The following is a 56,167-nucleotide window of genomic DNA, read 5'->3' as shown; positions in this document are numbered from 1 at the left end:
CAGTGCGGCACGCTGGCCTTGCCCTCGAGGAAGTGGCGCCAGACCCGCTCGATCACCTGCACCGCGCCGTGCAGCGCGCCCCATGCCACGAAGGTCCAGGCCGCCCCGTGCCAAAGCCCGCCCAGCAGCATGGTGATCATGACATTGCGCGACGAGGACCAGAGGCCGCCCCGGCCGCCGCCCAGCGGGACATAGAGGTAGTCCCGCAGCCAGCTGGACAGGCTGATGTGCCAGCGCCGCCAGAAGCTCTGCAGGGAGTTGGCGCGGTAGGGCTGGTCGAAATTGCGCGGGAAGGAATAGCCCAGCAGGGCCGCGGTCCCGATCGCCATGTCCGAATAGGCGGAGAAGTCGCAGTAGATCTGCACCGCATAGGCATAGGTCGCCGCTGCGATGTCCCAGGCCGAATGGGCCGACGGGTCGAAGAACACCGGATCGACGAGGTTCACCGCCAGCTCCGAGGCGATCACCGTCTTCTTGAACAGGCCCCAGGCGATCAGCAGCAGGCCATGGGTGGCCATGGCCCGGGTCAGGCGCGGCACGCGGTCGAACTGGGGCAGCAGGTCCGAGGCGCGCACGATGGGCCCGGCCACCAGATGCGGGAAGAAGGACATCAGCAGCATGACGTCCAGCAGCGACCGCGCCGGCGGGGTCTTGCCGCGCCAGACATCGACCACATAGCTGATGCCCTGGAAGGTGAAGAAGCTGATGCCGACCGGCAGGACGATCTCCAGCAGCGGCAGGTCGCGCTCCCAGCCCAGTCGCGCCAGCAGGGCCCCGGCCTCCTCGACGAAGAAGCCGTAGTATTTGAACACCCCGAGCAGCAGCAGGTTGGCGGCGACGCCCAGCCCGACCAGCAGCTTCTTGCGCGGCATATGCTCGCGCGACAGCAGGGCCGCGACGCCCCAGTTCAGCACGGCGCTGAAAATCAGCAGGGCGACGAAGCGCCAGTCCCACTGGGCGTAGAAGACCCAGCTGGCCAGCAGCAGGAACAGCTTGCGCCGGCCGTTCTCGCGCTCGAGGCTCCAGGCCACGACGAAGACGGCGAGGAAGAACAGGCCGAATTCAAGGGTCGGGAACAGCATCTCAGCGGCCCCGCATGGCGGTCAGAAGGTCGGCGGCAAGCAGGCCGCCCAGCCAGTCCGCGCCGGCCTCGTTGAAATGCACATGGTCGCCGCGCATCAACGGCTCGGGGCCGAGCGTCAGCCGGTGCGCGGCGCAATGTCCCCCCATCCGTCCCCGCCAGTCCCAGAACGCGACGCCGCTCGCCGCCGCGACCCGGTGCTGCACATCGCGCACCAGCGGCAGCAGAGCCGGCTCGCGCCACCGGCCCTCGGGATCGTCGGGGCAGGTCCCGCCGCCCTCCCCGCGCATCGCCTCGGGCGCGCCGAGGATCAGCACAACCGCCCCGGGCGCGGCGGCCTGCAGGCGCGCCACCTCCGCCCGAAGCCGCGCCTCATAGGCCATGAGGTCGAGGCCGTCGTCGAACCCCTCGTTGGTGCCATAGGCCAGCACGATCAGGTCCGGCGCCGGCGCGCCGGCCGGCAGCTGCGGCGGGAGGCTGGCGAGGGTGGCCCCCACCCGGGCTGCGACCGTCAGCTCGACGGGACGGCCGAGACCAGCCTCAAGCCGGCGACGCCAGGCTTCCGGCAGCCAGCCCGCGGCGCTGTGACTGTCGCCGAACTGGAGGATGCGCAGCGGGCCGTCACCCTGCGCCAGAGGCCGCAGCGCCTCCGGCTGGCAGACGCCGCCCGGGCAGGTGGCGCTGACGGGCGACGGGAGAGGCGTCCACGGCCGCTCCTGCCCCGGCGCGGCCAGCACGGTCGCCGCCATCAGCCCCGCCGCAAGCACGCTCACGCGCCCGTGTCGATCTGATCCAGCCCGGCGTCGGCGCGCAGGCGATCCGCCACGGGCGCCGCGATCCTCAGATAGCCGGCCATGGTCATGTGGATGCCGTCATGCGCCCGCATCAGCCGCGGCCGACCGCCCGGGCTCTCCGGGAGATAGGCCTCATAGCCGCCGTCCGGCCCGGCCGTGACACTGGTAGTCTCGATGTAAGGCACATTCAGCGCCCGCATGCGCCCGCCGACCACCTCGTTGATCAGGCGCATCTTCTCGTCGAAGGACTCCCGCTTCATCGTGGGCAGGCCGACCCAGTAGACGGCGACGCCCCGGCTGCGCAGCAGGTTGACCAGATCGTCGACCCGGCGAGCGTAGGCAGTGCGCCAGCCAGGAGTGCCGAAGGCGTGCACCGTCCCGTCCAGCTCGATGCCCTGGGCGTCGTTGGTGCCGAACAGGATCACGGCGACGTCGATGGGCTGGGCCGCGATCTGGCCGGCGGTCTTGGCCTGGATGTCCACATAGTCGTAGCGCGACAGGCCGGTGGAGACCTCGCTGAACTTGATGACCTCGACCCCAGCCTCGCCGTCGAGGTCGCGGTAGAGGGCGGTCCACAGGCCGTCGGCCATGGAGTCGCCGAACACGCCGATGCGCAGGGTTCCGTCCGCGGCGGCAGCGCGAAGGCTTGCCGGCGCGCCCCTCGGTCCGGCGGCAACCGGCGCGGCGACGGCAGGGGCGACGGTCTCGACCTCGGGCCCGGCCTCCGGCGTGGGCGAGGCCGAGGCGTTGGCCCCGCCGCCCAGCAGCAGAGTCGGATGGCGCAGCCAGGCGCGCCCGTCGGGCGTCAGCATCAGGCCGATCACCACGCCGACCAGCAGCGCCGCCGTCAGTCCGTTGATCCAGGCCCGCACGTTTGCCCCGTTCCCGCCCCGTGGATAACGCCTCTTAACCTCGCGCCCTCGCCCCCGCCAGCGACGGCGCGCCGGAGGCGAAGATTAGGGTTACCCGCGACGCCCCCGCCCTTGCCCCCGGACGCGGCCCGGCCTAATCAGCGGAAGGCCCCGGTTATTCATCAGACGATGAAAAGAGATCGCATGCGCAAGCTGTATCCCGACGCCCGCTCCGCCCTGGAAGGCCTGACCTTCGACGGCATGACCGTCATGTCCGGCGGCTTCGGCCTGTGCGGCATCCCCGAGAACCTGATCGCCGCCCTGCGCGACAGCGGGGTCAAGGGCCTGACGGTGATCTCCAACAACGCCGGCGTCGACGGTTTCGGCCTCGGCCAACTGCTGGAGACGAAGCAGATCGCGAAAATGATCTCGTCCTATGTCGGCGAGAACAAGGAGTTCGAGCGCCAGTACCTGGCCGGCGAGCTTGAGCTGGAGTTCAACCCGCAGGGCACCCTGGCCGAGCGCATCCGCGCCGGGGGCGCCGGCATCCCGGCCTTCTTCACCGCCACCGGCGTCGGCACCCTGGTGGCCGAGGGCAAGGAGGTCCGCTCCTTCGGCGAGCGCGAATATGTGATGGAGACCGGGCTGGTCGCCGACCTGTCCATCGTCAAGGCCTGGAAGGCCGACGAGGCGGGCAACCTGATCTATCGAAAGACGGCGCGGAACTTCAATCCGATGATGGCCACGGCCGGCAAGGTCTGCGTCGTCGAGGTCGAGGAGATCGTGCCCGTCGGCGCACTGGATTCGGACCACATCCACACCCCGGGCATCTACGTGGACCGGCTGATCCAGGGCAGCTTCGAAAAGCGCATCGAGCAACGCACGGTCCGGGCGCGCGAAGGCGTCTGAACCGGATCGGGGAGGCCAGCAATGTCCGCAGACGACAAGGACCTGTCAGGCGCCGAGGTGAAGGCGCACCTGAAAAGCATCAGCGACAAGCTCACCTGGGGCGTGATCTTCCTGTTCATCATCATGCTGAACACCTGCTCGCTCAGCGATGACATCGAGGACGCCATCCGCGATCGCGGCGCGCCGGCCGCCCCGGCTGTGGCTCCCGAACCGGCGCCGGCCACCCCATGAGCGATGATCGCCGCGCCCGCGGCTCGGCCCGGCTGGCCGAGCTTGACCCTCGGCTGGAGGGGGCCATCGAGGCCGGACTGGCCCCGATCGCACCGGACTTCGCCCGCTTCATGGTCGAGTTCGGCTTTGGCGATGTCTACGCCCGTCCTGGCCTGGAGCTGAAGCAGCGCCAGCTGGTGACCATGGCCGCGCTGACCACCCTGGGCACCGCCGCCAAGCAGCTGCGCGGCCATATCCGCGGCGCCCTGAACGCCGGTCTGACGCCGGTCGAGATCACCGAAGCCCTGATGCAGGTCGCCCTGTACGCCGGCTTTCCCAACGCCCTCAACGCCCTGATGATCGCCAAGGAGGTGTTCGCCGAAGCCGGCGTCAGCCCCCTCGCCGACCCGACCCCCGCCAAGGAGCCCTGACCATGCCCCGCACCCGCGACGAGCTCGCCGCCCGCGCCGCCCTGGAGCTGCAGGACGGCTTCTATGTGAACCTCGGCATCGGCATCCCGACCCTGGTGGCCAACCACATTCCCGAGGGCATGAACGTCACCCTCCAGTCGGAGAACGGCATGCTGGGGATGGGCCCGTTCCCGCACGATGACGAGGTCGACGCCGATCTGATCAACGCCGGCAAGCAGACCATCACGGCGCTGCCGGAGACGAGCTTCTTCTCGTCGGCGGACAGCTTCGCCATGATCCGCGGCGGCCACATCGACCTGTCGATCCTCGGGGCCATGGAGGTGTCCGAAAGCGGCGACATCGCCAACTGGATGATCCCCGGAAAGCTGGTGAAGGGGATGGGCGGGGCGATGGACCTGGTCGCCGGGGTCAAGCGCGTGGTTGTCGTGATGGAGCACGCCAACAAGCATGGCCAGTCCAAGGTGCTGAAGGCCTGCACCCTGCCCCTGACCGGCCGCGGCGTGGTCGACCGGATCATCACCGACCTGGCGGTGTTCGATGTGAAGCCGGATGGCTCGGGGCTTGAGCTGATCGAACTGGCCGACGGGGTCACCGTCGACGAAGTGACGTCGAAGACCGAGGCCAGCTTCGCGATTTCGCCAAATCTGAAGACGCTGGCATAGTGCTGCCCAACCGGCCGTAAAGCGCCGGACGGAGGGTGGAGCATGGAACCGACATCGCAAGGGTCGATCGACCCTGAAGCGGCGAACCTCGTCGCAACGGCCGATCTGACGGCGGCTGAAGAGACCGCGACCGGTCCTGATCGGCTGGAGCGGGCCCATGTCAGCCTGCGGAACGCGGTCGAGCGCCTGCTGGCCGAGGCCCGCCACGGCGATTTTGTCGAGGCGACCGATCTGGTTCGCCACGCGACCCACCTCCTGCAGACCCTCGATCCCGCGGCGCTGGAGCCGCGCCGCGGCCTCGCCGGCCTGTTCGACGGGCGCGGGGCGCGCCTGAAGCGCTTCCGCGCCCTGTACCTGCCCGCCGCCGCCAGCGCCGGAGACACCGCCGCCGCCCTGGCCGAGCGCGGCCGCTCGGCGGTGCGCCGCAGCACCACGCTGGACGCCCTGCACGCCGAGGCCGTGCGCGCCATCGCCGAGGTGGATGCCGCGCTGGCCGAGGGCGAGGCGCAGCTTCGCGCAACCCCCGCGCCGGGGATCGTCCCGGCCGCGGCGGTCGACGACGCCCCGGCCACGAACCCGGTCGTGGACGCCGACGAAGCGCCGCTGCCGGGCCCGGAAGCCAGCCGGAGCGAGCCGCTGGACGCCGAGGAGGGCGCCGCCCCCGCCCAAGCGACGACCGCGACGGACTCCGGCGAGGAAGGTCCGGTGACGGCCACGGTCGAGATCGAGGCTGACGTTGAGGCCGGGGACACGCCTTCGGCGGAGCCCGAGGCTGGACGCAGCGAAATGCTGGAGCCCGGGGACGCGCTGGCGCTCGCCGAGACTGTCGGCGCTGACGACAACGCCACCGGCGAGCGGGCGCGGCTGGAGAGTCGGCTCGAGGCCCTGCGGGCGGCCCGCGCGGCAGGGATCGCCCAGCTTCCGCTCGCCCGCGCCGTGCAGAACGCCGAGCATGCAGCCCCCGACCAGCTGGCAGCCGCCGCGGCGGCGTTGTCCACCTGGGTCGAGGACTGGCGTCAGGGCCTCGGACTGGCGGGCCGCAAGCCGAAGAAGATCCGGCCGGATTCCGTCGCGCTGGCCCGGACGCGGGACGCCGCCCTCGACGCTCTGGTCGGGACCGAACGGCGCCTCGCCTCGATCCGCGCCCGCGCCAGCGAGACGGAGGGCCGCATGACGCGCGTTGTGGAACTGGTCCGGCGGGCCGCCTGACAGCAGCCCGCCTCGGCGGCGCGGGCCTCAGTTCAGCTGGTCTTCGGTCCAGCGGACGATGTCGCGATTGACCTGCAGCACCGCCGCGTCGAAGGCCGAAACGATGGCTGACACGCGATTGCCGGCGGCGGGCTGCTCCACCGTGAAGACCTCGTCCGCCACCACCTCCCGATCATCGCGGTCCAGCAGGCGCGCGCGCACCGCGATCCGGACCGTCGGCGTCGCCCCGGGCGCCGGATAGCGCGCCTCGAAGGTGCGCACGTCGAGGTCCAGCACCTGGGGCGAGCGCGACAGCTCGCGCCGTCCGCCGAGCCGCACGCGCGTGGCCTCCGCCGCAAAGGCGTTCTCGACCGACTCCTGGTAGAGGTCCTGGGCGCGCTCGACCCAGCGCGCGCCGCCGATATAGGCCGCTTCGGGGCCGGTCACGGCGAGGATCCGGTCATCGGCCGACGCCTCGCTGAACTGGACGGGCCGCAGCTCAAGAGCGATCGCACCGTCGGGCGCGACGCCGGTCACCGGATCGCTGGCCCCGAACCGGTACATCTGCACCGGCTCCGGCGTGGACAGCAGGGCGCAGCCCGAGACGGCCGCCGCGAGGCCAAGGGCGAACAGGGGACGAAGCAGGCGGATCATGGCTGGACCTCCAGTTCACGGGCGGGCGGCCGACCGATGAAGTCGCGGGGGCTCGAGCGCACCTCGTCGACGAGGGCCTCCAGCGCCGTGGTCGCCGCCTGCAGGCTGCGGATGGCCGCGGTCAGTTCCGGCAGCCCGGTCTCGGCGAAATCGCCGACCGGCTGCTCGAGCCCGGTCACGGTGCGGTTCAGCGACTCCATCGCCGCCTGGGCCTGGGCGGAAGCGGCGTTGATATTGGCGATGGCCTGACGGGCGTCCGTATCAACCACCTCGTTGGTGGTGATGGCGACCTGCTCATAGGCCGCAATCGCCCGGTTGGCGCTGGCCAGGGTGGTCTCGAGTTCGGCCAGCAGACCCCGCCGCGCCTCCAGCTCTGCCGACACCGCCTCGACATTGGCGAGGGTGGTCGAGAAGCTGCGGATGTTATCGTCCGACAGGACCCGGTTGACCCGGTTGAGAACATCGACGGCCTGGGCCAGCAGGGTGCCCGAGCCGCTCAGCAGCTCCGCCAGCGGGCTGGGCTGGCTCTGGATGACCGGGATGACGTTGTCCGGGTACTGGGCCTTCAGCAGCGCACTCTCCGGATTGCCGGCGGTGATCTGGATGTAGTTCAGGCCGGTGATTCCCTGGGGCTCCAGCTGGGCCCGGCTGGTGACGCGCACCGGCGTCTCGCCGTCGAGGCGCACCCGGGCGATGACCTGGTCGCCCTGCTCGGGATCGAGGTTGAGGGCCGTCACCTCGCCGACACGGATGCCGTTGAAGTGCACCTCGCCGCCTTCGGACAGGCCGCGGACAGGGCCGTAGAAGACGATGTCATAGACATCGTAGTCGCTGTCGAACTGCAGCCGGGCCAGCCAGATGGTGAACACCGCCAGGGCGGCGATGAGCGCCACGGTGGCGATCCCGACGGCGGCGTAGTGGGCGTCTCGTTCCATCCTCGCGCTCCTCAGCTGACCTTGTGCGCCGCGCGTCCGCGGGGGCCGAGAAAATACTCCCGGATCCACGGATGATCGGATCGCTCAAGCTCGTCGACCGTCGCCTTGGCCACCACCCGCCGGTCAGCCAGGACGGCCACCTTGTCGCAAATGGCGTAAAGACTATCGAGGTCGTGGGTGATCATGAAAACCGTCAGGCCCAGATCATCGGACAGTGACCGGATCAGGGCGTCGAACGCCGCCGCCCCGATCGGGTCCAGCCCCGCGGTCGGCTCGTCCAGAAACAGCAACTCCGGGTCCAGCGCGAGGGCGCGCGCGAGGCCGACCCGCTTGCGCATCCCGCCGGACAGCTCCGCGGGCTTGAGATCGTGCGATTCCGGCTTCAGCCCGACCATCGCGATCTTCATCTCGGCGATCTCGTGGATCATGCGCCGCGGCAGGCGCGTATGCTCCACCAGCGGCGAGGCGACGTTCTCCAGCACGCTGAGGGAGGAAAACAGCGCGCCCTGCTGAAACAGGACGCCGGTGCGGCGCTCGATCTCGGCCGCTGCGGCGTCGCTGAGGTCGGCCACATCATGACCGAACACGCGCACGCTGCCGCCATCTGGCTCGCGCAGGCCGATAATCGAGTTCAGCAGCACGGTCTTGCCCGTGCCCGAGCCCCCGACGACGCCAAGCACCTCCCCCCGGACGACATCGAGATCGAGGCCCTCGTGCACCGTGTGCTCGCCGAAGCGCGTGAGCAGGTCACGCACCTCGATGAGGGCCGTCGGCGCAGCGTCAGGAGCGGGCGACGACGTCAATAGTTCAGCTCCAGGAACATCAGGGCGAACACCGCGTCGAGCAGGATGATGGCGAAGATGGCCTGCACCACCGCCGCAGTGACCCGGCGGCCGAGGCTCTCGACATCCCCGGCGACCGCCATGCCCTGCCGGCAGCCGATGGCGGCGACGACGAGGGCGAAGACCGGAGCCTTGGACAGGCCGACGACGAGATGGTTGGTGACATCCGGCATCTGCGCGATCCGGTCGAGGAAGAAGGCCGGGCCGAGGTTCAGCTGGGTCCAGCCAACCACCATGCCCCCGAACAGCCCGGCCACCATGCCCGCGAACGTGAGCAGCGGCAGCATGACGAGCAGCGCCGCCAGTCGCGGGATCACCAGCGCCTGGAAGGGATCCACGCCCATCACCCGCATGGCGTCGACCTCCTGGTTCATCCGCATCGAGCCGACCTCGGCGGCGAAGGCCGACGCCGAGCGTCCCGCGAGGAGCACCGCCGTGATCACCACAGCGAACTCGCGCAGGACCGACACCGCGATCAGCTCGACCGTGAATACAGCGGCCCCGAACTCGGTCAGCAGGTCTGCGCCAATGAAGGCCACGACGGCGCCGATGAAGAAGTTGGTGACCACCACGATCGGCAGGGCGTCGAGGCCGGCGCGCTCGGTCTGGCTAACCCAGGCGGGCCAGCGGATACGGCCGGGCCGACGCAACATGACGCCGACGGCGACGATCAGCCGACCAAGGAAGGCCAGCGACAGCATCGCTTCCTGGCCCGCGTCGATCAGGCCATGGCCGATCCGGGCGAAGGAGCGGGTGATCGGATCGCTGCGGCGCGTCGGCGGCACGCCCTCGCAGCCAAGACGCTGGACCATGGCATAGATGCGCCCGGCCTCCGGGCGGGTCGCCCAGGCCTCGGCCGGAAGGCTGCACCGCGACGCCCGCACGAGCGCCAGGGCGCCCGCCGTATCGAGACGGCCGAGGCCGGAGATGTCGAGCTCGATTGACGAGGCGCCGGCAAGGGCGCTCTCCAGCCGGCCGGCCGTCCGGCCCAGGCCGCCGGTCGTCCAGTCGCCGGTGAGGCGCAGACGCACCGCGTCCCCCTTCCCGGCGATGTCGAAGTCGGCTGGCGTCATGGACCCACTCTAACGGCGCCGCAGCAAATGCCTATCGCTCGCCGGCGACGCCGGAGAAAAAAGCGCAACCCTGACTCTCGTTCACGCCGCGAGGCGGGCGGCGAGGCGCAGATCATCAGCCAGCGCGGCGCGGGCGGCGGCCTGCGCCGCAGCATCAGGCGTCCTGAGGATGTAGCTGGGGTGCCAGGTCACCACGACCGTGGCCCCGTCCGGGCCGGCGAGGGGCTGGCCGCGCGTCGCCGCCACCGGCACCCGGCGACCGAGGATCGCCAGCGCCGCGGTCGCGCCCAGCGCCACGATAATGCGCGGACGGATCAGCCGCCGCTCGTGCGCCAGCCAGTGACCGCACGCCCCAACCTCACCGGGATCCGGCGACCGGTGCAGCCGGCGCTTGCCGCGCGGCTCGTGCTTGAAGTGCTTGACGGCGTTGGTGACGTAGAGATCGCCGCGCGCCAGGCCGGCCTCGGCGAGCGCGGCGTTCAGCACCTGTCCCGCCGGCCCGACGAACGGCTTCCCCGAGAGATCCTCCTCGTCCCCGGGCTGTTCGCCCACCAGCATCAGGCGGGCGCGGGCGCCGCCTTCCCCGGGCACGGCGCGGGTGGCGTCGCGCCACAGCGGACAGCGCCGGCAGCGCTCCAGTCCGTCGGCGATGTCGGCCAGATCCCCGGGGACAGCGCCCTCGTCGACCGGCGCCGGCGCCGGCGCTTTCACGGCCCGGGCCAGCCGGGCATTGGGGACGGCAGGTGCAGCCGTCACCATGGCCTCGGTGCGGGCCCCGGCGCGGGAGATCAGTTCCGGGATCAGGGCCGCCTCCGGCAGGTCGCGCCAGTAGCGTTTGGGCATCTCCGTCTGCATGGCCTTCACGCGCAGCCGGGCCGGATTGAAAGTGGCGGCGTAGTAGGTCCGCCAGAAGTCCTCCAACTCGTCGCCGTCCGGGGCCATGTCGCGCGCCGCCGGCGGACCGAAGCTCAGCTGCGCGCCGTCCCAGCGGGCACGGCCGTCGGGCGTGAGGATCAGCCAGTCCATGGTGGTGAAACGCCGGACGAAGAAGGGCGCCGTGAGCTCGAGCACCCGATGGGCCGGCTCGAACCAGGCCACCCAGGCCGCCTCGCCGTTTGTGCGCGCGGCGGCGTCCACCTCCCGGAAGCGCACGAAGGCCTTCATCTTGTGGGCCGCGCGCCGCACATTCTTCGCCCGTTCCATGGCGTCGGCGACATCGGGATCGGACGCCACCTGCAGCAGCCGCGGCTCGGCCTGCAGCCGCCAGAGAAGTCGATAGAGCAGATCGAAGCGGTCCTCGGACCGGTGCAGCGCCACCAGCTGGCCCAGCTCGACGAGGGCGCGGGGCGCGACGAAAGCCGCAGCGTCCGCCGGCGGCGGAGACGGCGGCGCGGCAGGCTCATCGAACAGGCCGGCCTGGGACGTCCCGCCCGTCTCGAAGCGGACCCGCGCCGGCTCGACGTCCTCCAGCCGGAGGCGACGCGCCGCCGCCCGCCAGCCGTCGAAGTCGGTCGCATGCGCCAGACTTACCCGACGCATCAGAAAAGGCTGAGCTGCTCGGGCGCCCGGGCGGGGGCGAGACGGGCCTTGAGATCGGCGGCGTCGGTCAGGCCCCCGGGCGTCCAGTCGAGCGCGACGATGAACGGCCGGACCTTGTCGAGCGAGCGGGTCAGGCGCGCCAAGTCTTCCAGCCGCAGGGTCCGGTGACGACGGACCGACAGGATGCGCCCGACCGAGCGCACGCCCAGCCCCGGCACCCGCAACAGGGTCTCGCGATCCGCCCGGTTCACGTCCACAGGAAAGAGGGCGCGGTTCGCCAGCGCCCAGGCCAGCTTGGGATCGACCGCGAGGTCCAGCATGCCGTCCGGCGCGACGCCGGCGATCTCCGGCGCGGTGAAGCCGTAAAAACGCATCAGCCAGTCGGCCTGGTAGAGGCGGTGCTCGCGCATCAGCGGCGGACGCGAGGGCGGCAGGGCGGCGCTGGCGTCAGGGATGGGGCTGAAAGCCGAATAGTAGACCCGCCGCAGGCCGAAGCCGCCGTAGAGCGCAGCGCTGCGATCGAGAATCTCGGCGTCCGGGGCGCCATCGGCGCCGACGATCAGCTGGGTGCTCTGCCCGGCCGGGGCGAAGCGCGGCGGCCGCGTCCGGGCCTTGCGATCGGGCCGCGCCTCCAGCGTCTTCAGGCGTACCCGCCCCATCGTCGCCCGGATGGCGCGCGCGTCCTTCTGCGGGGCCAGCTGCGTCAGCGCCTCCTCACGCGGCAGCTCGACGTTGGCCGAGAGCCGGTCGGCATAGAGCCCCGCCTCCTCGACCAGCCGCGGATCCGCCTCGGGGATCAGCTTGAGGTGGATGTAGCCGCGGAAGTCATGATCCTGGCGCAGGCTTCGGGCCACGCGCACCAGTTCCTCCATGGTGTGGTCGCCGGAGCGGATCACGCCTGAGGACAGGAACAGGCCCTCGATGTAGTTGCGGCGGTAGAAGGCCAGGGTCAGGTCGACCACCTCCTCGACCGTGAACCGGGCCCGCGGCACGTTCGAGCTCGCCCGGTTGATGCAGTAGGCGCAGTCATAGATGCAGAAGTTGGTCAGCAGCACCTTGAGCAGGCTGATGCAGCGGCCGTCCGGCGTGTAGGCGTGGCAGATGCCCATACCCTCGGTGGAGCCGATGCCCTTGCCGCCTAGCGAGGTGCGCCCGCCGGCCCCGGACGAGGCGCAGGAGGCGTCGTACTTGGCCGCGTCGGCGAGGATCGAAAGCTTCTGTCGCAGGTCAAGGCGCGCCATGTTCGCCTTATGTTCCAGTGCGTTCGACGTGTCCAGCGTTGCTGCGGATCTGCGGCAACGGCGCGCGGCCGCAAAGGCGACCGCTAGCGCAGGAAGTTCAGCAGCGAGGTGTCGCGCAGGCCGGTGATGACCTGGGCCGAAGCGCGCAGGGCGATCTGGGCCGCCTCCAGATCGGTCACAGCGGCGGCCATGTCGGCGTCGGTGCGCTTGCCGACGATCTCGGCGAGGGAGTCCCGCTGGGCCCGCTGCGACGTCAGGATCGCATCGACCCGGTTCTGCATGCCGCCATTGCGGGCGTTGTTGTTGGTGATGTTCTCATAGGCCTCATCGAGGCGGGTCATGGCGGTCTTGAGGAAGGCCTCCGCCGCGGCGTCCAGCTGGCCCGTCAGGGGCGTGGCGTCGTGGAACACCTGGATGTCGCGGAAGATCTCGAAGCTTTCCAGGCCGAGATCGTTCGCGAGGAAGCCGGTGCGGATGGCGGTTCCCTCGTCGAGGCGGGTGTCGGTCAGCAGATTGTCGTTGTCGAAGGCGTCCGCCGCAGACGCCAGCGCCGACAGGTCGGCCATGGCGTTGGTGTTGACCGGCGGCGTGTTCACCAGCCCGCCGGAGAACAGGTAGCGCCCCTGGTGCCGACTATTCAGGCCGTCCTGCACCATCTGGAAGAAGGTCTGAACCTCCTGAACCAGACCGTCGAGACGCCCCGAGGCGAGGGCGTTGGCGATGGCCTCGCGCGCGCCCTGCACCCCCTCCCCCATCCGCCCCATGGCGAGGTTCTGGGTGGTGAGCCGGGCCGCCACGGCCTCGCCGGTGTCGATGAAGCCCTGCACGCGCGACTCGGCGGATTTCATGGCGGTGAGCGTCTCGGCGCCGCGGCCGAACCCGCGCAGGTCGGTGGCGACCTTCTGGCTCGAGACGCGCTGGTTGGCGTCAAGCTGCCGCTCCTGCGCCCGCATCAGGTCCAAAAGGGCCGACTGATAGTTTCCGTAGGTCGAGATGCGGGTCATCACACCATCCCCAGAAGCGCGTCGTACATCTCACGCGCCGCCTGGATCATCCGGGCAGAAGCGTTGAAGGCTTGTTGATAGGTGGTCAGAAGAACCAGCTCCTCGTCGAGGTTGACGCCTTCCTGGGCGACCTGGCGGGCCTTGGCCTCGGCAGAGACGGACGCCGCCGCGTCCTTCTGGCGCTTCATCGTCGCGGCCAGACCACCGATCTCGCCGGAGAGCTCAGAGGCGTAGCGCGACACCGACAGCACGCCGCCGATGCCGCCGCCGGCGGCCTCGAAACGCACATTGTTCTGTCCGGCAAGCGAGAGGCGCTGGGCGCCCCGCCCATCGCCGGGCGTGATCGCCAGTCCGCCGACCGCGGCAGCGTGATCGACCTGGCCTAGGGCCAGCAGGGCGGGATTGCGCTGCACATCCGTGCGCAGCGAGAAGCTGTCGGCGCGCGAGGCTCGCGTTCCGCCGCCAATGCCGAAGAGGGTGCTCAGGGACACGCCGGACGGGGTCTGTTCCGTCTGGTCCGAGGCGACCGCCATACGCCAGTCGCCCCCGGTAACATTGGCGAAGGTCATGGCCCCGTTGGCGTCGAGGGTGAAGCTGCCGAAGCGGCCAACGCCGTTCACCGGGCTATTGAGCTGCGCCAGCAGGCTGGCCATGTCGCCCCCCGGCGGCACGGTGACCTGGATGTCCCGCATGACGCCGCCGTGGCTGGCGTAGAAGCGGAAGCTGAGCGTCTGACCGGCGGCGAAGCCATGCTGGGACGCCGCCGTCATGCCCGTTTCGTAGAGCGCCGGAGCGCTGCTTGTGACCAGGTCATTCAGGCCGAAGAAGTGCGAGAAGCCCCGGCCCGTCTTGCTGGACGGGGCGGCCGGGTCGTCGATCACAGCCACCCCGTTGGCCGCCGCGGTGGCCTGCAGGCTGAGCACGCCGTTGGCGAAGCTGGCGGTGGCCGTCCCGCCCAGCTGGGCGTTGAGGGTCGCCAGGAAGGTCGCCGGAGTGGCCCCGGCCCCGTTGACCGTCATGGTCCCGCCGGAGAAGACGATGTCGGCCCGGGCCTGAACGATGCCGGCGGCGTTGGTGACCACCACGCTGCTGTTGCCGGTGAAGCCCGCGATCGCCGTGTCGAACGTCTGGCCGACATTGCGGCCGGTCAGGCTGTTGGGCGGCGGCGCCGCCGAGTTCGCGTTGTGGGCGCGGTTGAGCTCGTCGGCGACCCGGGTCATCAACTCGGCCAGACGTTCGGCCGCGGCCGGAGCCTCGGTGTCGCGCACCTCCACCAGTCCCCGCAGCTCGCCGGAGGTCAGATCGTCCATCAGCGAGCGCTTCGCGCCGCGGGGCTCGGTGATGAAGATGTCGCCGAAGATGGTCTCGGCCTGGACCTCGCCGGAGTATCCGTACTCCAGCACGGCATGTCCCCGTCCGGCCAGCAGGGTGCCGGACCCCGATCGCACGGTGACGCCGCCGAGGTCCCGCACCGAGGTGCGGATGTCCATCAGCTTGCCCAGCTCGCCGAGCAGCGCCGCCTGGGCGCTCTCGGCGCCGGACGCGTCGCTGGCCGTGGCCTTTGAGCGGGCGATCTCGTCGTTGAGCGCCTCGATCTGGCTCAGCAGGTCGTTGACCTGCTCGACACCGCTGCGAATGCGGCTGTCCGCATCCGCTCTCACCGACTGGATCTGGGTCGAGATCCGCGAGGCCTCATCGAAGACCGCCTGCGCCTTGTAGAGCGCGTCCTGACGCCGCGGCGTGGACGTGGGCTCCTCGGCGAGGCTCGTGAAGGCCGAAAACACGTCGTCGACCTGGGCGAAGAAGCCGGAGGTCCCGCCGGGATCGCCGAACAGGGACTGCACGCGGTCGTAGAGCTCGTAGCGAACGCCCTGCCGGGCTTCCTCCGAGCTGGCGCTCATCGCCGCCGCCTGAAGAAAGCGATCGGTGGCGAGGCGCACCCGCACCACATCGACGCCGGAGCCGATGCCCTGGCTGGTCATCGCCACCTGGTCGGCGATCTTGCGGACGTAGCCGGGCGTGTTGACGTTGGCGACGTTGTCCGAGACCACGCGCAGCTGCGTCTGGGCGGTCATCAGCCCGGACGTCGAGGTGTTCATGATCAGGTTCAGAGACACGGCGACGCCTCCCGCAGCGGCAAGGATTGCGCGGCGCCCGGAGTCTTTTGCCCGGCAAGCCGGACAGGCGCCCCACTCAACTCTTTGATTCTACGGCGCATCGCAGCGAACCTCGAAACTTCTGCCGGCAGCTACGCAAGCGACGGGCCAACCGGTGGATGGGCAGAAAGCGCGCCGGCGCGCCCGGCAGAAATCGCCGCCGCCACGCCCTGCCTCGTCGGCGACGAGCAGAATTAGTCCCTTATTTTCAATATTTTGGCGCCCACTTCGGATCTGGCCCGAGGCTTGCGAGGGCGATTCCGAATGGCCAGGCGCAGCACGCGCCGATCCCTCCAGCGCCGGCATCGCCCGGCCCGCGAGTTCCGTCCGCGTCATGTCCGCCGCCCTTCTGCTCAATCCCCTGCTCGGCGCCGCCCCGGTCGATCCGGCGCGGGCGTCGTCGTCTGACGACGCCGGCTTTGCGGGCGTTCTGGCGAGCGCGACCGCCGCCGGAACGGGCATCGAGGCGGCCAATGCTCCAGCGGCGCCCGTGGGGCCGGCGACTGCACCGGCGATGACCGGGGCCGCTGCAGTGACGAACCTGCTGGTGGCCGCGACCGGGAAGGGCCTCGCGCAACCGGCCGGGCCGGACGCCGCCGGGGCGCTCGCCGTCCCTGAGGCCGGCGTCACGCCGGGCGCCGCCGCACACCCGCAGGTCGCCGCAATGACTTCGTCGGACGTGTTGAGCGGCGCGGTCCTGCCCGTCACGAGCCCCGGCGAAGAGGCAGGGCAGCTCCTCGATGGCCCCGGCGCTCCGGACCTGGCCGTACCGCCGTCACCTGCGCTGCCGCCGCAGACGCCCGCAAGCGGGATTCGGGTCGAGGCATCGGCCCCCGGGCAAACCGGGGCGTCGGCGTCGCAGATCGCCAATGCGGCCGCATCGCCGATACCCCCGGCTGCCGGGCCTGACGCCGCCGCGTCGGTTGCGCAGGCGAAAGGGAGCGTTCCCCCCGGCCCGACGCTTGCGGCTGCCGCCGCGTCGGCGTCCGAGGAGCCGACCGGGAAGCCAGCTTCCGCCCCCGCCTCAACGCAAACGCCGGTCGATGGCGAGGTCGTCAAGGGCCAGGCCGTCGCCCCGGCGAACCCGGCCAGCGCCCCGCATCCTCTCGGGCTGACGCCGTCCGCGCCGGGCGCGGCGGCCGTCGTCGCACGGCCCGACGGCTCGCCCGTCGCCGCCGCAATCGCCGCGAGCGGGAACCCGGCGAGCGCGGACGTCGAGGTCGCCACCCCGGCGCCGCCGACGCTCGCCGCAGCCGGCCCCGCCGCCCCGGCGACGGTCGATGCATCCTCCGCCGTCGTTACGCCCGCCGTGGCCGCCGGCAGCCCGCCGGCCGCCAACGGGGCCGTGCAGGCGCAGCTGGCCGCCGCGGGCGCGGCCCTCGTCCAGAAGCCGGCGGCGCGCCGCGCCGACGCCCCGGCGGCCGCAGAGGTCGCGCAGCCGGCGACAGCGACGGTCGCGAGCGACGCCACCGCCAGCCTTGAGCTGCCGCCGGAGACCGACGCGGGCCTGCTCCCGACCGCCGTCAACGGAAGTCTGGCCCTGAACGGCCGGACCGGCGCAGCCAACGCCCCGTCGCAAGGGGCGGCTGCCGCGACGACGGCCCCGGCCACGGGCCTGCCGGGCGGCGTCGCGTCGGCCACCGCTGAAGCCACGCCGGCGGCGCTCACCGCCGATCTCGAAGCGGACCTGGCCGCGCTGGACGCGCCGATGGATCTGCCCACGGGCGAGGCCGCGCGGCTGCCCGAGACGCCGTTGCCGGGCGCCTCGTCGATCGTCCTTCAGCCCATGGCCAATGACGGGCGCTTCAACGCCGTGGCCCAGATTTCGGCGCAGATCCTGCGCCGCCTCGAAGGCCAGACGACCCGCTTTGAACTGGCGCTGACGCCGGAAGACCTCGGGCGGGTCGATGTGATGCTGGAGATCGATGGGGATGGCTCTGTCACCGCCCGTCTCGCCTTCGACAACCCGGCCGCGGCCGCCGAGCTTCGGGCCCAGGCGGACCAGCTGCGCCGCGAGCTTGAGGCGGCGGGCCTGAACGTCTCCCGCGACGGGCTGCAGTTCGCCGAGCGCGACGCCCGCCGCGACGACGGCGGGAACGACCGCCGTGGCGCAAAGGCCTTCGCCGGCGCCGCCCGACTGGAAGCCGACGCCGACGTTGGGCTCGCCGCCTACCGCATGACCACGGCCGACGGCCGCCTTGATGTGAGGATCTGACGCATGGTCGACGCCGTTACCTCAGCGGACGCCGCGGGCCGCCTCACCTCGAGCCGGTCCAGCCTCGTCTCGAACTTCGAGACCTTCCTTCAGCTGCTCACCGCGCAGCTGAAGAACCAGGACCCGCTGTCGCCGCTCGACTCCAACGAGTTCACGGCTCAGCTGACGCAGATGGCCGGGGTGGAGCAGCAGCTGCTCACCAACGACCTGCTGACCAGCCTGCTTTCCCAGAACGAGGGCGGCCTTGGCCCCGCGGCCAGCTATCTCGGCCAGGATGTCACGGCCGCCTGGGCGGCGACCCGGTTCGAGGACGGGACGGCGAACTGGAACTACGAATTGGGCGCCAACGCCGCCGAGGTCACGCTGAGCGTCGTCAACAGCGCCGGCAACACCCTCTGGTCGGGCCCGGCGCCCGAGACCGAGGCCGGCCTGCACAGCTTCAGCTGGGACGGCAAGACCAGTGCGGGCGGACAGGTCGCCGAGGGCGGCGTCTACACCCTGAAGGTCACGGCCAAGACCGCCAGCGGCCAGGACATCGACGCCCAGGCCCTGATCACCGGCCGGGTCACCGGCGTCGAGCTCTACGAGGGCGAGCCCTACCTCGTCGTCGGCAGTTCGGTGCTGCCCCTGACCGCCGTGTTCGCCCTCAGCCAGGCCGAAACGGCGTCGAACAACGGCGGCAACGCCAACACCAATACCCCCACGCAAACCCAGTCCAACGCTTCCTGACGCAGGAGATCATCCAATGAGCATCAACAGCGCCATGCTGGCGGGAGTCTCCGGTCTCACCGCCAACTCTTCCGCCCTCGCCGCCATCTCGCAGAACATCGCCAATGTGAACACGGTCGGCTACAAGCGCAGCCAGGCCGAGTTCCAGACCGTGATCAACGCCCAGGTGCGGGGCGCCGGCTATTCGGCCGGGGGCGTCATGGCCACGGCGCGGCACTACACCAGCCAGCTCGGCCAGCTCCAGCGCACCACCTCGGGCACCGATCTGGCCATCGACGGCCAGGGCTTCTTCGTCGTTACGGACCGCCCGGAGGGCACGGGCCGCACCGACAGCCGCATGTTCACCCGCGCCGGCGCGTTCCAGATCGACAGCCTCGGCTATCTGAAGAACTCCGCCGGGCTCTACCTGCAGGGCTGGCCGGCCGACAGCGACGGCAACGTCGACTATGACCCGTCGGACATGAGCCGGCTGGCCTCGATCAACGTCGGCTCGGTCGGCGGCGCCGCCGAACCGACCACCCGCGCCCAGGTCAACGCCAACCTGCAGTCCAGCCAGGCGGCCAACCCGGCCAACCCGGCGATCGCCACCTATGCGGCGGGCGCCATGGCCGCCGGCACCTTCATTCCGGACTTCGAGATCTCGGTCCCGGTGTCGGACTCCAAGGGCGGCCAGCGCAACCTGACCATGTCGTTCCTGAAGAGCGACCTGCCGAACGAGTGGTTCGTGGAAATCCGCGCGGCGGAGTCCGGCGACATCGTTCCGGCCGCCGCCAACGGCCTGATCCAGTCGGGCGTACTGGCCTTCACCCCGAGCGGCCGTCTGGATGTCACGACCATGGCCGCCAGCGCCGCCAACGGGGCCGGTGATCCGTGGCTGTTCGACTACCAGAACAACGACACCACCATCCAGATCGGCGGCTCGGCCGCGGCCGCGCCGGTTCCGCCGGCGGTGAACTGGGCCGTCGGCCTCGGCATCGCCGAACAGACCATCTCGTTCGACCTCGCCGCCGCCGCCGGGGGCCTGACCCAGTACGACAGCTCGTCTGTCGTGCAGGCGACCCTCACCAACGGCACGGCCTTCGGCAATCTGAGCGAGATCCAGATCAACGACCAGGGCTTCGTCACCGCCATCTTCGACAACGGCGTGACCCGCCGCATCGCCCAGGTGGCGCTGGCGACCTTCCCCAGCGTCGACAGCCTGCTGCAGGTGGGCGGCAACGCCTACCAGGTGAGCCAGAGCTCGGGCACCTTCAATCTGAAGACGCCGGGCGGCGGCGGCGCCGGCAAGATCGCGGCCTCGCAGCTGGAGGCCTCCACGGTTGACCTGTCGTCGGAATTCACCGGGCTGATCACGACCCAGCGGGCCTATTCGGCCTCGTCCAAGATCATCACCACCGCCGATGAAATGCTCGAGGAGCTGATCCGGATCAAACGCTGATCCGTCAGTAACGCTTCGTTCATCGCAATGAATCGTCGCTCAATACTGATGAAGGCAAAGCGTCGTGAAGGGCGCCGGCTTAGGCGTTCCTTCACCACGACGCTTAAACGGCCTTTAGGCGGCGGGCGCTACGTTCACGACCAAGTTGGTGGTGGTGAATGAGGCAAAAGCCCATGCTGCAAGAGCGGCGCCTGAACAGCAAAGGCGAACAGTACGTGGTCGGACCTACGGGCACGCCCCTCACCCTGGCGGACCTGCCGCCACCCAACACCGATCGTTGGGTGATCCGGCGCAAGGCCGAGGTCGTCGCCGCCGTGCGCGGCGGGCTGATCTCGCTTGAGGACGCCCTGACCCGTTACCGGCTGACCGCCGAGGAATTCCTCGCGTGGCAGAAGGCGATCGACAAGTGGGGCATGCAAGGCCTGCGCACCACCCGGATCCAGCATTACCGGTCCTGACCTCCCTCCCCAGGACCGGCCCTGACGGCCGCGCCCCGACCCCGGGCGCGGCCGTTTTCATTTGCGGCGCGCTGTCAGGAAGACCGCCGCCGAGGCGAGGCCGAGGACCAGCGCATCCTCGACAAGACCGCTGCGGGTCTGGCCAATCCGCGCCATGGCCCGCTTGCGGCCGCCCAGGGTCACGAACGACGTCAGGATCGCGGTCCCCGCCCCCAGCCAGACGCCGGCCGCGCCTCGCCCGCGCGGCGCCAGCGCCCCGCCCGCGAGACCGCCGGTGACAGCGCGCGCCACGAGACCGGGCAACACAGTCCTGTCCGGCGCGGAGGCAATCTTGTCGCCCAGCAGCTCACCGATGGCGAGCGCGCCGACCCCGAGGCGGGCAGCCGGATGCGTCAGCATGGCGGGACGGTTGACGGCGGGGCCGGCGGCGACGCCGCTGACCAGCGCGAGGGGCAGGAGCGACCGGGCGCTGCTGGCGAGACCGATCAGAGCGGACGGCAGAAGTTGGATGGCTGTCATCAGGCATCAACCGCCCACCGGCGTCCCGGTTCAACCGGGATAGGCGATCGCTCCGCGGAAGGCGCCGCTTCCAAGTGTGGCGCGCGGATATCGCCCTGGGTCAGGCCCGCGCGCCGCGCGCCCAGCGGGTCATCGTGCCGAGCAGCTCGATCATGTCGACCGGCTTGCCGACCCAGTCCTCCATCCCCGCCTCGAGGTAGGATTGCACCTGCTCCGGCAGGGTGTTGGCGGTGACGGCGATGATCGGGGTCGCGGCGACGGGGCCATCGAGAGCCCGGATACAGCGACAGGCGGCGATCCCGTCCATCTCCGGCATCTGGATGTCCATCAGGATGACGTCCCAGCCCCCGGCCGCGGCGGCCGCAACCCCCGCTCGCCCGTCCCCGACCGTCTCGCAGCCGATCCCCGCGGCTTGCAGCATGGCGCGCACAAGGCAGCGGTTGTTCTCGTTGTCATCGACGTAGAGGACGCGAAGGCCGCCGGAGCCGCTCGTCCCTTCTTGCGTGGACGGGCCTTCGTCGCCGGGGGGTGCGACGGCGTCGGCGTCGTCCCGATTCGACGCCGGCGCAGGCGTTGCGCCCGACGGACTGTCGATCATCTGGTTGACGACGTCGCGCAGCCGGAGCCCGGCCGCATGGATCCGGCCAACCTGATCCGCCGCCCCCGCGTCGAGCCCCGCTTCGACCAGCAAGGCCGAGAAGCCGATCACGGCGTTGAGCGGCGTGCGCAGCTCGTGGGACATCTCGGTCAAGAAGCGCTGCCGGGCTTCAGACATGGCGGCCTTCTGCTCCGCGGCCGCGCGGGCCATCTCGGCCTCGACGCGCGCGGTCACGTCCTGTTCGTTCAGCAGGAGGCACGATCGCCCGCTGACAGGGTCAAGCACGGCGCGGGCGTCCATCAGATGCCATCGCGGCCCCGCCGCCGTGACCACGGCATACACGCCGGACACCTCGCTTCCGGCCGCCGCAGCCAGCATCTTCGCCGCGGCGCCGGCGTCCGCAAAGCGCGCCGAGAAATCCATGCGGCCGAGCCCGTAGGCGCGATAGGCGGCGGGATTGGCGAAGAGGTGGACGCCGCCCGGCTCGAACAGGCTGATCATCGCGGCGGCGTGGCGCAACGCCTCGACCGAACGGCGCTCCTCGGCCTGCAACTCCTCGGGCGCCACCTCGAACAGCAGGAGATCCTCACCGTTCTCGGTCCGGAAGACCGAGACCAGCGCCTGGGCCGTCACCGGCGCCTCATCGGGATAGAATGTCCAGCGCTCGCTGACGGCCGCGCCGCCGGATGCCTGGTCCACCAGCCGGGCGAGCCGGGATTTCATCGCCGGCGACCTGGGCGAAAAATCCATCCGGCGAAAGGCGTCCAGGGTCTCGACCGACCATAGCGCCAGGGCGGCGGGATTGGCGTAAGGTTTCCGGCCGGTGCGCGGATCGTACAGCCAGATCGGGCGTCGAAGGCGATCCCAAGCGCGTCCGAGCCCTGCGGTCACATCGGTGGTCGCCTCAACCATGGCCGCCACCTTCGCCACAACTGCTGAAGGTCGTCTTAAAGGCCAAGCGCTTGACCCCTCCGCCGCCCCGTGGCCTTTGCCCCGGCCCATGAAGACCGCTGACTTCGACTTCCATCTTCCCGAAGACCGCATCGCCCTTCGGCCCGCGGAACCTCGCGACGCCGCGCGGTTGCTGGTCGTGCGCGACGGGCGGCTGGCGGACCATGTCGTGCGCGACCTGCCGACGCTGCTGCAGCCCGGCGACGCGCTGGTGTTCAACGACACCCGCGTCATCCCGGCGCGGCTGGACGGGGTGCGGGTGCGCGACGGGCTGGAGGTGGCGGTCGAGGCGACCCTGCACCAGAGGCGCGGACCGGCTGGCTGGTCGGCCTTCATGAAGCCCGGCAAACGACTGCGCGTCGGGGACGAGGTGCGCTTCACCGGACTGACGGCTGTCGTGGCGGCGAAGCACGAGGACGGGCTGGTCGACCTCGATTTCGATCGCCAGGGCCCGGCGCTCGACCACGCCATCCATGCCGCCGGCCACATGCCGCTGCCGCCCTATATCGCCGCGCGACGGGCTGAGGATGAACGGGACCGGTCGGACTACCAGACCGTTTTCGCGGCGCACGACGGGTCGGTGGCCGCGCCCACGGCCGGGCTGCACTTCACGCCGGAGCTGCTGGCGGCGCTGGCCGCGCGCAGCGTCTCCACCCACGGCGTGACCCTGCACGTGGGGGCTGGCACCTTCCTGCCGGTCAAGGCCGACGAGGTCGCCGACCACCGCATGCATGCCGAGTGGGGCGAGGTCTCCGCCGTGACCGCCGACGCCCTCAACGCCGCGCGCGCCGCCGGCGGCCGCATCGTCTGCGTCGGCACCACCTCGCTGCGGCTGCTGGAAAGCGCGACCGGCGAGGACGGCGTGGTGCGGCCGTTCCACGGCGACACGGCCATCTTCATCACCCCTGGCTACCGCTTCCGGGCGGCGGATGTGCTGATGACCAACTTCCACCTGCCGAAGTCGACCCTGTTCATGCTGGTCAGCGCCTTCTGCGGGCTGGAGACGATGAAGGCCGCCTATGCCCATGCGGTGGCGGACGGCTACCGCTTCTATTCCTACGGGGACGGCAGCCTGCTGTTCCGGAGCGCCTGATGGCCCTCACCTTCGACATCGCCGCAACCGACGGCCGGGCTCGCACCGGCGTGCTGAAGACGGCGCGCGGCGACATCCGCACCCCGGCCTTCATGCCGGTCGGCACGGCGGCCACGGTCAAGGCCCTGACCGTCGACCAGGTGGCCCAGACCGGCGCCGACATCCTGCTGGGCAATACCTACCACCTGATGCTGCGCCCCGGGCCGGAGCGCATGCAGCGGCTGGGCGGCCTGCACCGCTTCATGCGCTGGGACCGGCCGATCCTGACCGACTCCGGCGGCTTCCAGGTGATGAGCCTGTCGGGCATCTCCAAGGTGACCGAGGAGGCGGTGACTTTCGCCAGCCACATCGACGGCTCGAAGCATGTCCTGACGCCCGAGCGTTCGATCGAGATCCAGGCCGACCGGCTCGGCTCCGACATCGTCATGCAGCTGGACGAGTGCGTCTCCTGGCCGGCCGAGCGCGCCCGGGCCGAGGCGGCCATGCAGCTCAGCGCGCGCTGGGCGGCGCGCTCGAAGGCGGCCTTCGGCGCGCGCGACAGCCAGGCCCTGTTCGGCATCCAGCAGGGCTCGACCTTCGAGGACCTGCGCCGCCAGTCCGCTGACCGGCTGCAGGACATCGGCTTCGACGGCTACGCCATCGGCGGCCTCGCCGTCGGCGAGGGGCACGACGCCATGTGCGAGGTGCTCGACTATGCCCCCGTCATGCTGCCCGCCGACCGGCCGCGGTATCTGATGGGCGTCGGCAAGCCGATCGATCTGGTCGAGGCGGTCTGGCGCGGCGTCGACATGTTCGACTGCGTCCTGCCCACCCGCGCCGGCCGTCACGGCCAGGCCTGGACCTGGGACGGCCCGATCAATCTGAAGAACGCCCGTTTCGCCGAGGATCAGGCGCCGCTCGATCCGGATGTCCCCTGCCCGGCCAGCCAGGACTATTCCCGGGCCTATCTGCACCACCTGATCCGGGCCGACGAGATTCTCGGCAAGATCCTGCTGACCTGGCACAACATCGCCTTCTACCAGGCCCTGACCGCCGCCATGCGCGCGGCCGTCGCCGAGGGGCGCTTCGAGGCGTTCCGGCGCGACTTCCGCGCCCGTCATATGGCGAAATGACCATGAGGATCGAGAAGTCGGGCTTCCACGCCTACAACACGTACCTTGAGGACCCGCCCCGGCCGGGCGGCAACCAGACCGCCCTGCATCGCCACGTGATCATCATCGGCGGCGACAAATACGCCTTCTTCGCCCATGACTCCGGAAAGTTCGCGCACAAGGGCGAGCGCATTTCCTTCGACTGGGCCTGGGACCGCACCGGCGAGTTCCGCAACATCGACAAGCGTTCGTTCCAGGCCTTCACGAAGGACGGCGCTGTCCACATCCGCGGGAATCGCAACGACCCGCCACGTCCGCGGCCCGCAGGCCGACCTTCACGACAAGCCTGACGCGCACCGGATCAGGTCCCTTACCGGGCATGATCACCCGGACCAGCGCGGCCCCTTCCAGACCCGCCCCGCAGGCGCTGCAATCACCGGCTCGGGCGGAACCAGCTGGGCGCGGCGGGCGGGGCGCAGTTGCGCTGCATCCCCACCCCCTTGAGATAGGCGCGCCGCAGGCGGCCGGCCTGGATCGCCGCCTGCACTTCGCGACTGTGCTGCTCCGCCCCCGAAAGGCGTCGCACCCAGCTGCGCAGGGGAATGAAGTCCGTCGCCGTGTCGCGGATGGCGTCGAGCGTGGCGTCAGCGGCCGCGTCCGAGGCCCGCTCGCTCATCAGCCGGCCATCCGGGGCCGGGGGCTCGTCGGCGTCCGGGCCAAGGGCGTCGTCCAGCCGGCGAACCTCGGCGGCGATGGCCCGGCAACGGGTCAGGTTGCGGGTGTCATAGGGCGCGGCCTGCGCCTGCAGCAGAACCGTCGGAATCTCGTCGCGTCGGAGGTTCAGGTCCTCCAGCGGCGCAGCAGCGGCGTCGCCGAAGCCGGAGGTGACCGTGCCGACCCCCTCCCCGACCGAGCGCATGGCGGCGCAGCCGCCAAGAGTGAGGGCGAAAAGGCCGAGGGCGGCGATGGCCGGAGTGTGTCGAAAACGGGTCATGGCCGCCTAACGCGCCGCTACGGCGAAGGTTCGCCGCCGCCCGGCGGCAGGATGGTGAGCCCCCTGGGACTCGAACCCAGGACCCTCTGATTAAAAGTCAGATGCTCTAACCGACTGAGCTAGGGGCTCGCCTTGCGAAGCGGCGCGGACCATACGGAGGCGAACGCGCCGGGGCAAGCGGGCGCGACGGGAGGAGAGCACAGCGATGACGGGACCCTTGGCGGGCGTGCGGATTGTCGAGTTCGACGGCCTCGGGCCGGTCACCCTGGCCGGCATGGTGCTGGCGGACATGGGGGCCGAGGTGCTGCGGCTGAAGCGTCCCGCGGGCGCGGCGCTCGCCTTCGACGAGGTCGGCGGCGCGATCCTGCACCGCAGCCGGGCGGCGGTGGAGGTCGATCTCAAGTCGGCGGCCGATCTGGAGGCCGTCCGCGGCCTGATCGGGGCCGCCGACGTCCTGATCGAGGGCTTCCGGCCGGGAGTGATGGAGCGGCTCGGCCTCGGGCCGGACGCCTGCCAGGCCCTGAACCCGCGGCTGGTCTACGGCCGCGTCACCGGCTGGGGTCAGACCGGTCCGCTGGCCGACCAGGTCGGCCACGACCTCAACTATCTGGGGTTGACCGGAGCCCTGCACGCCATGGGCGGCGCGGACCGGCCGCCGCCGCCGCCGCTCAATCTGATCGCCGACTACGGGGGCGGGGCGATGATGCTGGTCAGCGGCGTGCTGGCCGGGGTCATCGCGGCGCGCGCCGGCGGGCGTGGCCAGGTGGTGGACGCCGCCATGACAGACGGGGTCGGGGTACTGTCGTCCCTGTTCCACGCGCTCGGGGCGCGCGGCCTGTGGTCATCCGCGCGGGAGGCCAACCTGCTGGACGGCGGGGCGCCCTTCTATCGCTGCTACGCCTGTCGCGACGGCGGCTTTATCGCGGTCGCGGCGCTGGAGCCGCGGTTCTTCGCCGCCCTGCTGACCGGACTCGAGATCGATGCGGCGGAGGTGAACCAGTACGACCGGGACAGCTGGCCGACGCTGCAGGCGCACTTCGAGGGCCTGTTCGCCACGCGCGACCGGGACGCCTGGGCGGCGCACTTCGCCGGCACGGAAGCCTGCGTCACGCCGGTGCTGACCTTCGCCGAGGCCCGCACGTATCCGCAGGCCACGGCGCGGCAGGCGTTCACCCCGGATGGCGCCCCGGCCCCGGCCCCGCGCTTCGACGGTGCGGCGGCCGTCCCGGCCCGGGCCACGGCCTTGAGTCTGGCGGCGGCGACCGCCGCCTGGTCGCCCGGCTAGGCGACGGCCGCCAGCGTCCGCCCGCGGGCCGCGGCGGCGAGGGTGGCGGCGAGCGCGGCCGCATCGATCGGCTTGGTCAGGAAGCCTGCGGCGCCCACGGCCAGCCAGGCCTGTCGGTGCGTGTCCAGCGCATTGGCGGTCAGGGCGACGATGGGCGTGTCGCGACAAGGCCCCGGCCGCTCGCGGATGAGGCGGGCGGCGTCAAGGCCGTCCATGACCGGCATCTGCATGTCGAGCAGGACCACATCGAAGGGTCGCTCGGCGGCGGCGGCCACGGCCTCCGCCCCGTTCTCCACAAGCGTCAGGCGACAGCCCAGCGGCTCCAGAAGGAGAGCGAGAATGCGACGGTTGACCGGATGGTCCTCGGCGGCGAGCACCTCGAGGCCTTCGAGCCCCGCGCCCGCGTCCGTCTCGACCGCAGTCCGCGGCGCCGCGGCGGTGGCGCAGGGGAAGCGGCCCTCGAAGCGGAACAGGGAGCCGCGGCCGGGCACGCTCTCGACCTCAAGTCCCCCCTCCATCAGCGTCGCCAGACGACGGCTGATGGCGAGGCCGAGCCCGGTGCCGCCATAACGCCGGGTCGTCCCCGCGTCAGCCTGTTCGAAGCTGTCGAAAACATGGCCCAGCCGGTCCCCCGGGATCCCGCAGCCCGTATCCTCGACCTCGACCAGCAGGCGGCTGTCCGCCCATGACGCCCGCACGGACACGCCGCCCTGATCCGTGAACTTCACGGCATTGGAAAGGAGGTTGAAGAGGACCTGCTGCAGCCGCAGAAGATCGCCATGCACCATCGGCGGCAGGGCGCCGCGAATCTCGAGCGTAAGGCTCAACCCCTTGGCCTCGGCGCGGGGCCGCCACAGTCGGATCAGCCCCTCCAGCTTGTCGGCCGGATCGAAGGCGATGCGCTCGAGCGTCATCTTGCCCGCCTCGATCTTGGAGAAGTCGAGCACGTCGTTGAGCAGGCCGAGCAGGACCTCGCTGGCGTCCACCAGCATGTCCACCTGTTCGGTCTGCGCACGACTGAGCCGGCTGCCGCGCAGCAGACCGGCGGCCGTGACGACAGCGTTCATCGGCGTCCGGATTTCGTGGCTGACGACGGCGAGAAAGTCGGACTTGGCGGCGCTGGCGCGCTCCGCCTGCGCCGCAGCTTCGCGGCTGACGCGCTCCGCCTGGCGCAGCGCCTGGTCGCGCTCGGACGCCTGGCGGACCGAGACGCCGAGGTGGGCCAGATACAGCACGCCAGCCACCACAACGACCGCCATGGCCGGCTCGCCGCGAACCACCACGTCGTAAAGCGGCATGCCGAGCATATAGGCGCCGTGGGCGCAGAGGGCGGCCCCAAGCAGGGCGCGCGACTGATGCATGTGCATGCTCACGTGCAGCAGGCCGCCGGCGAACTGCATCAGGGCGAACAGACGCCCCGCATCTCCGCCATAGAACCACATGTAGGCGCCGATGCCGGAGTAGACGATGGCCGCCAGAAAGGCGCTGCCGATCGCGAGGGCGCGGAAGGTCGTGGTCGGCCGCCAGTCCGCATCTGACCTCAGCGCCGAGCGGACGAGGGCAAGATCCAGGGCCTGGGTCGCCAGCACGGCGACGAACCACAGAACTGGCGTCCAGCCGGGCGCGAGGAAGAAAGCGATCGCCGCAAGGATCATCGCCATCCAGATGCGGGTCTTCAGCTCTCGCCGACGGGTCTGAATAACGACGCTGTAATCGGACTCGGTCATGGCCTTGTCCCTCCTGTCGCTTAGGCTAGAGGAGGAAGGGAAAGGATTGGTTGCCGGGCCAGTCCGGGCGGAACAGCGGCGAACGCCGGGCGTTCTGCTGCGATCGAAACTGCGGCGGGAACGAAAAGCCATGAGACGAAATTCGCGCGCCGGCCTGACGCTGACGCTGGCGATCGGCAGCGCCCTCGCCCTGGCGGCGTGCGACGCCGGATCGATCGAGGTGGAGGAGCCTGAAGAGGCGCCGGTCGCGCTCCCGGCCGAAGACCGGGCCGTGGACGCCGCCGCCGAGGCCCCGCCGGAAACACCCCCCGGGGAGGAGGTCGCCGACACGGCGCCGCCGCCCGCCGACCCCGACGCCGCCGACAGCGTGCAGCCCGGCAGCGAGACCCTGTTCTACTGACGGCATATGCTCCGCCCTGCCGGGGCCATGTTCCCGTGGCCCTACAGCCCCCCGCCCTCCCGCCGGTCTCCCGGCGCAGCCTACGGACACGGCCGCCCTTGATCCGATCCTGCAGAGCGCTGATCGTGGCGGCCCTGGTCCCGGTGGCGATGGCGTCCGCCGCGGTCGCGGCGGAGCCCCGGGCCCTGATCCAGGGCGAGCTGTCCGCCGAGTTGCGCGGCCAGCTGGAGCGGGCGATCGGCACGGCCGCCGAGCCGGCCGGGAACCGCTTCGAAGCGCGCCGCCGGGCGCGCGCCGCCGCCGGGGCGGCCGAGGCGCTGCTACGCTCCGAGGGCTACTACCAGCCGGTCATCACCCCGGATGTGGAGGACGACGGCCAACCCAGGCCGATCGTAAGGATCGAGCCCGGGCCGCGGTTCGTCCTGACCGAGCCGGTGGTGGAATGGGTCGGCCCCGCCCCGGAGGCCGACAGCGCCGGGACGGTCCTCAGCGACATCAACCTTGAGTCCGGCGCGCCGGCCCGCGCCGCCGATGTCCTGGCGGCGGAGGGCCGCGTGGTCGCCGGACTGGCGCGCCAGGGGTATCCGGACGCTACGGCGGAACCGCGCCGGGTCGTGGTCGACCACGAGACGCGCACCATGGCGCCGACGTTCCGCGTGAGCGCGGGCGAGCTGGTCACGCTGGACGGGGTCCGGGTCGAGACCCGCGGGGTGACCAACCCGGCCTGGGTGGAGCGCCTCGCACCCTGGAGCCCGGGTGCCCGCTACCGTCCCGATTCCGTGGCCGAGCTGGAACGTCGTCTGACCGAGACCGGGGTCTATGACGGAGTGGCCGTCGCGCTTGCACCCCGTGACCAGACCCTGGCGGACGGCAACCGCCCGGTCATTGTCACCCTGACCGACAGCCCGCGGCGGGTGCAGGAAGCAGGTCTCAGCTACTCCACCGCCGAAGGGGCCGGCGTCGACGGCGTCTGGACCCTGCGCAACCGCTTCGGACGCGCCGACACCCTGCGCTTCGGGGCACGGCTGGCGACCATCGACAGCCGTGTCGGCGCGGTGCTGAGCCTGCCCCACTGGCGCAGCCCCGGCCGGACGCTGAGGCTGGAGTCCGCCGTGGTCGCCGAGGACACCGACGCCTATCGCCGTCAGGCGCTGGTGCTGGCCGCCGACGTCACCCAACGGCTGGGGCGCACCTCCTGGTTCAGCTACGGCCTCGGGCTCGACGCCGGCCGCTATGAGGAGAGCCGCTTCGACACCTCGGTGAGCCCGCCCCAGCTTGTCCGGTTCGACCGCGACCTGGCCATCCTGACCGGACGCAGCAGCGCCTACATCGACCGGTCCAACGACCCGCTGGATCCGACCAAGGGCTGGCGGGTGTCGGTCTCGGCCCAGCCGACGGCCGTGGCCGGCGAGGATACGGTGCTGTTCCTGCGCACCGAGGCGACCGGCTCGGTCTATCTGCCGCTGGACGCCGAGGCGCAGACGGTGGTGGCCGGCCGGGCGCGCTTCGGCTCGGTGGTGGGCGGGTCGGAGCTGACGGTGCCCTCGGACCGCCTGTTCTATTCCGGCGGCGGCGGTTCGGTCCGCGGTTACAGCTTCCAGGGGGTCAACCCGCGCCTGCCCGATGACACCCCGCGCGGCGGTCTGTCCCTCGTCGAGGCCTCGATCGAACTGCGCCGCCAGTTCCCGCGCAACTTCGCCGGCGTGGTGTTTCTCGAGGCCGGCTCGGTCGGATTCAGCGAAACGCCGGCGTTGAACGAGGTGCGGTACGCGGCCGGCGTCGGGGTCCGTTACAATCTCGGTTTCGGGCCGATCCGGGCCGACCTCGCCATTCCGCTGAACAAGCGCGACTCCGACGCCCGGTTCCAGGTCTATGTCAGCATCGGGCAGGCGTTTTGAGCGCGCCGCCCCCGGACACCGAAGCCGCAGTCGAGACGCCCCCGGCGGCCCCGCGCCCGGGCCGGTCGCGCCGTCGTCTCGCCGCGCTGATCGCCGGCGGCGTGCTGGGCGGCCTGCTGGCGCTCGTGATCGTGCTGATGGTCGGCGGCCGCATGTATCTGGTGACCGGCCCGGGGCGCGAGCTCGTCACCAGCTTCGTCGCCGGCAAGAGCCTCGGCCGCTTCGGTCGCATCAATGTCGAGGGACTGAGCGGCGACCTGTTCGACGACTTCGGCCTTGATCGCGTCACGGTGGAGGATGAGCGGGGCGTCTGGCTGGAACTGCGCGACGTCCGCGTCGACTGGTCCTACTGGCCGTTGCTGACACGCCGCTTCCATGCCGATCGCGTCGAGGCTGGCCTGATCCGCGTCATCCGCCGCCCGGACCTGCCGCCGTCGGAAGGCCCTTCGGGGGGGCAGCCGCTGTCGATCGACATCGACGCGTTCGCGGCCGACGTCGAACTGCTGGAAGGCTTCAGCCAGACCTACGGCCGCTGGCGTCTGGCCGGCGAGGCCGACCTGCCCCGTCGCGGCGAGCGGCAGGTGAGGCTTGCGGCCGACAGCCTGTCGCGCGAAGGCGACTTCCTGCGTCTCGACGCCCGGCTGGGCGACGACCCGGCGGACCTGCGCCTCGACCTGACGGCCGAGGAGTCGCAGGGCGGGCCGATCGCCGGCGCGCTGGGCTACCCGACCGATCAGCCCTTCATGGCCCGGGCCCTGGTCAATGGCCGCGACATCCTCGCCCGCGTACGCACCGGCCGGTTCACCCCGCTGGTGGTTCAGGGCGCCTACGGGCCGGACGGCGCCCGGGTGTCGGGCTTCGCCGACTTCAGCGGCTCGGACCTGCTGGCCCCGTTCGTTGATCGGGTCGGCCGCACGGCGCGCTTCGGCTTCGCCGCCGTGCCGGTGCGCGACAGCGAGGAACAGGGCGTTGCCTGGCGGCTGCTGGCCGACAACGTCCAGTCGACGGCGCGCGGCGTGGTCCGCATGTCCGACCGTAGCGTCCCCGACGGGCTGGAGATCACGCTCGCCTCACCCTCCCTCTCCAGGGTCGTCGGACGACCTCTGGCCGGCGCCACGCGCTACGCGGGGGTCTTCCGCGGCGACGCGGACCGCTGGCGGCTGGAGGGCGAGGTCGACGTCAGCAGCGTCGATGCAGCGGGCTGGCAGGCGCGCGGGCTGTCCGGGCCGCTGGCGCTTGCGGCGGAAGACGGCCGCCTCGAACTGAGCGGCGAGCTGCAGGCCGCCGGCGGAGCGGACGGGCCGGTCGGCGGTCTGCTGGGCCCCACCCCGAGCCTCGGCTTCACCGTCTGGCGCAGCCGCGAAGGGGCGATCGCGCTCGACCGGGTCGAGCTGGCGAGCCGCAGCCTGCAGGTCGACGGGCGCGGCGGCCGCGCCCTGACCGGCGGCCTGACCTTCGACGGCGACATCGTCCTGACCCGACTGGCGGCCCTGCGCCCCGGCGCGGCCGGCGAGTTCCGCGGCCGGCTGCGGGCCACGGCCGCACGCCCCGGCGCGGTATGGCAGGTCGGTTTCGAGGGACGCGGTCGGAGCCTGCAGACCGGCTTCGCCGAACTCGACCGCCTGCTGGGCGACCAGCCCGCCGTGCAGCTGGGCGGCAGCCTGGGAACAGGTCCGATCACCATCGAGCGGCTGGCCCTGACCGGCGAACATGTGACCGCCGGCGCGCGCGGCCTGATCCGCGAGGCCGGGGAACTGGCCCTCGCGCTCGACTGGCAGGCCGAAGGACCATTCGGCGTGGGGCCCCTCGAGATCGAGGGCGCAGCTACCGGCGAAGGGGCCCTGACCGGCCCGCTGGCCCAGCCGCGGCTTGACCTGACTGCCGACTTCGCCCGGGTCGCAGCGGGCCCGCTGACCCTGACCAACGCCGACCTGACGCTCAGCTTCCGTCGCGGGGCCGACGCCTCGGACGGACGGATCACCGTGGTCAGCGGCTCGAACTACGGGCCCGCAAGGGCCTCTGGCGCCTTCCGGCTGACCGAGGGCGGCGTGCAGCTGTCCGAGGTCGCCCTCGACGCCGGGGGCGTTCAGGCCGAGGGGGCGATCGCCCTGAACGGGACCACTCCGGCCTCCGCCGATCTGTCCTTCACCGCCGGTCCCGGCGCCTTCCTCAGCGCCGGCCGCGCCGAAGGCCGGGTGCGCCTGACCGAGACGGCCGCGGCGGGCGCCGCCGTGCTCGACGTGTCCGCGCGCAACGTTCGCTTCGCCGGCTCCTCCTATGTCATCCAGTCGCTCGACCTCGACGGTCAGGGCAGTCTCGATCGCCTGCCGTTCACGATCGACGCCCGGGTGGGCGGACCGACGCCAGTCGCGCTCTACGGCTCGGGGGTCTACGCCCGCAGTGGAGCCGCCCAGACCCTGACCCTGTCCGGCGGGGGGCAGGTTCGCGAGGTGCCGTTCACCACCCGCACGCCCGCGGTGGTGGCGCTCAGCGGCGCCGGGCGCGTCGCCCGCGTCGACCTGACGGTCGGCGGCGGGATCCTGATGGGCGAGCTGCGCACCGACGACACCGCCACCCTGCTGCAGGCGGATCTGACCAGTGTCGAGCTGGCGTCCATGTTCGAGGACCTCGCCGGCCGGGTCAGCGGTCGGGTAACCCTGCGCGGCGCCGGCGACGACCTGACCGGCGCGGCCAACGTCACCCTGCGCGAGGTGCGCAGCGTCGACGGCGGCGTGTCGATCAACGGGCGTCTGGACGCCCAGCTTCTGGACGACCGGCTCATGATCGACGCCTCGATCGTGGATGAGGGGGTGGTTCGGGCCGGTGCGGATCTGACGCTGCCGGTGGAAGCCTCTGCCGCCCCGCTGCGGCTGGCGGTCAACCGTACCCGGCCGATCAGCGGCGATGTCTTCGCCAACGGCCAGGTGCAGCCGCTGTGGGACCTGTTCATCGGCGGCGGTCGCACCCTCGCCGGCGTGGTCGACGGGCGCGCCGACGTCGGCGGCACCCTCGCCAATCCCCGCCTGAACGGATCCCTGTCGCTGGCGGACGGCAGCTTCCGCGACAGCGCTTCGGGTCTGGAGTTGCGCCAGCTGACGCTGGACAGCCGCTTCGACGACGAGGCGGCCGTGATCCAGAGCTTCAGCGCCCGCGACGAGGGCGACGGCCGCGTCGAGGGCTCGGGCCGGCTCAACCTGCGGCAGGGCGGCGGCTCGACCTTCACCCTCAACCTCGACGGCTTCACCATCATCGACAACGAGCTGGCCACGGCCCAGGCCTCGGGGCCGGTCACAGCCACGCGCGGCGCTGACGGCAACATCGCGCTGGTCGGCCGGATCGAGATCGACGATGCGATCGTCCGGCCCAACCTGCCCGGGTCCAGCGGCATCGTCCCGCTCGAGGTGGTGGAGATCAACCGGCCGGGCGGCGACCCGCCCGAGGACGCCGTGCGCGGGCCGCGCGGCCCGACCATCGGCCTCGACGTGACCGTGCGCGCCCCCGGTCCCTCGGTGCAGGTCACCGGCCGCGGCCTGAATGTCTTCCTGAGCCTGAACGCCCGGGTCACCGGCGCCCTGACAGCCCCGAACCTGAGCGGCACGGCGCGGGTCGTGCGCGGCGATTACGAGTTCGGCGGCAAGCGCTTCGTCTTCGACGACACCGGCTCGGTCACCCTGTCGACCAATCCGGAGAACATCCGCCTCAACCTGTCCGCGGTCCGTGAAGACCCGGCCCTGACGGCGACCATCCGCGTCACCGGCACGGCGGCCCGGCCGGACATCGCCCTCACCTCCTCCCCCGCCCTGCCGCAGGATGAGGTGCTGGCCCAGGTGCTGTTCGGGCGCTCGGCGTCACAGTTGTCGGCCTTCGAGGCGGCGCAACTGGCCTCCGGGGTGGCGTCGCTGGCCGGCGGCGGCGGCTTCGACATCATCGGCAACCTGCGTGAACTGGCGGGGCTGGACCGGCTGTCGTTCGGCGGCGAGGCCTCGGCCCTGACCGTCGCCGGCGGGCGCTACATCTCGGACGACGTCTATCTCGAGATCATCGGCGGCGGCGAGGGGGGCGCCGGGGTCAATGTCGAGTGGCAGGTGCGCCGCAATCTGGCCGTGACCTCCAGCCTTGGCGGCCAGGGCCAGGCCAGCCTGTCGATCCGCTGGCGGCGGGAGTCGCGCCCGCCCGGGGCCGATCGCACGGACCGGCGCCCGAACCGGCGCGACTGAGGTTCAGGCCGCCTCGCGGCGGAACTTCGACAGCGCCGAGGCCCCGCGAATGCCGGAGATGTGCAGCAGCAGCTGGATCACCAGCAGCGCCAGGTTGGTGTAGGTGATCCAGCCCGGCATCTGCGGCTGCGGGCCCGTCAGAGCCGCCAGCTGGTCAGCCATGACCACGCCGAGCAGGCCGGTGAGCAGGCCGTAGGCGACCAGCAGCAGGAACAGGATCGGCACGATGATGTTCGGCTTGAACCACTGGATGCCGGCGAAGATCAGCTGCAGGCCGATGATGAAGGCCGTCAGGCCGATCATGGCCCCCGCGGCGGCGTCCATCATCGCCGCCGTTTCCGGCGTGGCCGAGGCCGCCATGGCCTGCTGCATCGTGGCCGCCCCCTCGGGGCTGGTCATCCAGGCGAGCGTGATGCCGCCCCAGATGACCCCGAGCAGGATCGACACGGCGCTGGCGCGGGCTGACGCCTTCGCCTCCCCTTCGTTGGTGATTTTCGCGGCGGGGCTGAGCCCCGCGATGAGACCGGACATGTCATCAACCTCCCTGAGAATGACAAAGGTCCTTTACATGACAAGGAACCCTTACACAAGCCCTCCGCGAACCCGTCGGTCGCGGCCCCCGGGGTTCACCTTTGGCGCCGCCCCGGCTAGAGATGAGGCATGCGGATTCTCGAACAGGATCATGCCGCCCTCGACCTGGTCGGGCGGGGGGCGGAAGTCCTGATCGACCGCGCCGTGCGCTGGTCGAACGTCAATTCCGGCAGCGATCATGTGGAGGGCCTCGAGGCCACCCTCGCCCTGCTGGAAACTGAAGCCGCGCGCCTGCCGGCCGAGGTCAGCCGCGTCCCGACCCAGGGCTTCTCCACCGTCGCCGACGACGGCAGCCTGATCCCGCGCCGCAGCCCGGACGCGCTGAAGATCAGCGCCCGCCCCGAAGCGCCGATCCAGATCGTCCTGACCGGCCACTACGACACCGTGTATCCCCGGGACAGCACCTTCCAGACGGTCGTCGCGCGGCCCGACGGGGCGCTCAACGGTCCCGGCATCGCCGACATGAAGGGCGGCATCTCGGTCCTGCTCGGGGCGCTGGAAGCTTTCGAGACCCACCCCGACCGGGCCGGCGTGGGCTGGACCGCCCTGCTGTCGCCCGACGAGGAGATCGGCTCGCCCGCCTCGGCGCCCCTGCTGGCCGAGCTCGGGGCCCGCGGCCACCTGGGCCTGACCTATGAGCCGGCGCTCGCCGACGGCCGGCTGGCCGGGGCCCGCAAGGGCAGCGGCAACTTCCACATCGTCGTGCGCGGCGTTGCCGCCCACGCCGGGCGCGCCTTCGCCGAGGGCCGCAACGCCGTGGCCGGCGCGGCCATGATCGCCGCCGCCCTGCACGCCCTGAACGGCCAGCGCGACGAGGTCACCGTCAATGTCGCCCGCATCTCGGGCGGCGGGGCGCTGAACGTCGTCGCCGACAATGCCGTGGTCCGCTTCAACGTGCGCGTGCCGGACCGCGCCGCCGCGGACTGGATTTCCGCGGCCATCGCCGAGGTCGTCGCCACGCCGCCGTTTGAGGGCCTGACCGTCGAGCTGCACGGCGGCTTCACCCGTCCGCCCAAGCCCATGGACGCGGCCCAGTCGGCCCTGTTCGAGGCGGTGCGCGAGACGGGCGCCCTGCTGGGCCAGACCATCGCCTGGTCGCCGTCCGGCGGCGTGTGCGAGGGTAACAACCTGCACGCCGCGGGCCTGCCCAACATCGACACTCTCGGCGTCCGCGGCGGTCTGATCCACTCGGAACAGGAGTTCGCCTGGCCGGACAGCTTCGCCGAGCGGGCGCAGCTGTCGACGCTGATCCTGTGCAAGGTCGCCTCGGGCGAGATCGACGCCGCGAAGCTCAAGCAGCTGCGGCTGGAGAGCCTCTGATGCTGGTGGTGCGCCCGGCCGGGCCTGACGATCTCGACTCCCTGCTCGAGCTGGCCATCCTGTCCGGTCCCGGCTTCACCAGCCTGCCCGAAGATCCGGACCAGCTGATCGAGCGGCTCGACCTCAGCCGCGACAGCTTCCGCGGGACGATCGATCCGACGGCGCGCTGGTACACCCTGATGCTCGAGGAGAGCGACACCGGCGACGTCGACGGCGTCGGCGGGGTCAAGGCCGCGGTCGGGCTGGACCGCCCCTTCTTCTCGTTCCGCGTGGTCAACACCACCCAGTCGTCGCCGTCCCTCAACCTGCGCCTGGATCACCAGACCCTTGTGCTGGTCAATGAGTGCACCGGCTTCAGCGAGGTCGGCTCGCTGTTCCTCAAGGCCGACCGGCGCAAGGGCGGCGCGGGACGTCTGCTCAGCCAGTCGCGCTACATGCTGATCGGGGCCGAGCCGGACCTGTTCGGGGAGACCGTGCTGGCGGAACTGCGCGGCGTCTTCACCCCCGACGGCGCCTGCCCCTTCTGGGATCATGTGGCGCACCGGTTCTTCCCGATGGAGTTCGATGATGCCGACCGGATGACCGGGTCGACGGACAAGCAGTTCATCCTCGACCTCGCGCCGCGACACCCGATCTACGTCCAGCTGCTGCCGGAGCCGGCGCGGGCGGTGATCGGCAAGGTCCACCCCCAGGGCGTGCCGGCCATGGCCCTGCTGGAAAGCGAGGGCTTCCGGCCCAACGGCCTGGTCGACATCTTCGACGCCGGGCCGACCGTCACGTGCGAGCGCGACAACATCCGCACCGTGCGCGACGCCCGCGTCCTGGCCGTCGAGATTCGCGACCGGGTCGAGGCTGAGCTGCCGTCCCTGATCTCTACCACTTCGGTCTCCGGCTTCCGCGCGGTGCGCCAGAAGGCCGAACTCACCGACACCACCGCCGTCCTGACCCGCGAAACCGCCGAGGCGCTCAAGGTGCGCGCCGGCGATCGGGTGCGGGTGAAATCCTGAAGCCCGGAGGGGCGCGATGACCCAACTGACCTCCACCAATCCCGCCACCGGCGAGGTCGTCTGGACCGGCCCGGAGGCGACCCCGGCCGAGGTCGCCGCCGCCGCCGCCGCCGCTCGCGCCGCCTTCCCGGACTGGGCGGATCGCGCGCGGCAGGACCGGATCGACGCGGTGAAGCGCTACCAGACCGTGCTCAAGGCCAACGCCGACCGTCTGGCCGAGACCATCGCCAACGAGACGGGCAAGCCGCTGTGGGAGACGAAGACCGAGGTCGCCGCCATGGTCGGCAAGGTCGACATCTCGATCCGCGCCTACGATGAGCGCACCGGCGAGCGCACGTCCGAGACCGGCTTCGGCCGTGCGGTGCTGCGCCATCGGCCCCACGGCGTCGCGACGGTGCTCGGCCCGTTCAACTTTCCGGGCCATCTGCCGAACGGCCACATCGTCCCGGCCCTGCTGGCCGGCGACACGGTGGTGTTCAAACCGTCGGAGGAGACGCCGGCGGTTGGCGCCCTGATGGCCGAGGCCTTCGCCGAGGCCGACCTGCCGAACGGCGTGGTCAATGTGGTGCAGGGCGGCCGCGAGGTCGGGGCGGCGCTGCTCGATCAGCCCATCGACGCCCTGATGTTCACCGGCTCCGGCGCGGCCGGGGCCCACTTCCGCCGCAAGTTCGCCGACGACCCGCACGTCATCCTGGCGCTTGAGCTGGGCGGCAACAACCCGCTGGTGGTCTGGGACGCGGCGGACGCCGAAGCCGTGGCGGGGATCGTCGTCCAGTCGGCCTTCATCACCACGGGCCAGCGCTGCTCCTGCGCCCGCCGGCTGATCGTGCCCGAGGGGCCGCAGGGCGACGCCATCGTCGAGGCGGTCGCCGCCCTGTCCGACCGGCTGGTCTTCGCCCCCTGGACCTCGGATCCGGAGCCCTACGCCGGGCCGCTGATCTCGGAGAAGGCCGCCAGCGCCGCGCTGGCCGCCCTGCAGCAGCGCATCGACGCCGGGGCCCGGGTGATCCGCGCCTCGGGCCCGGTCGGCAACCTTCCGGGCGCCTTCGTCAGGCCGGCCGTGATCGACGTGACGGGCGTGGACGTCCCCGATGAGGAGATGTTCGCCCCCTTCCTGCAGGTGACGCGGGTCCCGAGCTTCGAGGCGGCCATCGCCGCCGCCAACGCCACCCGCTACGGCCTCTCGGCCGGGCTGGTCAGCGATGATCCGGCCAACTGGGACCGCTTCGTCCGCCGCATCCGCGCTGGCGTGGTCAACTTCAACCGGCCGACCACCGGCGCCGCCGGCGACATGCCCTTCGGCGGCCTCGGCGCCAGCGGCAACCACCGGCCCTCGGCGTACTATGCCGCCGACTACTGCGCCTATCCCGTGGCCAGCTTCGAGGCCGACGCCGTTCGCAGCATCGAGGGCGAGATCAAGGGGTTGAGGGCATGATGGCCGCGCCCCCCTTTGAGCGGGACAAACCGGTCGCCGCGAGGACCCGAAGCCGTGCAAGACGCCTCAGGGCAGAGCCGACCTGGACCGAGGCGCGCCTCTGGCAGGCGCTCCGCGATTGCCCGGTCCGGATTCGACGGCAGGCTCCGATAGGCCCCTACATCGTCGACTTCGTCTGCCTTCGAGCCCGACTGGTTATGGAGGTCGATGGCGGCGTTCATTCGCGCACCGACGTGGCGCTGCGGGATGTCGAGCGTGATGCCTGGCTGCAGGCTGAAGGCTACCGAGTCATGCGGATCGACAGCCGCAGGATCCCGGGCGACCTTGAGAGGGTGATATTCGAGATCGCTGAAACCATCCGCGCCAGAGTCCCCCTTCCCCTCGAGGGGGAAGGGGTCAGGGGATGGGGTGTAGCCGCAGCGGATCAGGATGGGGCGAAGGAGGCGTCGCGCCTCGCGCGCAAGCCTTTCGAGGGGCAGGGATACACCCCCTCCCAACCCTCCCCCCTTGAGGGGGAGGGCTCATGAGTACTGCCATCGAAGCCAACGCCGACGGCCTGATCGGGCCGACGCACTCCTATGCCGGCCTGTCGCCGGGCAACCTCGCCTCCAGCCTGAACAAGGGCGAGGCGTCGAACCCGCGGGCGGCGGTGAAGCAGGGGCTGCAGAAGATGCGCCGGCTGCACGATCTCGGCCTGCCGCAGTTCATCCTGCCGCCGCACGAGCGGCCGAACATTCCCTTCCTGCGGTCGCTGGGCTTCGCCGGGACCGACGGCGAGGTGCTGGCCCGCGCCTGGAAGGAGGCGCTGTCGTTCGCCGCCGCCGCCTGCTCGGCCTCGCCCATGTGGGCCGCCAACGCCGCGACCGTGACCCCCTCGGCCGACGCCGCCGACGGCCGGCTGCACTTCACCCCGGCCAACCTCGTGACAAACCTGCACCGCTCGCTGGAGCACGCCCAGACGCGCCGGGCGCTGCAGGCCCTGTTCCCCGATCCCCGGCGGTTCGCCGTGCATGAGGCCCTGCCCCCCGTGGCGCACCTCGCGGATGAAGGCGCCGCCAACCATGTGCGGCTCTGCGCCGCCCACGGGGAGCCCGGCGTCAACCTGCTGGTCTGGGGCCGCGAGGCCTGGGAGCCGTGGGACGGCCCCTACCCCGCCCGCCAGACGCGCGAGGCCTGCGAGGCCATCGTCCGCCGTCATGGCGCGGGCCGGCCGGTGCTGGCCCGCCAGGGCAAGGCGGCGATCGCCGGCGGCACCTTCCACAACGACGTGGTCTGCGTCGGCGCGCTGGACACCCTGTTCTTCCATGAGCTCGCGTTCGAGGACACGGACACGGTCAAGGCCGACATCCGCGCCGCCGCCGATGGTCTGTTCGAGCCGCTGTTCGTCGAGGTGTCCGCCGAGGACCTGCCGCTCGCCGACGCCATCTCCAGCTATCTGTTCAACTCCATGCTGATCCAGGTTCCGGGCGAGTCGCGCCTGACCCTGGTCTGCCCGACGGAGACGCAGGAAAACCCGCGCAGCCGCGCCGTGACCGAGCGGCTGGTCGCCTCCAACGGCCCGATCGGCCGGGTCGAGTTCGTCGATGTGCGCCAGTCCATGCGCAACGGCGGCGGTCCGGCCTGCCTGCGCCTGCGGGTGGTGATGACCGAGGCCGAGCTGGCGGCGGCCAACCCCGCCATGCGCCTGACGCCGGAGCTGCATACCCGGCTCGACGCCTGGGCCGACCGCCACTACCGCGACACCCTGACCGCTGCGGATCTGGCCGATCCGGCGCTGCTGGAGGAGACGCGCGGGGCGCTGGACGACCTCACCGGCCTGCTGGGCCTGGGCTCGGGATTCTACCCCTTCCAGCGGGACCCTGCAGCGGCCCTCGCATAGGTATTTCTTATGGGGAAAACTTGAATATTGAGTTTTACCCTATCGCCCGCGCTTGCTAGGGTGGCCTCAGTAGCGAAAGGGGCAGCCGCGTTCGCGCTCGCCCCTGGCCAGAAACCCACAGGAGAGCGAGATGGACGGAAGCGACAGCAAGACGGGCGGCGGTTGCCCGGTGACCGGCGCGGGTGCGCCGACCAAGCCCCCCTTCCGGCGCGCGCGGACCAACCGCGACTGGTGGCCGAACGCCCTCAACATCAAGGTGCTTCACCAGAACGCCGAGCCCGGCAATCCGATGGGCAAGGAGTTCAACTACCGCGACGAGTTCCGCAAGCTGGACCTCAAGGCGCTGAAGGCCGACCTGACCGCCCTGATGACCGACAGCAAGCCCTGGTGGCCGGCCGACTGGGGTCACTACGGCGGGTTCTTCATCCGCATGGCCTGGCACAGCGCCGGCACCTATCGCACCGCGGACGGCCGCGGCGGCTCGGAGTCGGGCACCCTGCGCTTCGCCCCGCTGAACAGCTGGCCGGACAACACCAACCTCGACAAGGCCCGCCGCCTGCTGTGGCCGATCAAGCAGAAGTACGGCAACCGTATCTCGTGGGCCGACCTGATGATCCTGACGGGCAACGTCGCCCTGGAATCCATGGGCTTCAAGACCTTCGGCTTCGCCGGCGGCCGCGAGGACGTGTGGGAGCCGGAAGAGGACATCTACTGGGGCGCCGAGGACGCGTGGCTGGCGGACAGCAAGCATGCGTCCAGCCGCTACTCGGGTGAACGCGACCTCGAGAACCCGCTGGCCGCGGTGCAGATGGGCCTGATCTACGTCAACCCGGAAGGCCCGGACGGGGTGCCGGACCCGCTCGCCTCGGCGCGCGACATCCGCGACACCTTCGCCCGCATGGCGATGAACGACGAGGAAACCGTCGCCCTCGTCGCCGGCGGCCACACCTTCGGCAAGTGCCACGGCGCGGGCGACGCCCGCCTGATCGGCCCCGAGCCGGAAGGCGCGGACATCGCCGCCCAGGGCCTCGGCTGGCACTCGACCCACGAGACCGGCATGGGCGCCCACACCATCACCTCGGGCATCGAGGGCGCCTGGACCCCGAACCCGACCAAGTGGGACATGGGCTACTTCGACATGCTGCTCGGGCATGAGTGGGAGCTCGTGAAGAGCCCCGCCGGCGCCCACCAGTGGCAACCGAAGGATCCGGCGGCCCAGACGCTGGTCCCCCCGAGCCACGAGGGCGGCAAGGCCAGCGCCCCGATCATGACCACCGCCGACATGGCGCTGCGCATGGACCCGGCCTACGAAGCGATCTCGCGTCGCTTCCACCAGAACCCGGACCAGTTCGCCGACGCCTTCGCCCGCGCCTGGTTCAAGCTGACCCACCGCGACCTCGGCCCGGTCAGCCGCTACCTCGGCGAGGAAGTCCCGAGCGAGATCCTGCTGTGGCAGGATCCGATCCCGGCGGCCGACTACGCCACTATCGACGCCGGCGACATCGACGCCCTCAAGGGCAAGATCCTCGCCTCGGGTCTGAGCGTGGCCGAGCTGGTCAGCACGGCCTGGTCGGCGGCGTCGACCTTCCGCGGCTCGGACAAGCGCGGCGGCGCCAACGGCGGCCGCATCCGCCTGGCTCCGCAGAAGGACTGGGCGGCGCATGAGCCCCAGGTGCTGGCCAGGGTCCTGAACGTGCTGGAAGGCATCCAGGCCGAGTTCAACGCCTCGGCCACCGGCGGCAAGAAGGTCTCGATCGCCGACCTGGTCGTGCTCGGCGGCACCGCCGCGGTGGAGAAGGCCGCCATCGACGCCGGCCATCCGGTCGAGGTCGTGTTCACCCCGGGCCGCACCGACGCCAGCCAGGCCCAGACCGACGTCGAGAGCTTCGCCGTGCTGGAGCCGCAGGTTGACGGCTTCCGCAACTACCAGGGCAAGCGCTTCAAGATGACGCCGGAAGAGCTGCTGGTCGACCGCGCCCAGCTGCTGACCCTGACCGCGCCGGAAATGACCGTGCTGGTCGGCGGCCTGCGAGCCCTGGGCGCCAACCACGGCGGTAGCAAGCACGGCGTCTTCACCGCCACCCCCGGCAAGCTGACGAACGACTTCTTCGTCAACCTGCTGGACATGGACACGGTGTGGAAGGCCACGGACGAGACCGAGGAGGTGTTCGAGGCCCACGACCGCGTCACCGGCGCCCTGAAGTGGACCGGCACCCGCGTGGACCTGATCTTCGGCTCCAACTCGCAGCTGCGCGCCCTGGCCGAGGTCTACGCCTCCGCCGACGCCCAGAAGAAGTTCGTGCGCGACTTCGCCAGGGCCTGGACCAAGGTCATGAACCTCGACCGCTACGACCTCCTGAAGTAAGCGGCCGACAGGCTGGAATGACGACGGGCGCGACCTTCAGGGTCGCGCCCGTTTTCGTTGGTGGAATGGCGTTTCGACGGTCGGGCCGCCGCGCCTCAGGCCGCGTGCCGCCCGCCCTTCAAGGCATAGGCCTGGGTGCCGCGGGTGAACACGCGGTCTTCCGGCAGGATGGCGTCGATGGCGATCGTCTCCGCCCCCTGCAGCCGCGCGTAGATCGGCCCGAAGTCCTGCAGCGTGTCGCGCTTCAGCTGCTCCAGCGAGTCGATGACGAAGTAGACCTGCTGGAAGTCGTCGATGCGGTAGAGGGTCTTCATCACCCGCTCGAGGTCGAAGCCGAGCCGGTTCGGCGACGGGTCCTCGAGGCTGAACATGCTTTCGGTCGCCGAGGAGACGATGCCGGCGCCGTAGATGCGCAGGCCCCCGGCCTCCTGCATCAGGCCGAACTCGACCGTGTACCAGTACAGCCGCGCCAGATTGGCCAGCATGCCCAGCGCCGCCGCCCGCTGCCCGCCCTTGCCATAGGCCTCCATATAGGCGGCGAAGTCCGGGTCGGTGAGCATCGGCACATGGCCGAAGACATCGTGGAAGATGTCCGGCTCCTGCAGATAGTCCAGCTGGTCCGGCTTGCGGATGAACTGGCCCGAGGGGAATCGCCGGTGGGCGAGGTGGTCGAAGAACACCTCGTCCGGCACCAGCCCCGGCACGCACACCACGGTCCAGCCGGTCAGGGCGTGGAGCTTCTCGTTGAGCAGGGCGAGGTCGGGAATGCCGCCGTCCAGCGGCAGGGCCTCCAGCCCGCGCATGTAGGCGTCGCAGGCGCGGCCCGGCAGAATCGCCATCTGCCGGGCGTACAGGGTGTCCCAGGTGCGGTGCTCGACCTCGGTGTACAGCCGCCAGTCCTGCGGAATGGTCCAGTCGGCCGCCGCGCCGGGCGGAGGGGTTTCGAAGACGTGCTCGAAATCGGACATGGCCTGCTCCTCTGACCCTATCCTAGGCAGCAGCGGCCCCCCGGCCAAGCGGGGCTAGTGGATCACCTGGTCGCGTGGGGCATGACGGCCGGCGGCGTCGATGGTGAACCAGCGCGCCTCGTCGTCCGCCGACAGCGCCCCGGCCGCATGGCGCTCCAGCGCCTCCTCGGCGGCGTAGACGATGAAGCTGCCATCCGGGCCGATGGTCAGGACGCGATAGAAGGGCTGGTCGGCGCGGACGCTCCCGGTTTCGAGCGCCGGGCCGTCGTAGCGGGGGTCGACGTCGAGGACGACGCCGATAAAGGCCTCGTCGCGCTCCCGCACGACCTGGCCGAGCGCGAAGCGGGCGGATCGGGTCTGGGTCATACCCCTGTCTACGCGCCGCCCCCTGACCCGGACGCCAACTGCGACGTTCAGCTCCGGGTCAGGTTCGTCTCCGCGACGGGGCCGGCGCGGAGGATCGCCAGGGCCTCGGGAAAGCGCCGCGACAGGGGCACCGCCAGGTCGCCGAGTTCCACGGTCCAGTCGCCCGACCCGTCAGGTGAGAAGGCCGTGACCCGGGCGGGATGAATCACCCAGGCGCGGTGCACCCGGATCAGACCCTGCGCGCCAAGAGCCGCCTCGATGCTGGCGAGGGTGGCGCGCATCAGGGGCCGCCGTCCGTCCGCCAGCCGGAACTCCACATAGTTGCCCGCCGCGGTGACGGCGACGATGTCGCTAACGGGCACGCGTAACCGCCGCGCGCCGTCCCGAATCTCGAAGCTCGCCGGCGGCGCAGAAGGCCGGATCCGACGCTGCCGCTCACCCGCCAGCCAGAACAGGGTGACGAGGGCGCCGTAGGTCAGAAGGTCCTTGCGCAGCTCGTAGGGGAACTCCTCCAGCAGCGGGCCGGCCCCGTAGCTGTCGCCCATGACGGCGTAGACCAGCTTTCGCAGCAGCACGAAGCCGCCGACGTGCAGGACGGTATAGGCGAGCGCCGCCACGGCGTGCAGGACTGCAGCGCGCGGCCAGCCCCACTCCGCCGGCGAGGCGTGGCGCACCGCATACAGACAGATGAAGGTGCAGGGCAGCGCCGTGGCGGCGCTGGTCAGCGCCCAGGTCCAGGCCTTCCACGGCTCCACCTCCGGCCGATCCGACAGGGTCGTCAGGGCCCCGACCACGGCGAAGAGACAGACGCCGAGCGCGACCCAACCGACCAGCCGCGCCCATTCGAGGCGGTTGCCCGGCATGTAGCCGGGCCGCTCGCCCCCGGGATCGCGCCGCCTGCCCCACAGGACTGGGCGGACCTGCCGGGGATACGGCAGCGGGGAGACCTCCCTGTCGACACCCTGGTCCGCCATGCTTCCGACCCCGCCCCCCGAAACCGCGACGGACGCTCGTGCACCTCGCCGCCATGACCTCGACTGGATCCGCGTCGGGGCCTTCTTTCTACTGATCTTCTACCATGTCGGGGTCTTCTACGAGGCCGACGACTGGCACACCTCCAGCCCCCGTCCGATCGAGGGCATCGAGCTGGTGATGAGTCTGTCGAGCCCGTGGCGGCTGGGGCTCCTGTTCCTGATCGCGGGCTGTGCGACGCGGTTTCTCGTGGGCCGTGACGCCCCGGGCCTGCGCAGCGCCGGCGGATTCGCCGCCAGCCGGACCCAGCGGCTGTTCGTGCCGCTGGTGTTCGGCATGCTGGTGATCGTGCCGCCGCAGACCTTCTATCAGGTGCTCTACTACACGCCCGAGCTGGCCGAGAGCCTGCCCAGGTTCTACGCCCTGTATCTTTCCGGCGAGCATGCCTGGGACATCATCACCCCGACCTGGAACCACCTTTGGTTCGTGGCCTATCTCTGGGTCTACAGCCTGCTGCTTGCGGTCCTGCTGGCTGTGGGACGGCGGCCTCTGGAGGCGCTGGGCCGCGCGCTGGAACGCCCGCTGTCGACCCCGTGGCTGCTGATCGCCCCGATCGTGGGACTGGGCCTCGCGCGCCAGCTGTACCCGGTGTTCGACAGGTCCCATGCGCTGGTCGACGACTGGTACCTGCACAGCGTCTATGTCCCGCTGTTCCTGTTCGGGTTCCTGACGGCGACGTCCGACGCTATCCGGCGGGCCTTCATTCGCTATCGCTGGGTCGCGCTCGCCATCGCGCTCGGGGCCTGGCTGGCCTGGCGCGGCTATCTCGCCGCCTGGGACGGCCTGCCGTGGGGCCTTACGTCGGGCCCCCTGCTCGAGGGCTCCCCTCCGGCCCCGCTCCGCATCGGCATGCGCTTCGCCTATGCGGCGGTCCAGTGGGGCGCCATGGCCGCGATCCTCGGATTCGGCGCGCGCCATCTGACGTTCGATCATCCGGTCCTGCGCTATCTCACCCCCGCCGTGTTCCCGCTCTACATCCTGCATCAGACCATCACGGTGGTAGCCGGCTACTACCTGCCGGGCCTTGCCCTGCCGCTGGGCGTGGAGGCGCTGGTGCTGGTAGTCGTGACGTTTGGCGGCGCCTTTCTCGGCTACGAGGTCATCCGCCGCATTGCGCCGCTCCGGCCCCTGTTCGGGCTGCGCTGGCGCGCACCGGTCCGATCAAGGGACGCCGGACGGGCTTGAACCTGGCCGGGAGGGCTCTAGGCTGAGGGGGAACGGCGGCCCCGACGGTCGCCCCCGAGAAAGACCATCGAATGCCGGAGCGCCCCGGCGCGCCCGCCGGGCGCGACGTCAGGTCCCCGTCCGGCCGCGAGCCGCCGCCGCTGCACGCCGCGCTCGACCTGGGGACCAACAACTGCCGCCTGCTGGTGGCCCGACCGGCCCGCGACGGGTTTCGCGTGGTCGATTCGTTCAGCCGCATCGTGCGGCTGGGCGAAGGGCTGTCGCGCACCGGTCGCCTGGACGCCGCGGCCATGGACCGGGCCTATGACGCCCTGGCCATCTGCGCCGAGCGGCTGGCGCGGCGCCAGATCCCGGCCGAGCGCCTGAGCGCCGTCGCCACCCAGGCCTGCCGCGCCGCCGAGAACGGCGCGGAATTCGTCGCCCGCGTCGCCGCCGGCACGGGCCTGAAACTGCGCGTCATCGATCCGGCGGAGGAGGCGCGCCTGTCAGTCACCGGCTGCGCCACCCTGTTCGACCCGACCGCCGAGGCGGTGGTGGTGATCGACGTCGGCGGCGGCTCCACCGAGGTGTCGTGGCTGAAGCGCGAGGCGCAGGGCTTCACCACCGTGGCCTGGATTTCGGCCCCCCTGGGCGTGGTCAGCCTGGCGGAGCGGCTGCCCGAACCGGACGATGGCGACGCCGCCGCCTGGTACGCCGCCATGGTCGACGAGATGGCGGCGGCCCTGACGGCGCCCCCCGAAGCGACGGCGCTGCGGCCGCTGTTCGAGCGCGGGGTCGCCCATCTGGTCGGCACCTCCGGGGCCATCACCAGTCTCGCCGGCATTCACCTGCGCCTGCCGCGCTACAACCGCGACCGGGTCGACGGGCTGTGGATGACCCGGGCCGAGTGCGACGCGGCAACCCTGAAGCTGCGTGATATGGGACGGGTCGGCCGCGCCGCCGACCCCTGCATCGGTCCCGACCGGGCCGATCTGGTGCTGGCCGGAGCGGCCATCCTCGATGCGGTCCAGCGCGGCTGGCCCAGCGAGCGGGTGCGCGTCGCGGACCGCGGCCTGCGCGAGGGTCTGCTCCTGGAGGCGATGAAGCGGCCGCGCCGGCCCCGTCGTCGCCGGCGTCGGGCTCAGCCCTCGACCTGAACCGGCAGGTCGAGATCGCAGATCGAGAAGTCGGCCCCGCGCTCGGCGCGCACCTGATCCAGCCGGGCCCGGAAGGCCGCCCCCCGGGTGTCCGCCACCCGAACGGTCGGGCGTTCTCCGTCGGGCAGATCGGCCGCCACCCGCACGCGGGTCATGCGGTCGGCGGGCGCCGGGACCATGCCGCCGGCCCCCTCCCCCACCTTGATCTGGCGCACAATCTCGAGACCCGACACCACCCGGCCCCAGACCGTGTAGCGCTTGTCCAGCGACGGATAGGCGTCCCTCATCAGGAAGAACTGGCTGTTGGCGCTGTCATTGGCCTCGCCGCGCGCCATGCCGGCCACGCCCGGGCAATAGACGCCCCAGCCGTGGACGCGCCCATCGGCGGTGCGGCCCATCAGGGCGTCGGGCTGGGTGGCGACCGGCAGGCTGCCGATGAAGCCATACTGCTGGCCCTGCGGCGCGCTGACCGCGACGAAGTCCATCTCGGGGCCGCGGCGGAAGGTGAATTCGGCGGTCAGGTCGGGGAACGGGCTCTGGCCGTCGCCGGTGCCCAGCGGATCGCCGGTCTGGGCCATGAAGCCCTCGATCACCCGGTGGAAGTTGAGCCCGTCATAGAAACCGCGCCCGGCCAGCAGGCGGATGCGCTCGACGTGCAGGGGCGCGATGGCCGGGGCCAGTTCGACCAGCACCCGCCCCTGAGAGGTGTCGATGACCAGCAGGTTGTCCGCCGCCACCGTCCGCCACTCGCCCGCCGGGGGCTGGGCCTGGTCGGCAGGCGCGGGGGACGGGGTCTGGAGGGCGAGTCCGGCGGCCAGCAGAAGACCGGAGAGCATCACTGCGCGCCTCCGGCGACCTCGACGGGCACCACGACATTGCAGACGTCGCGGGCGGCCGCCGTGGCCGCGACAAGCGCCGGCGCGCCGGGCGCCGGGATGCGCACCGATGGACGCTCGGCGGCCGGCATGTCCGAGGCCATGCGGGCGCGGACGATGCGGTCAGGATCGGCGGTGACGGCCCCGTCCTGGGCCGGGTCGCCCGGCTTGAAGGCCGACACCACGTCGAGCCCCTGAACCACGCGGCCCAGCGCGGTGTAGTCGCCGTCGAGCCCCGGATTGGCGGCGGTCATCAGGAAGAACTGGCTGTTGGCGCTGTCCGGCGCGTTGCTGCGGGCCATCCCCAGCACGCCGGGGCAGAAGCGCGCCGTGGCCGGCACGCGGAAGTCGGCCGTGACCATCATCTGCGCGTCCGGCTGGGTCACCACCGGCATCAGGCCGACAATGCCCGACAGGGGCTGGCCGGGGCGGACCTCCAGCGGCGTGAACCCCGCCTCGCGGCCGCGCCGGAAGGTGAACTCCCCGGGCACATCCGGCAGGTCGCTGCCGCCGGCCCCGGTGCCTTCCGGGTCGCCGCCCTGGGCCATGAAACCGGGGATGACGCGGTGGAACCCGAGTCCATCATAGAAGCCGCGGGCGGTCAGGGTGCGGATGCGTTCGACGTGGCGCGGGGCGACTTCGGGGGCGAGGGCGACAATGACCCGCCCCTTGCTGGTGTCGAGCACCCAGATGTTCTCCGGGGCCACGTCACGCCAGGCCTCCTGGGCCGCCGCACCGCCTGCGCAGGCGAGGCTCGCCGCCAGCATCGCCATTCCGGCCAGGGCCTTAAGCGTCATGAAGTCACTCCCACCTTTTCCCGCACCCGCGCCGCGATCGTCGGGCTGACGAAACTGTCGATCCTGCCGTCCAGCCGGGCGATCTCCTTGACCAGACGGCTGGCGATCGCCTGGTGGCGCGGATCGGCCATCAGGAAGACCGTCTCGATCCGGTCGTTGAGGCGCTGGTTCATCGCCGTCATCTGGAACTCGTACTCGAAGTCCGCCACGGCGCGCAGCCCGCGCACGATCACATTGGCGTCGAGCGATTCGGCGAAGTGCATCAGCAGGGTGTCGAACGGCCGGACCACGATGTCGGCGTCGATGCCCGCCACCTCGGCCTGCAGCATCTCGACCCGCTCGGCGGTGGTGAACAGCGGCCCCTTGGCGTCGTTCTCGGCCACGCCGATGACCAGCCGGTCGACCAGCTTCACCGCCCGGCCGATGATGTCCATATGACCGTTGGTGACCGGGTCAAAGGTGCCCGGATACAGTCCGATACGCGTCACGGCGACCTCCCCGTCTGCGGTCTGGCTTAGCATCCGGGGGCGCCTCGGCCTAGACGGAGCCGAGGATCGGCTGCGGGTCGGCGGCAGCGTAGGCCGCCGCCAGCCGGTCGAGCCGGGCGGGATCAATCGCATAGACCGTCGAGTCGATCGCGCTGACCGGACAGGCCGGCGTGGCGCTGTTGCAGATGAAGGCGCCGTCGAAGCTGTCGAGGTCGGCCAGGCGCACCGGCCGGGTCTCCGATCGGAGGCCGACACCCGTAAGCCCCGCGTCCACCAGCGCCTGCGCCACGCCCGCCAGCATCGGCGCCTGCGGCCAGACCAACGTGTCGCCGGACAGGAAACCGATGTTCCAGAGGCTGCCTTCGGAAATGATCCCGCCCCTGTCCGCGAACAGGGCGTCGTCGACCCCCGCCGCCTTCGCCGCCCGCCGGGCGCGCATCAGGCCGAAGGTGGCGGTGTGCTTCAGCTCGGGCGCCTCGCGCGCATAGGTCTGCACCTGCAGGCGCAGGGGGCCCGCCAACGGCGCCGGGGGATCGGCGACCACGACCATGACGCTGGGCGCGCCGACCCAGCTGGCGTCGCGATGGGTGATGTGACGCGAGAACAGGCTGATGCGCAGCCAGGCGTCACGCCGCGCGCCGAGCGCCTGCTGCATCAGGGCGCGAAACCGGGCCTCTGCCGGGGCTTCACCGAACAGCGCCTCGGCCTGCCGGGCCAGACGGACGAGGTGGTGATCCAGCCCACGCACCCCGCCGTCCTCGACCCGGAAGGAGGTGTAGGCCCCATAGTTGGCCAGCGCCATGTGGGCGAGGTCGTCCGGCGCGGCGGGGTGGCCGTCGATGTAGAGGTCACGCGTCACCGGTCGCTCTCCTCCCTGTTCGCGCAGCGAATGGGGAGGTGGCCCGGCGCGCAGCGACGGGACGGAGGGGCCAGGCCTCCGACGTACGCCCCTCCACCGCCTTCGGCGGTCCCCCTCCCCACTGCGTGGGGAGGAGATGCGCGACGACGGAGCTTAACCCTCCTCGCCACCTTCGGCCTCGTCCCCGCCGCCGCTCTCGGGCAGGCGCTCGACGGAGACAACCTTCTCGCCGTCGGCGGTGCGGAAGATGGTGACGCCCTGGCTGGCGCGGCCCACGACGCGGACCTGGTCGACCGGGGTGCGGATCATCTGGCCGCCGGACGTGACCAGCAGCAGGTCGTCCGAGTCCGCCACCGGGAAGGCGGCGGCGAGTCGGGTCCCGGCGCGGCCGCCGAGGCCGTGGGCGGTCAGCCCCTGCCCGCCCCGGCCGGTGCGCCGGTACTCGTAGGCGGAGGAGCGCTTGCCAAATCCGGTCTCGGTCACGGTCAGGATGAACTGCTCGGCGGCGCCCAGTTCGGCGATGCGCTCGACCGGCAGGACCGCGTCGCCGGTCGCCTCGTCGTCAGCCTCGACCGGCGTCTCGTCGGTCTCGTCGCCGGCGGCGCGGCGCATGGCGTTGGCGTGGCGGACATAGGCGGCCCGCTCGTCCGGCGTCGCATCGACCCGGCCGAGCACGGCCATGGAGATGACCTCATCGCCGTCCTGCAGGCGGATGCCGCGCACGCCGGTGGAGTCGCGGCCCTTGAACACGCGCACGTCGTCGGCCTTGAAGCGGATGGCCCGGCCCAGCGCCGTGGTCAGCAGGATGTCGTCCTCGCCGGTGCACAGGGCGACGCCGACCATGGTGTCCCCGTCCTCCAGCTTCATGGCGATCTTGCCGGCGCGGTTGACCGTGGCGAAGTCGCTCAGCTTGTTCCGCCGCACGTCACCGGAGCGCGTGGCGAACATGATGTCGTAGTCGCCCCAGGCCGCCTCGTCCTCCGGCAGCGGCAGGACGTTCATGATCGAGTCGCCCGGCTCGATCGGCAGCAGGTTGACGAAGGCCTTGCCGCGCGAGGTCGGCGCGCCCAGCGGCAGCCGCCAGGTCTTGAGCTTGTAGGCCTTGCCGTTGGTGGCGAAGAACAGCACCGGCGTGTGGGTCGAGGCCGAGAACACGCCGACAATGGCGTCCTCGTCCTTCATCGACATGCCGGACTTGCCCTTGCCGCCGCGATGCTGGGTCCGGTAGGCGGCCAGCGCGGTGCGCTTGACGTAGCCGGAGTGGGTGACGGTGACGACCATGTCCTCACGCGGGATCAGGTCCTCGTCCTCCATCTCGGCGTCGCCCTCGCCGATGATCGTGCGACGCGCCACCGCGAACTCGGCCTTCACCGCCAGCAGGTCCTCGCGGATCACCGCCAGGATGTTGGCGCGGTCGGACAGCAGGTTCAGGTGCCCCTGGATGACGCCGGCCAGATCGCGGGCCTCGCCCATGATCTCGTCGCGGCCGAGGCCGGTCAGGCGGCTGAGGGTCAGGGCCAGGATGGCGCGGGCCTGCTCGTCGGTCAGGCGGATCTTGTCGCCCTCGACGACCACGCTCCGCGGGTCGGCGATCAGCTCGACGAGAGGCATCATGTCGCCGACCGGCCAGGGCTTGGCCTGCAGGCGCTCGCGCGCCTCGGCGGGATCGGCCGAAGAGCGGATGATGTGGATGACCTCGTCGATGTTGGCCACGGCCACGGCGAGACCGACCAGCACATGGCCGCGGTCGCGGGCCTTGTTCAGCTCGAACTTGATGCGGCGGACGACCACCTCCTCGCGGTGCTCGAGGAACACCTCGAGCAGGCGACGCAGGCCCATCTGCTCCGGCCGGCCGCGGTCCAGCGCCAGCATGTTGACGCCGAACGAGCTCTGCAGCGCCGTGAAGCGGTACAGCTGGTTGAGGATGACGTCGCCCGAGGCCTCGCGCTTCAGCTCAATCACGATGCGCATGCCCTGACGGTCGGACTCGTCGCGGACGTCGGCGATGCCCTCGAGCCGCTTCTCGCGCACCATCTCGGCGATGCGTTCGATCAGCTGCTGCTTGTTCACCTGATAGGGCAGCTCGGTGATGACGATGGCGTCGCGATCCTTGCGGATCTCTTCGATCGCCGCCTTGCCGCGCACGATGACCGAGCCGCGGCCGTCGCGCAGGGCGTTGCGCGCCCCGGTGCGGCCCATGATCTCGCCGCCGGTCGGGAAGTCCGGCCCGGGCACCAGCTCGAGCAGGGCGTCCTCGGCGATCTCCGGATCGTCCAGCAGGGCGACGCAGCCGTCGATCACCTCGCCGAGGTTATGCGGCGGGATGTTGGTGGCCATGCCGACGGCGATGCCGCCGGCGCCGTTGACCAGCAGGTTGGGGATGCGGCTGGGCAGGACGACCGGCTCCAGCTCCTTGCCGTCATAGTTCGGCTGGAAGTCGACCGTGTCCTTGTCGATGTCGGCCAGAAGCGCGGTGGCCGCCGTCGCCATCCGCGCCTCGGTGTAACGCATCGAGGCCGGCATATCGCCGTCGACCGAGCCGAAGTTGCCCTGGCCGTCGACCAGCATCAGCCCCATCGAGAACGGCTGGGCCATGCGCACCAGCGCCATGTAGACCGAGGCGTCGCCGTGGGGGTGGAAGCGGCCCAGCACGTCGCCGACCACGCGGGCGCACTTCGAATAGGCGCGCTCCGGCGTCATGTTCAGGTCGTGCATCGAGTACAGGATGCGACGATGCACCGGCTTGAGGCCGTCGCGGGCGTCCGGCAGAGCGCGACTGACGATCACGCTCATGGCGTAGTCGAGGTAGGAGCGCCTCAGCTCGTCTTCGATGGCGATGACGGAAACGTCGCCGTCAGCGCCCGCACCGGCGGGATTATGGGTGTTGTCGGTCAAGGGAACTTCGGCTCTGTTGCGCCTGGAATCGGAACGGTGTCCGCGGTTCGGTTTTCTAGCATTCAGGGGCCCGGCGCGCCAAGCGCCGCGGCCGTTTGGACCCCGTCAGGACAAGGAGTTTCCGCATGACCCGGACCGCCTTCATCGCCGCCGCCTCAACCGTCGCCCTGGCCCTGCCGGCTGCGGCCATCGCCCAGGAAGCGACCACCCCGCCGGCTCCGGTCGCCGTGGCGCAGCTGCGCACCGCCGACGGGACGGACGCGGGCACGGTGACCGCATGGCGCGGCCCGCTCGGCCTGCTGTTCCGGGTCGAGGGGCGCAACTGGCCGGCCGGCTGGCACGGCGTGCACCTGCACACCACCGGCGTGTGCGATGGGCCCGGATTCACCTCGGCCGGCGGCCATGTGGACCACGCCTCGATGGACCGGGCCCACGGCCTGCTGAACATGAATGGCGGCCCGGAGCTGGGCGACCTGCAGAACGTCTACGCCGCGGCCGACGGCACGGCGATGGCCGAGGTCTACGCCTCCGGCGCGCAAACCAGCGCCCAAGGCCAGGACCTGATGGACGAGGACGGCTTTTCCTTCGTGGTCCACGCCAATCCCGACGACCACGTCAGCCAGCCGATCGGCGGGGCTGGACCGCGCATCGCCTGCGGCGTGTTCGAACCGCGCTGACTACTTTCTCAACAGCCGGTCGCGCGCCGCATTGAGGCGCGCGGCCAGGCCCTCGGTGCCGCCCTGGTCGGGATGGGCCCGGGCCATCAGACGACGCCACGCGGCCTGGATGGCCGCGGCGTCAGCGTCGGCGGAGACGCCCAGCAGAGCGCGCGCCTCTTCGACGGACAGGCCCGGTTCGCGCGGGCCTGCGGGCCGGTCGCGCGACTGCAAGGTCAGATAGAGGCCCACGGCGATCAACAGCGGCCCGAGCACGAAGCCGCCGCGGGCCAGCGCGATCACGCCGCCGCCGATCAGGGCCGCGGCCAGCAGGGTGGCGGTCACCCGCCACTGGCCGCGCCGGGGCCCTTCGGTCTGGCGGCCCAGCCGTACCAGCGCCCAAATGGCCAGAGCCGCCAGCGGCAACAGGAGAAGGATCGGGCTCACGCCGCCTTGTCGAGGTCCAGCCCGTCGACGCCCATGGCCTGCATCAGATTGCGCAGCTCCTGCCGCGCCGCAACGTGGGCCAGCGACACCGCCACCGGCCGCACCTCGGCCGACAGGTCGGCCACCGTCAGTCCGAACGGGAACAGCTCGCGATAGATCACGCGGTCGCGCAGGCCCGGGCCGATGCGGAAGCCGACGCGCTTGGCCAGCTTCTCCATCCGCGCCTCGAGACGGCGGCGGTTGCGGGCTTCCGCCACGGCGAGGCGGTTGGTGACCACCAGCCAGTCGATGGTGGCGTGGCGGCCGGCCTTGAGGGCCCGCTCCTTGCGCGCCTCCCAGACGCTGAGGGCGTAGATCGACGGCGCCTTGAGGTCGAGCGTCACCGGATCGACCTGGCCCAGCAGGTCGAAGTCGACGAAGCTGTCGTTCATCGGGGTAATGATCTGGTCCGCCAGGGCGTGGGCGGCGCGCGAGGTCGGGGTGTCGCCGCCGGGGGTGTCGATCAGGATCACCTCGGCGTCGCGCGAGGCGGCCATGGCAGCCTCGAAGGCGGCCAGCTGCAGCGCGGGCTCGGCCTTGGCGAGGGCCGCCCCGTCGCCGATGTCGGCCTCGAATGGCATGGGCAGGCGCACGCCGTTGGCCGCCGTCCAGGCGGCGCGGTTGGCGAAGAAGCGCGACAGGGA

At 71.3% G+C, this 56,167-nt stretch carries 51 protein-coding genes and 1 tRNA gene (2 of these 52 running past the window's edge); 25 read left to right on the top strand and 27 right to left on the bottom strand.

All coding sequences use genetic code 11. From position 1 onward, the window contains the following. The 3 genes in view from VGN74_RS14410 to VGN74_RS14400 are tightly spaced (at most 1 nt apart) and all read right to left on the bottom strand, a layout consistent with a single transcriptional unit that may run on beyond the window. Positions 1–1,082, bottom strand: the 5' portion of a protein-coding gene (locus tag VGN74_RS14410) for an MBOAT family protein (RefSeq protein WP_327449405.1). The gene continues 319 nt to the left of window position 1, outside the view; 1,082 of the gene's 1,401 nt are visible here — the first part of the coding sequence; the start codon lies at positions 1,080–1,082; its stop codon lies off the left edge, out of view. Between the two features lies 1 nt (position 1,083). Next, positions 1,084–1,854 (bottom strand): GDSL-type esterase/lipase family protein, encoded by a 771-nt coding sequence (locus tag VGN74_RS14405; protein ID WP_327449403.1) that lies wholly within the window; start codon positions 1,852–1,854, stop codon positions 1,084–1,086. Next, a complete protein-coding gene (locus VGN74_RS14400) occupies positions 1,851–2,747 on the bottom strand; it encodes a DUF459 domain-containing protein (RefSeq protein WP_327449401.1) in 897 nt (298 codons plus the stop codon). The genes VGN74_RS14405 and VGN74_RS14400 overlap by 4 nt, the downstream gene beginning before the upstream one ends. A 183-nt stretch (positions 2,748–2,930) precedes the next feature. Here VGN74_RS14400 and VGN74_RS14395 point away from each other — a divergent pair, with 183 nt between their 5' ends. Genes VGN74_RS14395 through VGN74_RS14375 form a run of 5 tightly spaced genes read left to right on the top strand, consistent with a single transcriptional unit; the run spans position 2,931 to position 6,147 of the window. After that, a complete protein-coding gene (locus VGN74_RS14395; protein WP_327449521.1) occupies positions 2,931–3,635 on the top strand; it encodes a CoA transferase subunit A in 705 nt (234 codons plus the stop codon). Positions 3,636–3,656: 21 nt separating this feature from the next. Then, on the top strand, positions 3,657–3,866 hold the full coding sequence (locus VGN74_RS14390) for a hypothetical protein (RefSeq protein WP_327449399.1): 210 nt from the start codon (positions 3,657–3,659) through the stop codon (positions 3,864–3,866). Beyond that, positions 3,863–4,276 (top strand): carboxymuconolactone decarboxylase family protein, encoded by a 414-nt coding sequence (locus tag VGN74_RS14385; protein ID WP_327449397.1) that lies wholly within the window; start codon positions 3,863–3,865, stop codon positions 4,274–4,276. The genes VGN74_RS14390 and VGN74_RS14385 overlap by 4 nt, the downstream gene beginning before the upstream one ends. 2 nt (positions 4,277–4,278) lie before the next feature. Next, positions 4,279–4,938, top strand: coding sequence for a 3-oxoacid CoA-transferase subunit B (locus VGN74_RS14380; protein WP_327449395.1), 660 nt, complete (start codon positions 4,279–4,281; stop codon positions 4,936–4,938). 42 nt (positions 4,939–4,980) lie between these two features. After that, positions 4,981–6,147, top strand: a complete 1,167-nt coding sequence (locus VGN74_RS14375; protein ID WP_327449394.1) for a hypothetical protein — start codon at positions 4,981–4,983, stop codon at positions 6,145–6,147. 27 nt (positions 6,148–6,174) lie between these two features. Here VGN74_RS14375 and VGN74_RS14370 read toward each other — a convergent pair whose 3' ends face one another. The 8 genes from VGN74_RS14370 to flgK form a co-directional block, all read right to left on the bottom strand. After that, positions 6,175–6,780, bottom strand: a complete 606-nt coding sequence (locus VGN74_RS14370) for an ABC-type transport auxiliary lipoprotein family protein (RefSeq protein WP_327449392.1) — start codon at positions 6,778–6,780, stop codon at positions 6,175–6,177. After that, positions 6,777–7,715 (bottom strand): MlaD family protein, encoded by a 939-nt coding sequence (locus tag VGN74_RS14365; protein ID WP_327449390.1) that lies wholly within the window; start codon positions 7,713–7,715, stop codon positions 6,777–6,779. Before VGN74_RS14365 ends, VGN74_RS14370 begins: the two co-directional genes overlap by 4 nt. A gap of 11 nt (positions 7,716–7,726) precedes the next feature. After that, positions 7,727–8,518, bottom strand: a complete 792-nt coding sequence (locus VGN74_RS14360) for an ABC transporter ATP-binding protein (protein WP_327449388.1) — start codon at positions 8,516–8,518, stop codon at positions 7,727–7,729. Beyond that, positions 8,515–9,630, bottom strand: coding sequence for an ABC transporter permease (locus VGN74_RS14355; RefSeq protein WP_327449386.1), 1,116 nt, complete (start codon positions 9,628–9,630; stop codon positions 8,515–8,517). Before VGN74_RS14355 ends, VGN74_RS14360 begins: the two co-directional genes overlap by 4 nt. 81 nt (positions 9,631–9,711) lie before the next feature. Further along, complete coding sequence (locus VGN74_RS14350) at positions 9,712–11,169, bottom strand: UdgX family uracil-DNA binding protein (protein WP_327449384.1); 1,458 nt, start codon at positions 11,167–11,169, stop codon at positions 9,712–9,714. Next, positions 11,169–12,410: a putative DNA modification/repair radical SAM protein gene (locus VGN74_RS14345; protein WP_327449382.1), complete on the bottom strand. Its 1,242-nt coding sequence runs from the start codon at positions 12,408–12,410 to the stop codon at positions 11,169–11,171. The genes VGN74_RS14350 and VGN74_RS14345 overlap by 1 nt, the downstream gene beginning before the upstream one ends. An 83-nt stretch (positions 12,411–12,493) precedes the next feature. Then, entirely contained in the window at positions 12,494–13,414 is a 921-nt protein-coding gene (locus tag VGN74_RS14340) for a flagellin (RefSeq protein WP_327449378.1), read from the bottom strand. Next, positions 13,414–15,531 (bottom strand): flagellar hook-associated protein FlgK, encoded by a 2,118-nt coding sequence (gene flgK / locus VGN74_RS14335; protein ID WP_327449376.1) that lies wholly within the window; start codon positions 15,529–15,531, stop codon positions 13,414–13,416. The genes VGN74_RS14340 and flgK overlap by 1 nt, the downstream gene beginning before the upstream one ends. A gap of 373 nt (positions 15,532–15,904) precedes the next feature. On the opposite strand from flgK, the gene VGN74_RS14330 reads away from it, so the two are divergent. The 4 genes from VGN74_RS14330 to VGN74_RS14315 all read left to right on the top strand — a co-directional run bounded on the left by VGN74_RS14330 (position 15,905) and on the right by VGN74_RS14315 (position 20,410). Next, on the top strand, positions 15,905–17,785 hold the full coding sequence (locus VGN74_RS14330; RefSeq protein WP_327449374.1) for a flagellar hook-length control protein FliK: 1,881 nt from the start codon (positions 15,905–15,907) through the stop codon (positions 17,783–17,785). 3 nt (positions 17,786–17,788) lie between these two features. Further along, positions 17,789–18,514: a flagellar hook assembly protein FlgD gene (locus VGN74_RS14325; RefSeq protein WP_327449373.1), complete on the top strand. Its 726-nt coding sequence runs from the start codon at positions 17,789–17,791 to the stop codon at positions 18,512–18,514. Positions 18,515–18,530: 16 nt separating this feature from the next. Next, on the top strand, positions 18,531–19,952 hold the full coding sequence (locus tag VGN74_RS14320; RefSeq protein ID WP_327449371.1) for a flagellar hook protein FlgE: 1,422 nt from the start codon (positions 18,531–18,533) through the stop codon (positions 19,950–19,952). A gap of 173 nt (positions 19,953–20,125) precedes the next feature. After that, on the top strand, positions 20,126–20,410 hold the full coding sequence (locus VGN74_RS14315) for a DUF1153 domain-containing protein (protein ID WP_327449369.1): 285 nt from the start codon (positions 20,126–20,128) through the stop codon (positions 20,408–20,410). Between the two features lie 57 nt (positions 20,411–20,467). Here VGN74_RS14315 and VGN74_RS14310 read toward each other — a convergent pair whose 3' ends face one another. Together VGN74_RS14310 and VGN74_RS14305 are read right to left on the bottom strand one after the other, a co-directional pair. Then, positions 20,468–20,929, bottom strand: coding sequence for a hypothetical protein (locus VGN74_RS14310; protein ID WP_327449367.1), 462 nt, complete (start codon positions 20,927–20,929; stop codon positions 20,468–20,470). A 100-nt stretch (positions 20,930–21,029) separates the two neighbouring features. Continuing rightward, a complete protein-coding gene (locus VGN74_RS14305) occupies positions 21,030–22,571 on the bottom strand; it encodes a response regulator (protein ID WP_327449365.1) in 1,542 nt (513 codons plus the stop codon). On the opposite strand from VGN74_RS14305, the gene queA reads away from it, so the two are divergent. Genes queA through VGN74_RS14290 form a run of 3 tightly spaced genes read left to right on the top strand, consistent with a single transcriptional unit; the run spans position 22,528 to position 25,012 of the window. Next, positions 22,528–23,571: a tRNA preQ1(34) S-adenosylmethionine ribosyltransferase-isomerase QueA gene (gene queA, locus VGN74_RS14300; protein ID WP_327449363.1), complete on the top strand. Its 1,044-nt coding sequence runs from the start codon at positions 22,528–22,530 to the stop codon at positions 23,569–23,571. The genes VGN74_RS14305 and queA overlap by 44 nt on opposite strands. Further along, the gene (gene tgt / locus VGN74_RS14295) at positions 23,571–24,683 is read left to right on the top strand and encodes a tRNA guanosine(34) transglycosylase Tgt (RefSeq protein WP_414643569.1); all 1,113 of its coding nucleotides are present in this window, start codon (positions 23,571–23,573) and stop codon (positions 24,681–24,683) included. Before queA ends, tgt begins: the two co-directional genes overlap by 1 nt. Continuing rightward, the gene (locus VGN74_RS14290) at positions 24,680–25,012 is read left to right on the top strand and encodes a hypothetical protein (protein WP_327449361.1); all 333 of its coding nucleotides are present in this window, start codon (positions 24,680–24,682) and stop codon (positions 25,010–25,012) included. The genes tgt and VGN74_RS14290 overlap by 4 nt, the downstream gene beginning before the upstream one ends. 83 nt (positions 25,013–25,095) lie before the next feature. Here VGN74_RS14290 and VGN74_RS14285 read toward each other — a convergent pair whose 3' ends face one another. Next, positions 25,096–25,656 (bottom strand): hypothetical protein, encoded by a 561-nt coding sequence (locus VGN74_RS14285; RefSeq protein ID WP_327449359.1) that lies wholly within the window; start codon positions 25,654–25,656, stop codon positions 25,096–25,098. A 52-nt stretch (positions 25,657–25,708) separates the two neighbouring features. Beyond that, positions 25,709–25,785, bottom strand: a tRNA-Lys gene (locus VGN74_RS14280). A 76-nt stretch (positions 25,786–25,861) separates the two neighbouring features. Here VGN74_RS14280 and VGN74_RS14275 point away from each other — a divergent pair. Next, a complete protein-coding gene (locus VGN74_RS14275; RefSeq protein ID WP_327449357.1) occupies positions 25,862–26,941 on the top strand; it encodes a CaiB/BaiF CoA-transferase family protein in 1,080 nt (359 codons plus the stop codon). On the opposite strand, the gene VGN74_RS14270 is transcribed toward VGN74_RS14275, so the two are convergent. Further along, the gene (locus tag VGN74_RS14270; protein WP_327449355.1) at positions 26,938–28,668 is read right to left on the bottom strand and encodes an ATP-binding protein; all 1,731 of its coding nucleotides are present in this window, start codon (positions 28,666–28,668) and stop codon (positions 26,938–26,940) included. The genes VGN74_RS14275 and VGN74_RS14270 overlap by 4 nt on opposite strands. A 130-nt stretch (positions 28,669–28,798) precedes the next feature. Here VGN74_RS14270 and VGN74_RS14265 point away from each other — a divergent pair, with 130 nt between their 5' ends. From VGN74_RS14265 to VGN74_RS14255, 3 genes are all read left to right on the top strand, one after another. Beyond that, the gene (locus tag VGN74_RS14265) at positions 28,799–29,068 is read left to right on the top strand and encodes a hypothetical protein (protein WP_327449353.1); all 270 of its coding nucleotides are present in this window, start codon (positions 28,799–28,801) and stop codon (positions 29,066–29,068) included. 125 nt (positions 29,069–29,193) lie between these two features. Continuing rightward, entirely contained in the window at positions 29,194–30,966 is a 1,773-nt protein-coding gene (locus VGN74_RS14260; RefSeq protein WP_327449351.1) for an autotransporter assembly complex family protein, read from the top strand. Beyond that, positions 30,963–35,183 carry a translocation/assembly module TamB domain-containing protein gene (locus VGN74_RS14255; RefSeq protein ID WP_327449349.1) on the top strand — a complete coding sequence of 1,407 codons (4,221 nt, stop codon included), beginning with the start codon at positions 30,963–30,965 and terminating at the stop codon, positions 35,181–35,183. The genes VGN74_RS14260 and VGN74_RS14255 overlap by 4 nt, the downstream gene beginning before the upstream one ends. A gap of 3 nt (positions 35,184–35,186) precedes the next feature. Here the strand turns inward: VGN74_RS14255 and VGN74_RS14250 are convergent, their stop codons facing one another. Beyond that, positions 35,187–35,714 (bottom strand): hypothetical protein, encoded by a 528-nt coding sequence (locus VGN74_RS14250; protein WP_327449347.1) that lies wholly within the window; start codon positions 35,712–35,714, stop codon positions 35,187–35,189. Between the two features lie 129 nt (positions 35,715–35,843). On the opposite strand from VGN74_RS14250, the gene VGN74_RS14245 reads away from it, so the two are divergent. From VGN74_RS14245 to katG, 6 genes are all read left to right on the top strand, one after another. Beyond that, complete coding sequence (locus tag VGN74_RS14245) at positions 35,844–37,094, top strand: hydrolase (protein ID WP_327449345.1); 1,251 nt, start codon at positions 35,844–35,846, stop codon at positions 37,092–37,094. Next, a complete protein-coding gene (locus VGN74_RS14240; protein WP_327449343.1) occupies positions 37,094–38,101 on the top strand; it encodes an arginine N-succinyltransferase in 1,008 nt (335 codons plus the stop codon). Before VGN74_RS14245 ends, VGN74_RS14240 begins: the two co-directional genes overlap by 1 nt. Positions 38,102–38,117: 16 nt before the next feature. Then, entirely contained in the window at positions 38,118–39,536 is a 1,419-nt protein-coding gene (gene astD / locus VGN74_RS14235; RefSeq protein ID WP_327449341.1) for a succinylglutamate-semialdehyde dehydrogenase, read from the top strand. Further along, positions 39,533–40,063 carry an endonuclease domain-containing protein gene (locus tag VGN74_RS14230; protein ID WP_327449339.1) on the top strand — a complete coding sequence of 177 codons (531 nt, stop codon included), beginning with the start codon at positions 39,533–39,535 and terminating at the stop codon, positions 40,061–40,063. Before astD ends, VGN74_RS14230 begins: the two co-directional genes overlap by 4 nt. Next, positions 40,060–41,415, top strand: coding sequence for an N-succinylarginine dihydrolase (gene astB, locus VGN74_RS14225; RefSeq protein ID WP_327449336.1), 1,356 nt, complete (start codon positions 40,060–40,062; stop codon positions 41,413–41,415). Before VGN74_RS14230 ends, astB begins: the two co-directional genes overlap by 4 nt. A 130-nt stretch (positions 41,416–41,545) precedes the next feature. Continuing rightward, a complete protein-coding gene (gene katG, locus VGN74_RS14220) occupies positions 41,546–43,780 on the top strand; it encodes a catalase/peroxidase HPI (protein WP_327449334.1) in 2,235 nt (744 codons plus the stop codon). 95 nt (positions 43,781–43,875) lie between these two features. Here katG and phhA read toward each other — a convergent pair whose 3' ends face one another. The 3 genes from phhA to VGN74_RS14205 are packed head-to-tail and all read right to left on the bottom strand — an operon-like array spanning position 43,876 to position 45,977. Further along, entirely contained in the window at positions 43,876–44,748 is an 873-nt protein-coding gene (gene phhA / locus VGN74_RS14215; RefSeq protein WP_327449332.1) for a phenylalanine 4-monooxygenase, read from the bottom strand. A gap of 54 nt (positions 44,749–44,802) precedes the next feature. Continuing rightward, positions 44,803–45,114, bottom strand: coding sequence for a YccV family DNA-binding protein (locus VGN74_RS14210; RefSeq protein WP_327449330.1), 312 nt, complete (start codon positions 45,112–45,114; stop codon positions 44,803–44,805). Between the two features lie 47 nt (positions 45,115–45,161). Then, positions 45,162–45,977, bottom strand: a complete 816-nt coding sequence (locus tag VGN74_RS14205; protein WP_327449328.1) for a LytTR family DNA-binding domain-containing protein — start codon at positions 45,975–45,977, stop codon at positions 45,162–45,164. Between the two features lie 109 nt (positions 45,978–46,086). Between VGN74_RS14205 and VGN74_RS14200 the strand changes: the two genes are divergently transcribed. Beyond that, positions 46,087–47,331: an acyltransferase family protein gene (locus VGN74_RS14200; RefSeq protein ID WP_327449326.1), complete on the top strand. Its 1,245-nt coding sequence runs from the start codon at positions 46,087–46,089 to the stop codon at positions 47,329–47,331. Positions 47,332–47,402: 71 nt separating this feature from the next. Beyond that, positions 47,403–48,467 (top strand): Ppx/GppA phosphatase family protein, encoded by a 1,065-nt coding sequence (locus tag VGN74_RS14195; RefSeq protein WP_327449324.1) that lies wholly within the window; start codon positions 47,403–47,405, stop codon positions 48,465–48,467. On the opposite strand, the gene VGN74_RS14190 is transcribed toward VGN74_RS14195, so the two are convergent. From VGN74_RS14190 to gyrA, 5 genes are all read right to left on the bottom strand, one after another. Then, positions 48,452–49,303, bottom strand: a complete 852-nt coding sequence (locus VGN74_RS14190) for a peptidylprolyl isomerase (RefSeq protein WP_327449321.1) — start codon at positions 49,301–49,303, stop codon at positions 48,452–48,454. The two genes, VGN74_RS14195 and VGN74_RS14190, sit on opposite strands and share 16 nt — an antisense overlap. Continuing rightward, positions 49,303–50,139 (bottom strand): peptidylprolyl isomerase, encoded by an 837-nt coding sequence (locus tag VGN74_RS14185; protein ID WP_327449319.1) that lies wholly within the window; start codon positions 50,137–50,139, stop codon positions 49,303–49,305. The genes VGN74_RS14190 and VGN74_RS14185 overlap by 1 nt, the downstream gene beginning before the upstream one ends. Next, positions 50,136–50,627: a pantetheine-phosphate adenylyltransferase gene (gene coaD / locus VGN74_RS14180; RefSeq protein WP_327449317.1), complete on the bottom strand. Its 492-nt coding sequence runs from the start codon at positions 50,625–50,627 to the stop codon at positions 50,136–50,138. The genes VGN74_RS14185 and coaD overlap by 4 nt, the downstream gene beginning before the upstream one ends. Before the next feature lie 49 nt (positions 50,628–50,676). Beyond that, entirely contained in the window at positions 50,677–51,486 is an 810-nt protein-coding gene (locus tag VGN74_RS14175) for an aminotransferase class IV (RefSeq protein ID WP_327449315.1), read from the bottom strand. A gap of 153 nt (positions 51,487–51,639) precedes the next feature. Beyond that, complete coding sequence (gene gyrA / locus VGN74_RS14170; protein ID WP_327449313.1) at positions 51,640–54,381, bottom strand: DNA gyrase subunit A; 2,742 nt, start codon at positions 54,379–54,381, stop codon at positions 51,640–51,642. A gap of 125 nt (positions 54,382–54,506) precedes the next feature. Between gyrA and VGN74_RS14165 the strand changes: the two genes are divergently transcribed. Continuing rightward, complete coding sequence (locus VGN74_RS14165; protein ID WP_327449311.1) at positions 54,507–55,058, top strand: superoxide dismutase family protein; 552 nt, start codon at positions 54,507–54,509, stop codon at positions 55,056–55,058. Here VGN74_RS14165 and VGN74_RS14160 read toward each other — a convergent pair whose 3' ends face one another. Together VGN74_RS14160 and VGN74_RS14155 are read right to left on the bottom strand one after the other, a co-directional pair. Next, entirely contained in the window at positions 55,059–55,484 is a 426-nt protein-coding gene (locus tag VGN74_RS14160; RefSeq protein WP_327449309.1) for a molecular chaperone DnaJ, read from the bottom strand. It abuts the gene before it with no gap. Continuing rightward, a protein-coding gene (locus VGN74_RS14155; RefSeq protein ID WP_327449308.1) for a division plane positioning ATPase MipZ crosses the window boundary here: on the bottom strand, positions 55,481–56,167 show its 3' portion. The gene runs 138 nt beyond the window's last position; only the last 687 of its 825 coding nucleotides appear in the window; its start codon lies beyond the right edge, outside the window; its stop codon occupies positions 55,481–55,483. The genes VGN74_RS14160 and VGN74_RS14155 overlap by 4 nt, the downstream gene beginning before the upstream one ends.

This window comes from Brevundimonas sp., assembly GCF_035998205.1.
GTDB lineage: Bacteria > Pseudomonadota > Alphaproteobacteria > Caulobacterales > Caulobacteraceae > Brevundimonas.
Note: the sequence above shows the minus strand (reverse complement) of the source record. Positions and strands in the feature narration are given on the sequence as shown.

Bases quoted from the DNA above. Each gene is read 5' to 3' on its own strand.
- VGN74_RS14395 (WP_327449521.1), top strand. From the start codon at position 2,931: ATGCGCAAGCTGTATCCCGACGCCCGCTCCGCCCTGGAAGGCCTGACC.
- VGN74_RS14390 (WP_327449399.1), top strand. From the start codon at position 3,657: ATGTCCGCAGACGACAAGGACCTGTCAGGCGCCGAGGTGAAGGCGCAC.
- VGN74_RS14385 (WP_327449397.1), top strand. From the start codon at position 3,863: ATGAGCGATGATCGCCGCGCCCGCGGCTCGGCCCGGCTGGCCGAGCTT.
- VGN74_RS14380 (WP_327449395.1), top strand. From the start codon at position 4,279: ATGCCCCGCACCCGCGACGAGCTCGCCGCCCGCGCCGCCCTGGAGCTG.
- VGN74_RS14375 (WP_327449394.1), top strand. From the start codon at position 4,981: ATGGAACCGACATCGCAAGGGTCGATCGACCCTGAAGCGGCGAACCTC.
- VGN74_RS14370 (WP_327449392.1), bottom strand. From the start codon at position 6,780: ATGATCCGCCTGCTTCGTCCCCTGTTCGCCCTTGGCCTCGCGGCGGCC.
- VGN74_RS14365 (WP_327449390.1), bottom strand. From the start codon at position 7,715: ATGGAACGAGACGCCCACTACGCCGCCGTCGGGATCGCCACCGTGGCG.
- VGN74_RS14355 (WP_327449386.1), bottom strand. From the start codon at position 9,630: ATGACGCCAGCCGACTTCGACATCGCCGGGAAGGGGGACGCGGTGCGT.
- VGN74_RS14350 (WP_327449384.1), bottom strand. From the start codon at position 11,169: ATGCGTCGGGTAAGTCTGGCGCATGCGACCGACTTCGACGGCTGGCGG.
- VGN74_RS14345 (WP_327449382.1), bottom strand. From the start codon at position 12,410: ATGGCGCGCCTTGACCTGCGACAGAAGCTTTCGATCCTCGCCGACGCG.
- VGN74_RS14340 (WP_327449378.1), bottom strand. From the start codon at position 13,414: ATGACCCGCATCTCGACCTACGGAAACTATCAGTCGGCCCTTTTGGAC.
- VGN74_RS14330 (WP_327449374.1), top strand. From the start codon at position 15,905: ATGTCCGCCGCCCTTCTGCTCAATCCCCTGCTCGGCGCCGCCCCGGTC.
- VGN74_RS14325 (WP_327449373.1), top strand. From the start codon at position 17,789: ATGGTCGACGCCGTTACCTCAGCGGACGCCGCGGGCCGCCTCACCTCG.
- VGN74_RS14320 (WP_327449371.1), top strand. From the start codon at position 18,531: ATGAGCATCAACAGCGCCATGCTGGCGGGAGTCTCCGGTCTCACCGCC.
- VGN74_RS14315 (WP_327449369.1), top strand. From the start codon at position 20,126: ATGCTGCAAGAGCGGCGCCTGAACAGCAAAGGCGAACAGTACGTGGTC.
- VGN74_RS14310 (WP_327449367.1), bottom strand. From the start codon at position 20,929: ATGACAGCCATCCAACTTCTGCCGTCCGCTCTGATCGGTCTCGCCAGC.
- queA (WP_327449363.1), top strand. From the start codon at position 22,528: ATGAAGACCGCTGACTTCGACTTCCATCTTCCCGAAGACCGCATCGCC.
- VGN74_RS14305 (WP_327449365.1), bottom strand. From the start codon at position 22,571: ATGCGGTCTTCGGGAAGATGGAAGTCGAAGTCAGCGGTCTTCATGGGC.
- tgt (WP_414643569.1), top strand. From the start codon at position 23,571: ATGGCCCTCACCTTCGACATCGCCGCAACCGACGGCCGGGCTCGCACC.
- VGN74_RS14290 (WP_327449361.1), top strand. From the start codon at position 24,680: ATGACCATGAGGATCGAGAAGTCGGGCTTCCACGCCTACAACACGTAC.
- VGN74_RS14285 (WP_327449359.1), bottom strand. From the start codon at position 25,656: ATGACCCGTTTTCGACACACTCCGGCCATCGCCGCCCTCGGCCTTTTC.
- VGN74_RS14275 (WP_327449357.1), top strand. From the start codon at position 25,862: ATGACGGGACCCTTGGCGGGCGTGCGGATTGTCGAGTTCGACGGCCTC.
- VGN74_RS14270 (WP_327449355.1), bottom strand. From the start codon at position 28,668: ATGACCGAGTCCGATTACAGCGTCGTTATTCAGACCCGTCGGCGAGAG.
- VGN74_RS14265 (WP_327449353.1), top strand. From the start codon at position 28,799: ATGAGACGAAATTCGCGCGCCGGCCTGACGCTGACGCTGGCGATCGGC.
- VGN74_RS14250 (WP_327449347.1), bottom strand. From the start codon at position 35,714: ATGTCCGGTCTCATCGCGGGGCTCAGCCCCGCCGCGAAAATCACCAAC.
- VGN74_RS14245 (WP_327449345.1), top strand. From the start codon at position 35,844: ATGCGGATTCTCGAACAGGATCATGCCGCCCTCGACCTGGTCGGGCGG.
- VGN74_RS14240 (WP_327449343.1), top strand. From the start codon at position 37,094: ATGCTGGTGGTGCGCCCGGCCGGGCCTGACGATCTCGACTCCCTGCTC.
- astD (WP_327449341.1), top strand. From the start codon at position 38,118: ATGACCCAACTGACCTCCACCAATCCCGCCACCGGCGAGGTCGTCTGG.
- VGN74_RS14230 (WP_327449339.1), top strand. From the start codon at position 39,533: ATGATGGCCGCGCCCCCCTTTGAGCGGGACAAACCGGTCGCCGCGAGG.
- astB (WP_327449336.1), top strand. From the start codon at position 40,060: ATGAGTACTGCCATCGAAGCCAACGCCGACGGCCTGATCGGGCCGACG.
- katG (WP_327449334.1), top strand. From the start codon at position 41,546: ATGGACGGAAGCGACAGCAAGACGGGCGGCGGTTGCCCGGTGACCGGC.
- phhA (WP_327449332.1), bottom strand. From the start codon at position 44,748: ATGTCCGATTTCGAGCACGTCTTCGAAACCCCTCCGCCCGGCGCGGCG.
- VGN74_RS14210 (WP_327449330.1), bottom strand. From the start codon at position 45,114: ATGACCCAGACCCGATCCGCCCGCTTCGCGCTCGGCCAGGTCGTGCGG.
- VGN74_RS14205 (WP_327449328.1), bottom strand. From the start codon at position 45,977: ATGCCGGGCAACCGCCTCGAATGGGCGCGGCTGGTCGGTTGGGTCGCG.
- VGN74_RS14200 (WP_327449326.1), top strand. From the start codon at position 46,087: ATGCTTCCGACCCCGCCCCCCGAAACCGCGACGGACGCTCGTGCACCT.
- VGN74_RS14195 (WP_327449324.1), top strand. From the start codon at position 47,403: ATGCCGGAGCGCCCCGGCGCGCCCGCCGGGCGCGACGTCAGGTCCCCG.
- VGN74_RS14190 (WP_327449321.1), bottom strand. From the start codon at position 49,303: ATGCTCTCCGGTCTTCTGCTGGCCGCCGGACTCGCCCTCCAGACCCCG.
- VGN74_RS14185 (WP_327449319.1), bottom strand. From the start codon at position 50,139: ATGACGCTTAAGGCCCTGGCCGGAATGGCGATGCTGGCGGCGAGCCTC.
- VGN74_RS14165 (WP_327449311.1), top strand. From the start codon at position 54,507: ATGACCCGGACCGCCTTCATCGCCGCCGCCTCAACCGTCGCCCTGGCC.